Source organism: Kitasatospora sp. NPDC048545, assembly GCF_040651155.1.
In the GTDB taxonomy this organism is placed as follows: Bacteria; Actinomycetota; Actinomycetes; order Streptomycetales; family Streptomycetaceae; genus Kitasatospora.
Window position 1 is genome coordinate 115,344 of the sequence record NZ_JBEZIQ010000015.1, and the last position, 51,991, is coordinate 167,334.

Consider the following 51,991-nt stretch of genomic DNA (forward strand, 5'->3'; position numbering starts at 1 on the left):
CGAGCGCCGAGGACGTCCGCGCCCGGGCCGTGTCGGGCGACCGCCCGGCCGGCCGGGTCTGGACCGAGGCGGTCGAGGCGCTGGCCGACGGCCTGGCCGCGCTGACCGTGCTGCTCGACCCGGAGCGCCTGGTCATCGGCGGCGGGCTGGCCCTGGCCGGCGAGGCGTACCTGACGCAGCTGGGGACCGCACTCGCCGAGCGGCTGCCGTTCCGCCCGGCGCCGCCGCTGGTGGCCGCGGAACTGGGTCACCGGGCCGGCAGTCTGGGGGCGGCCCTGCTGGCCGAGGATCTGTCGGCGGGTGGTGGCCGGTGATCCTCACCGTCACGCTCGACGCCGCCCCGGACCTCACCTACCGGCTGCCGGAGGTCCGGCCGCACGCGAGCAACCGCGTGCGGAGCGTCAGCGGGCAGGCGGGCGGCAAGGGCATCAACGTCGCCCGTGTCCTCGCCGCCCCCGGGCACGCCGCGACCGTCACCGGCCTGGTCGGCGGGCCGACCGGACAGGCCGTCCGGGCCGAGCTTGCCGAGGCCGGACTGCCGGACGAACGGGTCGAGGTCGCGGGGGAGACCCGCCGGACGGTCGCGGTGGCGGACGACCGGGACACCACCGTGCTCCTGGAACCCGGGCCCGAGATCTCGCCGCCGGAGTGGCGGCGCTTCCTCGCCCACCTGCGCCGGGCCGTGGCGTTGTCCGCCGCCGCTGTCCTCGCCCCGCAGGCCGGCCGTTTCGACGCGGAGGCCCACCACCTGCTCGCCCTCGTCCGGACCGAGGAGCTCGGCCGGACGCACCCTCAAGGAGAAGCATGCCCCTAGTCGGAACCGGGGAGATCGTCGCACCCGCCGCCCGCGGCGGCTACGGTGTCGGCGCGTTCAACGTGATCCAGCTGGAACACGCCGAGGCCATCGTCACCGGGGCGGAGGCGGCCGGCGTGCCGGTGGTCCTGCAGATCAGCGAGAACGCGGTGCGCTACCACGGGGGGCTCGCGCCCGTCGGCGGCGCCGCGCTCGCGGTGGCCCGGGCGGCGGCCGTGCCGGTGGCCGTCCACCTGGACCACGCCACCGAGCCGGCCCTGGTGGCGGAGGCGGTCCGGCTCGGCTTCGGGTCGGTGATGTTCGACGCCTCGGTGCTGCCGTACGCGCAGAACGTGCGGGCCACGGCCGAGGTGGCGGGGCTGTGCCACGCCTCGGACGTCTGGGTGGAGGCCGAACTCGGCGAGGTCGGCGGCAAGGACGGCGTGCACGCGCGGGGTGCCCGGACCGACCCGGCCGAGGCGGCCGAGTTCACCGCGCGCACCGGCGTCGACGCGCTGGCCGTCGCCGTGGGTACCTCGCACGCCATGCTCACCCGCACCGCGAAGCTGGACCTCGACCTGGTCGCCGCCCTGCGGGCCGCCGTACCGGTGCCGCTGGTGCTGCACGGCTCCTCGGGGGTGTCGGACGAGACCTTGGCGCGGGCGGTCGCGCACGGCATGACGAAGGTCAACATCGCGACCCACCTCAACCAGGCGTTCACCGCGGCGGTCCGCGACCGCCTCGCCTCCGAGCCCGCGCTGGTCGACACCCGGATCTATCTGGGGGCCGGCCGGGAGGCGGTGGCCCGGGAGGTGGCGCACCTGCTCGGGGTGCTGACCGCGCCGCGGCCGGCGGTCGCCACGCCCTGACCCGGGAAGCGTCACGGCCGCCCGTCCCTGTCGGGGGAGGGCGGCCGTCGTCGTTCGCGGCCGGAGGCTGCGGCCACGTCCAAGCCCTGATCGCGCTCGCACGGCGCCGGTGGATGTCCTGTGGGTCCACCTGCGCGACAGCCGGGTCTTCACCCCCACTCAGCCGGTCGCGCAGGCGGCTTGACTCCGTCCTCGAACTCCTCCTGGTCGCCGGGTCAGCCGGGCACGATGCCGCGCAGCCGCTCGGCGGCGGCCTCCGGGTTCACATCGGTGACGAAGGCGTCGAGTCCGGATTCCACGCCCGCCAGGTACTTGAGCTTGCCGGGCGCGCGCCGGATGGTGAACAGTTCCAGGTGCAGCGCGAGTTCGTCGCCGCCGTCCTTCGGCGCCTGGTGCCAGGCGGAGATGTACGGGGTCCGGTTCGGCGCGGAGCCGGCGGGCGCGGGGAACAGGCGGTCGAAGCGGCGCAGCAGGTCGAGGTAGAGGCGGGGGAACTCGGCGCGCTCGGCCTCGTCCAGTGCGGTGAGGTCGCGGACCCGGCGGTGGGGGTAGAGGTGGACCTCGTACGGCCAGCGGGCGGCGAACGGTACGAAGGCGGTCCAGTGCTCGCCCTGGAGCACCAGGCGTTCGGGGGCGGCCCGTTCGGCGGCGACGAGGTCCTCGAAGAGGTTACGTCCGGTGCTCGCCCGGTGCGCCTCGGCCCGGGTGATCATCCGGGTGGTGCGGGAGGGGACGAAGGGGAAGGCGTAGATCTGCCCGTGCGGGTGGGCCAGCGTGACGCCGATCTCCTCGCCGCGGTTCTCGAAGCAGTACACCTGCTGCACGTCGGGCAGGGCGGACAGCTCGGCCGTGCGGTCGGTCCAGGCGTCCAGCACCAGACGGGCCTTGGCCTCGTCCAGGTCGGCGAAGGAGGCGTCGTGGTCGGGGGCGAAGCAGACCACCTCGCAGCGGCCGGTGCCCGGCCGGAGGGTGCGCAGGGGCTCGTCGTGGGCCGTGACATGAGCGGCCGAGTCCGGGGCGAGCGAGGGGAAGCGGTTCTCGAAGACCACGACCTGGTAGTCGCCCGCCGGGACCTCGCTCAGTCTTCCTTCCCGGGAGGGGCAGAGCGGGCACTCGCCGGCCGGCGGGTGGTAGGTCCGCTGCTGGCGGTGGGCGGCGACCGTCACCCACTCGCCGAGCACCGGGTCGAGCCGGGTCTCGGAGAGGCTCGCGGCGGGCTCCAGCGGGCGTTCGTCCAGGGCGTCGCGAAGCGTGCCCGGCCCCCGGTCGTAGTAGAAGAGTGCGCGGCCGTCGGCCAGCTTGGTCGCGGTCTTGTGCACCGCTGTGCTCCTTATGCGTGGGGCGTCGGCCCGCCTGTGCCGACGTCAAACAGAATCAAACATTTGCGATCGTTTGTCAACAGGTTTAGACCTGCCGCCGATCGCCGGATGTCCTCGACTTGCGCTGTCCCCGGCGGGAAAGCCGCAGGTGTTGACCGCAGATGCCAATCATGTTTGATTATGTCGAAATCAGCTCCCGTCCGCCGGTGAATGGCCCCTGCGGGAGCCGAAAACGACGCACGCGCACGACGTACGGGAGCTGAACAGATGACCGAGCAGGCCGCCATCGACTTCGAGGCCGTCCACGGCGCCCGGCCGAGCGGCGTGTGGGCCGCTCCCGGCCGGGTGAACCTGATCGGTGAGCACACCGACTACAACGACGGTTTCGTCCTGCCCATCGCACTCCCGCACAGCGTCGAGGTCACCGCCCGCCGCCGCGAGGACGGCCGGGTGCGGCTGTACAGCGCCCAGGGCGACGGCACGATCACCGACCTCGCGCTCGACGGCCTGGCCCCCGGCGTGGTCACCAGCTGGGCCGCCTACCCGGTCGGCGTGTTCTGGGCCCTCGCCGAGGCCGGGCACACGGTCGGCGGCGCCGACCTGTTCTTCGACAGCGACGTGCCGACCGGAGCCGGGCTCTCCTCCTCCGCCGCCCTGGAGTGCGCCACCGCCGCCGCCCTGAACGACCTGTACGGGCTCGGCCTGTCCGCGCCGGAACTCGCCCTGGTCGCCCAGCGGGCCGAGAACGCCTTCGTCGGCGTGCCCTGCGGGGTGATGGACCAGATGGCCTCCGCCTGCTGCACCGACGGCGCCGCGCTGTTCCTGGACACCCGGACGCTGGAGCAGCGGCACGTCCCGCTCGACCTGGAGGCGGCCGGGCTGCGGCTGCTGGTGATCGACACCCGGGTCAAGCACGACCTCGGCGACGGCGCCTACGCCGCCGTGCGGGCCGGCTGCGAGCGCGCCGCCGGCCTGCTCGGTCTGGACGCCCTGCGCGACCTGCCGGCCGCCGACCTCACCGCGGCCCTCGCGCGCCTTCCCCGGGAACTCGCCCCGCTGGTGCGGCACGTGGTCACCGAGAACCAGCGGGTGGTCGACACGATCGCGCACCTGGAAGGCGGCCGGATCGCGGCGCTGGGGCCGATCCTGACGGCCGGACACGCCTCGCTGCGCGACGACTACCGGGTCTCCTGCCCCGAGACGGACCTCGCGGTCGAGGCCGCCGTGGCCGCCGGCGCGCTGGGCGCCCGGATGACCGGCGGCGGTTTCGGCGGGTCCGTCATCGCCCTGGTCGGGGCCGCCGACGTGGAACCGGTCGCGGAAGCGGTGCGGTCGACCTTCCGCTCGGCGGGCTTCGCCGCCCCGGTGGCTTTCACCGCGCTGCCGTCGGCAGGGGCGCGACGGGTGGCCTGACCGGTCCGGAGCCGCCCGGTCAGCCGGCGGCCGGCACCACGACGAGCTCGCCGACCGCGTCGGCGAGCTCGCTGCGGGCCGCCGCCGGAAGGGCGTCGTCGGTGATGAAGCAGTCGACCTCCGCCAGGGTCGCGAAGCTGCTCAGGCCGACGACGCCCCACTTCGTGTGGTCGGCGACCACGACGGTGCGGCGGGCGGAGGCGATCAGGGCCCGGTTGGTCTGTGCCTCGGCCAGGTTGGGCGTGGTGAGCCCGGCCCGCTCGCTGACGCCGTGCACACCCAGGATGAGCAGGTCCACGTGGAGGGTGCGGATCGTCTGGTCCGCGAGGGCCCCCACCAGGGCCGCGGAGCGGGTCGGCGCCCCTCCGGTCACCAGCAGCGACGGGACGGACTCCCGCCCGTCGCTCTCGGCCGCCCACAGCAGGTCCGCGATCCGCAGGGAGTTGGTCACGACCGTCAGCTGCGGAATCTCCAGCAGTCGGGAGGCGACCGCGTAGGTGGTGGTGCCGGCGGACAGTGCGACCACGCTGCCCGGTTCCACGAGCTGCGCCGCCGCGTCCGCGAGGGCGGCCTTGGTGCCCTCCTCCAGTTCGGACTTGACGTCGAAGCCGGGCTCGTCCGTGCTCGCGGCTCCCAGTGCGATGGCGCCGCCGTGGACCTTCTGCACGGAGCCCTGGCGCGCCAGGGCGTCCAGGTCGCGGCGGATCGTCATGTCCGACACGCCGAACTGTTCGACCAGTTCGGCGACGCGTACCGCGCCGGCCTTGCGGATGGCCTCCAGGATCAGCGCCTGGCGCTGCGGGGCGAGCAAACTCTGATCAGCCACGGAGGCCCTTTCGATCGAACGGGTGCCTGGTTGCTCCCGCTTCCTTCCGGGGGTCGACCCTGTCACGGTCGTGGACGGACGCGCGCGACCGCTCCGGGAGGGGCGGGGCGGCCGGAACGTTCGCGTCGGCGTCCGGGCCGCGTCCGGTCGCGACATGATCCAGTATTCCAGGACGCCGGTGCCTCCCACGTCCGTCGGCCGAGGCCGTGGGGCGACGAGCTGCCGCACCCGCCCGGATGCACGGAACTGCCGGTGTCACTCTCAGGGTGGCACCGGCAGTTCCGTTCGCGGTCCGGCCGACCCTCGACGGCCGACCGCTCGTTCCGCCACCGGCCGGCTCCGGACCCGCTGCCACTGTGCGGCGGACCGGTCACGCGACCGGCCGGGGCGGACGTCAGGGGAGTCGGACCAGCGGGACACCGGATCCCGGCGTCCGCGGGTCGGGCCCGGTGGGGGAGGCGGTCCCGCGCGGCGTGCGTCGGGAGGTCCGGCGTCCCGGGAGGTCCGGTTCCCGTGCGGCGGGGCGTTGCGGCGCCCCGCCGCACGGGGGTCTGGGGGTCAGGCGGGCAGGCCGACCGCGCGCTCGCGGTTGCGGCGCTGCTGGATGACGACGGCGGCGACCAGCAGGGCGCCCTGGGCGACGTTCTGCCAGAAGGCGTTGATGCCCTGGACGGTGAGGCCGTTCTGCAGGGCGCCGAGCAGCGCCACGGCGAGCAGGGTGCCGCCGATGCTCCCCTTGCCGCCCTTGAGGGCGCAGCCGCCGAGCGCCGCGGCGGTGATCGACTGCAGCTCCAGGCCCTCGCTGCCGGAGACCGGCTGGCCGCTGCCGGTGCGGGCGGTGAGCAGCACCCCGGCCAGGGCCGCGACGGTGCCGGAGAGGGCGTAGGCGGCGATCAGGTACTTGTTCAGGTTGATGCCCGCCAGCCGGGCCGCGGTGTCGTTGCCGCCGATGGCGTAGATGTTGCGGCCGATGTCGGTGTAGGTGAGCAGGGCGTGCACCGCTGCGGCGGTGAGGATGAGCAGCCACACCATCGTGGGCAGGCCGGCGATCTTGCCCCGGCTGAGGAAGACGAAGACCGGGTCGTTGAGAACGTAGCCCTGGGCGCGGCCGTCCGAGACGAGTTGGGCGACGCCCTTGTAGGCGGCCAGTCCGGCGAGGGTGGCGATGGTCGGGTTGACCCGGCCGTAGATGATGACGACGCCGTTGAACAGGCCGATGCCGGCGCCGATGGCGAGCGCGGCCCCGATGCCGAGGAAGGGGCTGGAGCCGGCGGACGTGAAGACCATGGCGCTGGTGACGGAGGCGAGGCCGGCCTGGGAGCCGACCGAGATGTCGAGGCCGCCGCAGATGATCACGACAGTCTGGACGACGGCGAGCAGGCCGGAGATGGTGGCGGCTTCGGCGATGACCTGGATGTTGTCCCAGCCGACGAAGTTGGGGTTGAGCGAGCCGAAGAGGGCGACGACGGCGGCGAGGGCGCCGATCAGGCTGAGGTTCTGGCCGCCGATCGTGGCGAGCAGTGCGCGCGGGCCGCCGGACCGGCCGGGCAGGGCCCCGGCGTCCGGCGCCGGGGTGGTCGGGGGAGTGGCGGTGGTCATCGGGTCTCTCCGGTCTGGGCGGGGGCGGTGGTGGCGAGGTCGTCGGCCGTCGCGAGGTCGTCGGCCATGGCGAGGGCGAGGATGGCCTCCTCCGTCGCCTGGTCACGGCTCAGTTCGCCGGTGGTGCGGCCGTTCTGCATCACCACGACCCGGTCGGCGAGGCCGAGGACTTCGGGCAGCTCGGAGGAGATGACCAGGACGGCGGTGCCCTCGCGGGCGAGGTCGGCGATGATCTGGTAGATCTCGGCCTTGGCGCCGATGTCGACGCCGCGGGTGGGTTCGTCGAGGATCAGCAGGTCGGGCCTGTGGGCGAGCCAGCGGGCGAGTACGACCTTCTGCTGGTTGCCGCCGGACAGGGTGCGGACCTCGGCCTCGATGGAGGGGGCGCGGACCCGCAGCCGGTCGGCGTACTCCTGGGCGAGGGCCTTCTCCTGGCGGTGCTTCACGAAGCGCCAGCGGCTGAGTCGGCGCAGGCTGACCAGCGAGGTGTTGTCGCGGATGGTGCGCTGCAGGAACAGCGCCTGGGCCTTGCGCTCCTCGGGGGCCAGGCCGATGCCGGCGGCGATGGCGGTGCGCGGGTCCTTCAGCCGCAGGACCTCGCCGTTGAGGGTCACCGTGCCGGAGCGGATCGGGGCGTCGCCGGCCAGGGCGAGGGCGAGTTCGGAGCGTCCGGCGCCGATCAGGCCGGCCAGGGCGACGACCTCGCCGGCCTTCACGTGGAGGCTGATGCCGCTCACGTCGTCGGTGGTGAGGCCCTGCACGTCCAGGACGACGCGGTCGGTGGCGACCTGCTGGCGGACGAACAGTGAGGACAGGTCGCGGCCGACCATGAGCCGCACGAGCTCGCTCTCGTCGGTGGCGCCGGCCTCGACCACCCCGGCGACCCGGCCGTCGCGCAGCACGGCGATCCGGTCGGCGAGCCGGAAGATCTCCTTCATCCGGTGGGAGACGTAGATGACCGCGATGCCCTCGTCGCGAAGCCGTCCGATCAGGGCGAACAGGGCCTCGACCTCGTGCTCGGAGAGCGAGGAGGTGGGCTCGTCGAAGGCGATCGCCCGCGGCGGGACGGCGCCGGTCAGGGCTCGCATGATCTCGACCAACTGGCGCTGGGCGGCGGTGAGTTCGGAACCGAGGAGGTCGGGGTCGAGGACCTTCTCGAAGCCCAGGCGCGCCAGGTCGGCGGTGATCCGGCGGCGCAGTTCGGCGCGGTCCAGGCGACGGCCGGCCCGGCGGGGCAGCGAGCCGGCGTAGACGTTCTCGGCAACCGGGACGTGCGGGATGATCTCGGGTTCCTGCGGGATGATCCGGATCCCGGCGCGGCGGGCGTCCTGCGGGGAGTGCAGGTCGACGGTCTCGCCGTCCAGCAGGACGCGTCCCTCGGTGGGGCGGTGGTCGCCGGTGAGGATGCGCAGCAGGGTGGACTTCCCGGCGCCGTTCTCGCCCATCAGGGCGGTGACCCGGCCGGGCGGGAAGGTGAGGGTGACGTCCTTCAGGGCCTGGACGGAGCCGAAGCGCTTGGACACGCCCTCGGCGCTCAGGCCGGGGGAGCCGCTCGGCGGCGGGAGGGGGGACGGTGCGGGTGTGGTCATCGGGGCCTCGTTGGCAGTGCGGTGCGTACGGTCTGGGGAGCCGGGCGTACGGTCTCCGGGCGCGGGCCTGCGGTCGCGCGTACGGGTCTCCGGGAGCGGCGCCGGTACGGCGGGTCGGTGCCCGCCCGCCGTACCGGCGGCTCGACGCGGCGTCAGCTGCAGGACACGCCCGCGGACTGCCAGGTGGCGGCGTCGACCATCTTGGTCGGGGCGAAGGCCTCCTTGGGGAAGTCCTTGCCGTTCTTGAGCTTGTCGTACATGGTCTGCACCGACAGGGCGCCGACGTCCTTGCCGTTGATGAACAGGGCGGCCTTCATGCCGGAGGGCTTGCCGGACGCCCAGTTCTTGCACGCAAGGTAGGCACCCAGGCCGACGCCGTCGATGTCGTCCGGGCTGATGCCGGCGTTCTGCAGGGCGGTGACGGCGCCCTGGACGTTCTCGTCGTTGCAGCCCCAGGTCACCCAGTGCTTGACGCCGGGGTTGGCGGTGATGGTGGCGGCGACCTTGTCCTGCGCGCCGGTCGGGGTGTTGTCGGTCGCGACGTCGATCAGCTGTACGCCCGGAACGGCCTGGTCGAAGGCCGCCCTGGCGGCCTTGACGCGGTCGCCGCAGACGGTGACGTCCTGCTTCCAGGCGGAGATGATCCGGGTGTCGCCCGCGTTCCAGCCGGCCTTCTTGAACTCCTCGGCGGCGCGCTTGCCGACCTCGCCGCCCATCTGCTCGCCGGAGAAGCCGATCCGGGGCACCAGGTCGCCGGCCGCGCACTGCGCCGGGGCCGGTCCGCTCGCGCAGACCTGGTCGTCGGAGGTGAGCAGCGCGGCCTTCGCGTCCCGGGCGGTCTGGACCACCTGCGGGCCGACCGCCGGGTCCGGCACCACGATGATCAGGCCGTTGCTCTTCTGCGCGATCGCGGCCTGCACCTCGCCGACCGTCTTGTTCGCGTCGTTGCCGAGGTTCACCACCTTCAGTTCGGCGCCCAGCTCGGCGGCCTTGGCCTTGGCGCCCGCGGCCTCGTCCACGAAGTACTGCTGGTCGCCCTGCTTCTGCAGGTAGGTGATCGAGACCTTGCCGGACACCGGCGCGACCGGGGCGTCCGCGCTGTTGGAGGACGTCTGCCCGGTGGAACAGGCGGCCAGGCCGAAGGAGGTGACCAGGCTCAGCGCGGCGATCGAGGCCAGGCGGCCACGGTGGGAGAGGTGCATGGTGGGGGCTCCTGAGGGTGTGGGACCGACCGGCGAGAAGCAACAGAACCGATCAGAAAGCATCGCAATCAAACGCGATGGACCAAAAGAAAGCGCCTGACCATGAGGTGAGTCAAGCTCATGGATCCCCTGGAGGGCTATTGAGACAGTCTCGTTATGTCACTGCGCTCCCGGCGTGGCGCGGGGTTGGCTCGGAGAAGCTGGATCGAGTGTGATCTCCCGGATCGAAGCAGGTCCTGGGCGCGTTCAAGCAAACTTACCGATCGGTAGGTTGTTGCCCCGGACAGCTTCGAGCAAAGCCGGAGCGGCGTCAATGGCGCATGGCGGGGTCGTGGCGGTGATCGGCGGCGACACCGCCTGGCGGCGCGGATCAGCTGTCGGCTTCGTGGGCATGGTGCCCAGGAGTGTTGCATTTCATTCGAAGTTGTTGATTGTTGTTGAAAGCTGGGTCTACTGTCCTCCCGGTGGTCGGCATGCACCCGCCAGTGCCCGTCCCGGCGGTCCGTCCGTGACCCCGGCGCTGGTGACCCCCATCCCCTGCCGACCCGGCCCGAGGAGCAGGAGCACTCGATGAGCACACCACCCCATCCGTTCCGCCGGGGCGTCACCGCCCTGGCGGCATTCGCACTCGGCGTCGCCACCGCCGTCGCGGCCGCGCCGGCCGCGGAGGCCGCGCCCGCTCCCGCCGCGCAGTCCGTGACGATCGACGGCTCCTCGCCGGGGCGGGCCTACGACGGGCTCGGCGCGATCAGCGGCGGCGGCGCCACCTCGCGCCTGCTGGTCGACTACCCCGAACCCCAGCGCAGCCAGGTGCTGGACTACCTGTTCAAGCCCGGTTATGGCGCCTCGCTGCAGATGCTGAAGGTGGAGATCGGCGGCGACGCCAACTCCTCCGACGGCCCCGAGCCGTCCCACATGCGCACCCCCACCGAGGTCGACTGCGGCCGCGGGTACGAGTGGTGGCTGATGGAGCAGGCCAAGGCCCGCAACCCCGGGATCACCTTCTACGGCCTGGAATGGGCCGCGCCGGGCTGGTTGAACGGCGGTGTCTGGTCCCAGGACAACATCACGTACCTGGAGTCCTGGCTCGGCTGCGCCCGGCAGCACGGGCTGAACGTCGGCTACCTCGGCGGCTGGAACGAGCGCGGCTACGACAAGGCCTGGTTCGAGAAGCTGCGTGCCGACCTGGACGGCCACGGCCACCAGGACACCGTCCTGGTCGCCTCCGACAGCGACGACGAGCACTGGTCGATCGCCGCGGACATGGCGAGCGACCCCGCCTTCGCCAAGGCCGTCGGCGTCATCGGCCTGCACGGCACCTGCTGGCACTCGACCCCGGTCTACACGGCCTGTCCGGGCAGCAGCACCGCGACCGGGCTGGGCAAGCGGCTGTGGGCCTCCGAGGACGACAACGACAGCTACGGCGCCGATCCGGCCGCCCTGGCCCGCAACGTCAACCGCGAGTACCTCGACGCCCGGATCACCGCCGACATCAAGTGGGCGCTGGTCAGCTCCTGGCCCTCGGAGCTGCCCTACGCGGGCGCCGGCCTGATGGCCGCCGACCAGCCCTGGTCCGGCCACTACGCGGTGGGCCGCGACATCTGGGTGATGGCGCACACCACCCAGTTCGCCAAGCCGGGCTGGCAGTACCTGGACGCCTCCAGCGGCTACCTCGCCGGCGCCGGCGCCAACGGCGACCCGCACAGCGGGAGTTACGTCACGCTCAAGTCCGGCCGGGACTACAGCGCGGTCATCGAGTCCACCGACGCCACCGCCGCGCAGACCGTCAACGTCAAGGTCGCCGGCGGCCTGTCCGCCGGCCCGGTGCACGTCTGGGCCACCGACATGAACTCCACCGACCCGTCGAGGTGGTTCGTCCACACCCAGGACGTGACGCCGAAGGGCGGCGCGTACTCCCTCACCGTGCAGCCCGGTTACGTCTACACGGTGACCACCACCACCGGCCAGGGCAAGGGCACCGCCGTGGCGCCCCCGTCCACCGCGATGCCGCTGCCCCACCAGGCCGACCTCAGCGGCTACGCCACGGGGGCCACCGCCCGCTACTTCCACGACTGGGCCGGCGCCTTCGAGACCGCGCCCTGCCCGTCCGGAGCGACCACCCCGATGTGCCTGCGCCAGGTGATCGCCCGGGCGCCCATCCCGTGGCACGACGACATGAACTACACCCCGCTGACCCTCCTGGGCGACCCGTCCTGGGCGCACTACCGGGCGAGCACCGACGTCGTCCTCGAACAGGCCGGCACCTCCGCCGAGCTGCTCGGCCGCATCGACCACGTCGACCACGACCGCTCCGGCTACCACCTGAAGATCGACGACACCGGCGCCTGGAGCCTGTTCACCGAGGACCGCGCCGGAGCCGACACCGTGCTGGCGGGCGGCGGCTACCCCGGCGCCGGGGCCGGCACCTGGCACAACCTCACGCTGGCCGTGCAGGGCCAGAACCTCACCGCGTCGATCGACCAGGTGCAGGTCGCCTCGGTGGCCGACGCCGGCCACGGCACCGGCCAGATCGGCCTGGGTGTCGGCGGCTTCCAGCACGCCGACTTCGCCAACACCATCGTGACGCCGCTGCCCGCCCCGGCCACCCACACCGTGACCAGCGCCAACAGCGGCAAGTGCCTGGACGTCACGGGCGCCTCGACGGCCGACGGCGCCCAGGTCGTCCAGTGGACCTGCGGCACCGGCCGGGCCAACCAGGAGTGGACCGTCTCGTGACGGGACCGGCGAAGCCCCTCCCCCTCCACGTCGTGCCGGGCGCCTGCGGGCGCCCGGCACGGACCCCCACCCCTCCCCACACCCAGGAGACGCCCATGGGCCGTCAACACCTGTCATCGACCTGGCGCACGGCGCTGAGTGCGGCACTGGTCCTCGCAGGCGCGCTGGGCGGCCTGACCGCGCCGGCGGCCGCCCGGGCCGCCGCGCCGCAGGCCGCCACCACCACCGCCGTCACCGTCGACGGCACCAAGCCGGGCCTCACCTTCGACGGGGTCGGTGCGATCTCCGGCGGCGGCGGCAACTCGCGCCTGCTGGTGGACTATCCGGAGCCCCAGCGCAGCCAGCTGCTCGACTACCTGTTCAAGCCCGGCTACGGCGCCTCGCTGCAGGTGCTGAAGCTGGAGATCGGCGGCGACACCAACTCCACCGACGGCGCCGAGCCGAGCATCGAGCACAGCCGCGGCACCGTCGACTGCAACCAGGGCTACGAGTGGTGGCTGGCCGAGCAGGCCAAGGCCCGCAACCCCGCCATCAAGTTCTACGGCCTGTCCTGGGGCGCCCCCGGCTGGGTCGGCGACACCGGTAGCGGCGGCAACTTCTGGTCCCAGGACTCCATCGACTACCTGATGGACTGGATGGGCTGCGCCGGCCGGCACCACCTGAACGTCTCCTACCTCGGCGGCTGGAACGAGCGCAGCTTCGACAAGGCCTGGTACGAGAACCTCAAGAGCACGCTCGTCGCCCGCGGCTACGGCGCCACCAAGGTCGTCGCCGCCGACGACACCTGGGCCGTGGCCGACGCCATGGCCACCGACCCGGCGTTCAAGAACGCCGTCGACATCGTCGGTGTGCACTACCCCTGCGGGTACATGAGCTCCTTCACCGACTGCCCCAGCACGGCGAACGCCCAGTCCCTGGGCAAGCCGCTGTGGGCGAGCGAGAACGGCTCCGAGGACGCCGACGGCGGCGCCCCGGCGGTGGCACGCGGGATCAACCGCGGCTACCTCGACGGGAAGATGACCTCGTTCCTCAACTGGCCGGTCATCGCCGCGCTCTACCCCGACCTGTTCTTCTCCACCGACGGCATGTCGATCGCCGACCAGCCCTGGTCCGGCAACTACAGCATCGGCAGGACGACCTGGGTCACCGCGCACACCACCCAGTTCGCCCAGCCGGGCTGGCGCTACATCGACTCCGCGAGCGGCTACCTCGGCGGTGCGCGCGCCAACGGCAGCTACGTCACGCTGAAGAGCGCGAACAAGCCCGACTACAGCACCGTCATCGAGACCCTGGACGCCGCCGCCGCCCAGACCGCGAGCTTCACCGTCACCGGCGGCCTGTCCACCGGCAAGGTCCACGTCTGGTCCACCGACCTCGACTCGACCGACCCCGCGGACTGGTTCGTCCACCAGCAGGACATCACCCCGGTGCACGGCAGCTACACCCTCACCCTGCAGCCCGGCCGGGTCTACACCGTGACCACCACCACCGGCCAGGGCAAGGGCACCGCCACCCCGCCGGCCGCCGCGCCGATGAAGCTGCCCTACGCGGACACCTTCGAGACGCCCGCGACGACCACCTCGCCCACGTACTTCTCGGACATGAACGGTGCCTTCCAGACCGTGGCCTGCGGCGGCGGCCGCACCGGCACCTGTCTGCGCCAGATGGCCCCGACCTCGCCGATCCGCTGGACCGAGGAGCGCTACAACGCCCCGTACACGATGATGGGCGACGGCAGCTGGTCCAACTACACCGTCACCGCCGACACCATGTTCGAGCAGTCCGGCACCGTCGAGCTCCTCGGCCGGGTCGGCCAGCAGGGCCGCAACAACAACGGCCTGAACGCCTACCACCTGCGGGTGAGCGACACCGGCGCCTGGTCCATCGACAAGAGCGACACCAGCTGGAACTTCACCACGCTCGCGAGCGGCACCACCCCCGCCCTCGGCACCGGCCGCTGGCACACCGTCGCGCTCACCCTGGACGACGCGACCCTCACCGCGAGCATCGACGGCGCCGCCGTCGGCAGCGCGACCGACGCGAGCTTCACCAACGGGCGGGCCGGCCTCGGCGTGACCGGCTACCAGACCGACCAGTTCGACAACTTCGCCCTCACCCCCGGCACGCCCACGACCCACACCGGCCCGATCGCCTCCGCACTGCCCGGCACCTGCGCCCGCCCCACCGCCGGCACCAGCGGCGCCGCCGTCCAGCTCTGGGCCTGCGACGGATCCGCCGAGCAGGTGTGGACCCGCTCCAACGGCACCCTCACCCACAACGGCAAGTGCCTCGACGTCACCGGCGCCGCCACCGCCAACGGCACCGCGGTCGAACTGTGGGACTGCACCGGCGGCGCCAACCAGCAGTGGACGCCCCAGCCGGACGGCACCCTGAAGAGCGCCCAGTCCGGCCGCTGCCTCGACGACCCCGCCGCGGCCACCGCCGACGGCACCCCGCTGGAGATCTGGGACTGCAACGGCGGCGCCAACCAGCGCTGGACACTGCCGTAGCCCCCTGACCGTCCGGACCCGATCCGACGCGGTCTGCCGGGCCCGAGCGGCACCCTCTCCGGCCCCGAGCGGCACCCCGCCCGGGGCCGGACCACGCCCCCCGCACGCTCAAAGTTGTCTGGTCACGTTCGGTCGGTGTTCTTCCATTGGACAGCGCCGACCGGTACTTATGTCCCGCTCATGGCGAACAGTCATGGGCACCCACCCTCACCAACGGGACGAGGTACCCCCATGCGACTGCGCTTGAGCCCCCTCGGCGGGCTGCTCGCCAGCCTCCCCCTGGTCGGCGCACTGGTCGTCGCCGCCCCCGCCACCGCCGGAGCGGCGGGCAGCAGCGGCAACCTGATCGTCAACGGCGACGCGGAGGCCGGCGGCTACTGCACCGACGACTGGAGCGCCGCCACCACCGTCCCCGGCTGGACGGTCCAGGCAGGCGGCATCGACGCCGTGTGCCACTCGGTGGCCCCCTTCGGCCTGCCGAACGACGGCCGGACGCCCGGCAAGGCCTTCTTCGGACCGGGCAACTTCGGCGACGGCGCGATGGCGCAGACCGTCGACGTCTCCTCGGCGGCCACCGCGATCGACGGCGGCGGCGTGCACTTCGACCTCTCCGGCTGGCTGGGCGGTTGGACCGTCCACAGCGGCTACGCCGCCGTCGGCCTGCACTTCCAGGACGGCGACGGCCGCCCGCTCGGTGCCACTGCCAAGCTGCCGACCGTCTCCGCGACCGACCGCGGCCTGAGCACCCGGTTCCTCTCGCGCAGCACCACCGGGACAGTTCCGGCCGGGACCCGGTCGATCCAGGTCGAGGTGCAGTTCCTGTCCACCTCGAACGAGACCGGCTACCTGGACAACCTCTCGCTCACCCTCGACACCCCGGTCTCCCCGCCCGCGCCGCCGACCCCGCCCGCGTCGCAAGTGCCGGACTACGACCACGTGTTCGTCGTCATGATGGAGAACACCGACTACTCCCAGATCATGAACGACCCGGCGGACACGCCGTTCATCCACGGCCTGATGTCCCAGGGCGCCACCCTCACCGACGCCCACGGCGTCTACCACCCCAGCGACGAGAACTACCTCGCCGTCGCGGGCGGCGACACCTACACCAAGGGCGCCACCTACTGGCCCAACATCAACTCCCCCCAGCGCAACCTCGGCGACACCATCGAGGAGGCCGGCAAGACCTGGAAGGCCTACGAGCAGGGCATGGGCACGCCCTGCAACACCACCAAGACCTACGACAGCTCCTACATGCCCGACGACGCGCCGTTCATCAACTACACCGACATCAGCGGCAATCCGGCCCGCTGCGCGGCGCACCTCTTCGACACCTCGCAGCTGACCACCGACCTGAAGTCGGCGGCGACCACGCCGGACTTCTCCTGGATCGCCGCCGACGACTACTACGACGGCGAGGCCTCCGGGAACGGCAGCGCCACCAGTCTGAAGACGCAGGACGGCTGGCTGCGGCAGACCCTCGCCCCGGTGCTGTCCTCCCCGGCGTGGACCCAGCAGCGCTCGCTGTTGCTCCTGACCTGGGACGAGAGCCAGAACGAGGCCTACAACCACCTCGCCACCGTCGTCGTCGGCTCGCAGGGCACCGTCCCGGCCGGAACCAGCAGCCCGCTGCACTACGACCACTACGGCATCGGCCGCACCATCGAGTCGGCGCTCGGCCTGCCGGGCCTGACCGGCAACGACACCCACGCGACGCCGCTGAACGCCGCCTTCGCGCCGTCCACCGCGACCGGCCCGACGCTGACCGGCGACCTCAACGCGGTGGCCGACGGCGGCAACGTCACCCTCCGCTACGCCCTGCCGAACGCCCCGCAGGCCGGGGCGAAGAACTGGGTCGGCGTCTACCCGGCGGGCGTCACCCCGGGCGCCCGGTCCTCGCTGACCTGGGCCTACACGCCGAACCAGAGCGGTGCGGTCACCTTCTCCACCAGCAAGCTGAACGGCGCCGGCGCGTATGACGCCTACTACCTCGCCAACGACGGCTACACGGTGCTGGCCGGGCCTGTCCGCCTGACCGTCGGCTGACGGCCCCCGGTGCGGCGGGGCCGGGCAGGCCCCGCCGCACCGGGCAGCCGGGCGGCGGCGTCCGGCCTCGACCGGCCAACCGGCAGCTCCGTGATGCGCCGGCTCGGGTGCGAGTTCACCTCCCGGCCGCGAGGCGGTGATCGCCGGCTGCTGCCGGCACGCCTGAGCCCTCTCCAGCGGCACGCCGGTCAGGTCCCGGCGGACGCCAGCCGGGCGTGGCGCCGGGCGGTCGCCTCGACGGGGTCCAGCACCGGTACGGCGGCCAGCAGGCCCTTGGTGTAGGCGTGCCGAGGGGAGTCGTACACCGAGTCGGCGTCGCCCTGCTCCACGATCCGTCCGGCCCGCATCACCGCGACCCGGTCGCTGACCTGGCGGACCACGGCGAGGTCGTGGGCGATGAAGACCAGCGCGAGACCGAGGTCGCGCTGCAACTCGCCCAGCAGCTCGACCACCTGCGCCTGCGTGGTGACGTCCAATGCGGAGACCGGCTCGTCGCAGACGATCAGCCGCGGCCGGGGCGCCAGCGCCCGGGCGATGCCGACCCGCTGCCGCTGCCCGCCGGAGAACTCGTGCGGATAGCGGTGGTACCAGCCGGCGTCGAGCCCCACGCGTTCGAGGAGGTCGCCGACCCGGGCGCGGATGCGGCGCTCGTCGCTCTCGCCGGCGACGCGCAGCGGGTCGGCAACGGACTCCCCGATGGTGCGGCGCGGATTGAGCGAGGACACCGGGTCCTGGAAGACCATCTGCAGCTCCCGTCGGAGCGGGCGCAGGTCCTTCTCCCCGAGCACCCCGATGTCCCGGCCGCGGTAGTGGAGCCGCCCGCCGGTGGGTTCCAGCAGCCGGACGAGCATCCGCCCGAGCGTGGTCTTTCCGGAACCGGACTCGCCGACGATGCCCAGCGTCTCTCCGGACCGCACGGTGAGCGAGACTCCGTCCACGGCGGTCACGGGGGCGGTGCGCCGGGTGACGCCGCGGGTGGCGAACTCCCGGCGCAATTCGGTGGCTTCGAGCAGGACGTCGCCCCCGGCAGTCCCGCCGGGCCTGCCAGTCCTGGCAGGCCCGGCAAGCCCGGCCGGAGCGCCCGGAACCTCCGGGGCGTCGACCCGTGGCACCGCCGACAGCAGCGCGCGGGTGTACGGCTCGCGCGGAGTGCCCAGCACCTCGGCGACCGGGCCGTGTTCCACCGGCCGGCCGTCCTTCATCACCAGCACCCGGTCGACGCTCCCGGCGACCACGCCCAGGTCGTGGGTGACCAGGACCAGCCCGGCCCCGGTCTCGGCGCGCAACTCGTGCAGCAGGTCGAGGATCTGGGCCTGGACGGTGACGTCCAGCGCGGTCGTCGGCTCGTCGGCGACCAGCAGCCGCGGCTCGCAGGCCAGGGCCATCGCGATCAGCACCCGCTGGCGCATGCCGCCGCTGAACTCGTGCGGACGCGACCGCGAGCGCCGCGCCGCGTCGGCGATGCCGACGCGGTCGAGCACCTCGACGGCCCGAGCCCTGGCACCCCGGCGGGAGACGGCCCGGTGTACCCGCACGACTTCCGCGATCTGGTCGCCCACCGCGTAGTACGGGTCCAGGGCGGAGAGCGGGTCCTGGAACACCATGGCCGCCAACCCGCCGCGCAGACGCCGGAGTTCCTCGCCCTCGGCGGTGACGGCGTCGACGCCGGCGACCCGGACCGAGCCGCCGATCCGGGCGCCGGTCCCGCGGTGCAGGCCTAGCAGTCCGTGGGCGACGGTGCTCTTGCCGGAGCCGGACTCGCCGACGATGCCGAGCGCCTGCCCGGCCCGCAGGGTGAAGCCCACGCCGTCGACGGCGCGTACGTGGCCGTCGCCGACCGGGAAGTCGACGACCAGGTCCCGGACGTCGACCAGGTCCCGGACGTCGGCCAGGTCCCGGACGTCGGCCAGGTCCCGGACGTCGGCCAGGTCTCCGACGTCGTTCAGGGATGCGGCGCTCATGTCAGGACCACCCTTCGGTCGGTCACCGCGTAGAGCACATCCGCGATGACGTTGGCGAGGACCACGGAGAACCCGGTGACGAGGGTGAGGCCGACGACGGTCGGCAGGTCGATCAGGCCGACCGAGGTGACCAGCAGCTTGCCGAGCCCCGGGAGGCCGAAGAGCGACTCGGTCAGCACGGCGGATCCGAACATCGTCCCGAGGTCCATGGCGGTGAGCGCGATCACCGGGGTGAGCGCGCCGCGCAGCGCGTGCCTGGTCACCAGGCGCCGTTCGCTGACGCCGTACGCCCGGAAGGTGCGGATGTGGTCGTCGGCGAGGGTCTCCAGCATGGACGAGCGGGTCAGCCGCGCGTACTTGGCGGACTCGATGAGCGCGAGCGAGACCCACGGCAGCAGCAGGCCCCAGAACCACTGTTGCGGGTCCTCGGTGAGCGGCACGTAGCTCGGGAACGGCAGCCACTGGAGCTGGGCGCAGAGGACGATGAGCAGCACCAGGCCGATGACGAACACCGGGACGGAGTTGCCGGCCAGCGTCAGCGCGGTCAGCAGGCGCTCGCTGAGCCGGCCCCGGCGCAGCGCGGAGAGCAGCCCGGTGCCGACCCCGAGGGCCAGCCAGAGCACCATCGCGCCGAGCGCCAACGAGGCCGTCACCGGGAGCCGGGCGGTGATCATGCCGGTGACCTGCTCGCCGCTGCGGTAGGAGATGCCCAGGCAGGGCGCCGGGCAGTGCAGCAGGCCGGTCCCGGCGCTGAAGTCGCGGCCGGCGACGACGCCCTGGAGGAAGTGGGCGTACTGCAGGTGCACCGGCGCGTCGAGGCCCAGCCGTTCGCGCACCTGAAGGACCTGGGCGGGGCTGCACTTCTCGCCGCAGGCCAGCTGGGCGGGGTCGCCGGGAGCGATGTAGAACACCGCGTAGACGATCACGGAGAGGATGAGCAGGACGCCGACCATGCCGACGGCCTTGCGGAGCAGGAAGCGGGTCATGCGGTGGCCTCCTCGGTGGCGCCCGACGGGCCGGGGCTGCCGGTGCCCGGCGTGCCGGTGCCCGGGGCGGGCCCGTCCGCCGTCGGACCGGCGGTGCCGCGCGCCGTTCCGACCCGCAGCCGGGCGGCCGCGCGGGGGTCGAGCTCGGTGCGGACGGCGTCGCCGACGACGGTGAAGGCGAGCACGGTGGCGAACAGCAGCGCGGACGGGAGCAGGACGTACATCGGGTCCGCGCGGAACCAGGTGGTCGCGCCGGAGAGCATCTGGCCCCATGAGGAGGTCGGCGGCCTGACGCCCACACCGAGGAAGGAGAGCCCGGCCTCGGCGATCACGTTGGACGGCAGCAGCACCGCCGCGTAGGTGATGACCGGCGCGGCCAGGGACGGGAGCAGCTCCCGGCGGGCGATCCGCCACCGGGTGGCACCGGCGAGCCGGGCGGCGGCCACGTAGTCGAGCTGCCTGAGGCCGAGCGTCTGGGCCCGGACCAGCCGTGCCGTGCCGGCCCAGCCCAGCAGTCCGATGACCAGGGTCAGCAGGAGCGGGCGGGGGAAACCGGAGGGCACGACCGCCATCAGCGAGATGGCGAATACCAGCGAGGGCAGCGCGAGCATCACCTCGGTGGTGTTGCCGATCAGCTGGTCGAGCAGCCGGCTGCCGAGGCCCGCGGCGAGGCCGAGCAGGACACCGATCGCGACCTGGACGAGGGTGGCGCCGACGGCGACGAGCAGCGAGATCCGGGCGCCGTGGACCAGCCGGGCGAACACGTCGCGCCCGGTGCCCGGTTCGACGCCGAGCCAGTGCTCGGCGCTGACACCGCCGAGGGAGCCGGTGGGTACCCCGCCGGCTGCCGAGTCGAGCAGGTCGTTGTGGTAGCTGGTGGGGTCCTGGCCTTCGACCGCGCCGAGCAGCGGTGCCGCTGCCGCGATCAGGGCGAGCAGGACGATGACGAGGCCGGCGGCGAGGACGGCGCGCCGCGCGAGCAGCCGCCGCCACACCTGCCGTCCCCCGGCGGCCGGGGAGGCCGCGGGGGCCACCCCGGTTCTGGGTTCCTGTGGAGCCATGGTTGTCCGACCGATCCGTTCCGATCCCGTTCGCTACTTGACCGCGACCTGGGACACGTCGAGCACGCCGGTCCAGTCGCTGATGACGATGTTGCGGACGCCCTTGCCGGACAGCCGCTTGTAGACGGGGTGGAACAGCGGGACGGTGAGGGCCTGATCGCCGATGCGCTTGTCCAGGGCGCCCCAGCGCTTGGCGGCCTCGGCGTGGTCGGTGATCTCGTTGATCCGGTCGACCTCGTCGTTCACCGACGGGTCGTCCAGCTGCGCGGAGTTGAAGTTGTAGCCGTCGGTGACGATCTGCCGGCCGTCGAAGATCGGTGCGAGGAACGGGCCGCCGGACGGCCAGTCGGCGCCCCAGCCGGAGAGGAAGAGGCCGGGTTCGGTGCTGACGGTGTGGATCGTCTTGGAGTACCTGGTGGCCTCCAGGGCGTCGAGCCGGACGGTGATCCCGGCCGCCTTCAGGCCGTCTTGGACGGCGGTGGCCAGGTTCGGGCCGTAACCCTTGCCCGCCTCGGTGGAGTGCGAGAGCGTGATGGTCAGGCCGTCCGGGTAGCCGGCCTCCTTCAGCAGCTCCCTGGCCTTCTCCGGGTTGCCGGTGGCGCCGGCCGGGAACGGGTCGTAGGGCGTGTACCCGAAGGTCTCCTGGGCGGGCAGGTAGGTGGTGGCGGCCTCGGCGAGCGAGGAGCCACCGGCGGCGTTGACGACCGAGGTGCGGTTGATCGCGTAGGCGACGGCCTGTCGGACCTTGGGATCGTCGAAGGGCTTGACCTTGGGGTTGAAAGCCAGGTAGTTGACGTAGCCGAAGCGACCGGTGCCGACGCGGGCGGCGAGGGCCTTGTCGTCCTTGACCTGGGCGAGTTCGGAGGGGCCGAGGTTGGTGTCGGTGGTGACGGCGGCCGCGTCGGCGCCGGTGCCGGCGGTGAGCCGCTGGTTGATCACCGCCGGGTCGAGCCCGGACTGCACATCGACGGTGTCCGGGTACGCCTTGCGCTGGTCGTCCGTCGCCGCGGACCAGTTGGGGTTGCGCTCGAGGACGAGGTGCACGCCGTCGTTCTCGTTCTTGACGACCTGGTAGGGGCCGGAGGAGACGGGGTGCTCCTGGTACTTCGTCCCGGTGTCCTTGGCCTTCGGGACGGGCGTGAACTGGGTCTGGGTGGCCAGGTACGGGAAGTCTCCCTCGGGCTTGTTCAGCCGGAAGACGATGGTCTTCTCGTCCGGCGTCTCGATGGCGTCCAGGCCGCGCCCGTCCTTGTACGGCCCCTGGTAGTTCGCGGCGCCGACCAGCCAGTCCCTCAAGTACGGTGCCCCGCCCGAGAGTTCTGGGGCGAATGACCTTTCGACGCCGTACTTGATGTCGGCGGTGGTGATCGGCGAGCCGTCCTCGAACTTGAGGCCGTCCTTGAGGTGGTAGGTCCACACCGTCGCGCCCTCCGAGGGGGTGCCGGTGTCGGTGGCGAGGTCCGGGACGACCTTGGTGCCGGCGGTGCCGTCGGTCCGGTTGCGGGTGGTGAGGGTGCGGAAGACCAGGGAGGGCACGTTGCCGCCGCCGGAGGTGTAGAGCCGCGCGGGGTCGAACTGGTCCTGCGGGTTCTGGTTGAGGACGGTGAGGGTGCCGCCCTGTCGCGGAGCGGCGTCCTTGCCGGTGCTTCCACCGCCGTCGGCCTTCGGGCCGCACGCCGCCGCTCCGACGACGAGCGCGACGGTGACGGTCGCCGCGGCGAGGCGGCGAGGGGTGAAGGTGGTTCGAGACATCGGAAATGGGGCCTTTCGCTACCGATGGTGCACGGAGGAAGGCAGGCGACAGTGAGGCTTTGGGGAGAGTGAGCAGCACCGCGCCCGCCGGAAGGGGCGACGTCCCGAGGCGGCGATCGCCGCAACGCGTCGGGACAGGCGGATTCAGCGACAGAGATTGTCGGAAACGCAGTGCGAGGCCACGCCGATCAGCGCCAGCTCGATGGCGGCGCACTCGATCGGGTGACGGTCAGACATGTCGAGAAGACTGTATGACCGTAAGCGGAATGTCAAAGCTCCGCGACCGGGCCCGCGCTGTCGGCCGTGAGCGGGTGCTCGCGGCAGTACCGCAGCCGGGCGAACGCCCGTCGACACCCCGCTGAGCTGGGGCTATCGTGAAGACAGCGGCGATCCACGCCCAGACCCTGAGACGAGTAGTCGAGGAGGCGCGCCCGAGTCCGCAACTGGTGGTCCTGAACGGCTGCGAGACCGGTGTCGCAGGTGACCAGGACGTCTTCTCCAGTGTCGCGGGAGCGCTCCTGCGATTCGTCCCGGCCGTGGTGGCCATGCAGGTTCAAGGTCACCGACGAGGCGGCGATCGTCTTCGCCCGGTTCTTCTACCAGGCCTTGATCGCGCTGCGCCGCCCGGTCGACGTGGCCGTGCACCAGGGGCGGCTCCGCACCGTCGCGGCGTGGCCGATCGACCTGCGGACACGATCGAGGGGCGGTCCCGGGAAGACCGCCCCTCGATCGTGTCCGGCCCACCACGCTCACCGCGCAGCCGCGACCAAGGAGCGGGGTTCCTTTGACGCCGGCGTCTGGCGGGCCCGCGCGGCCGGAGTACCGTGGAAACGTCGAGGCATTACCGCCGTCGGCGGATGCCGGAGGTGTCCTCGGCGCGTGACCGGACCCGGGACCCGGGCCCTTCGGGGGCGGTGGCCGCAGGTGGAGGTTCCACTGCTCGGGTGCGGCGGCCTGGTGACCGGAGGTGCCGATGGCGCGCGAGCGTGTGCCCCCGGCCGACGACTCCCGGCAGAGCCCGGTCGGCGCCGTCGGCAAGGTGACGGTGCCCATTCCGCTGGGCGGTCCGGGCGAGGTCCTGGTCGCCCTGCGGGGCGGTTCGGAGGTGTTCGCCGCTTGGTGCTCGCAGCCGGTCGGCCGGGATGTCCGGGTGGTCGTGGTGGACGCGATCTCGGCCCGCTCGGTGATCGTCGAGCTGCTTCCGGCCTAGCCACGGGCCGCAGTCCCGACAGTCAGGTGGTTGGTCATGTTTTTTTGGCGCGTTCCCGCCCCCAACGAGGCGATGCTCATCTCCGGCTCCAAGCACAAGGCGCAGGAAACCCAGTTCCGCATCGTCACCGGCCACGGGAGCCTGGTCCTGCCGGTCAAGCAGAAGGCCCGGATGCTCTCCCTGGCCCTGCGGGAGGCGGAGATCGCCGAGGACTGCGTCACCCAGCAGGGGATCCGGCTCACCGTGCGTGCGGTCTGCGTGTTCAAGGTCGGCGACGACGCCGTGTCGATCGCCAACGCCGCCCGCCGCTTCCTCTCCGAACAGGACCAGATGGAGGAGCTCGTCGGCCGGATCTTCGCCGGCCACCTGCGGTCGATCGTCGGCGGACTGACCGTGGAGCAGATCATCCGGGAACGCAGCAGGGTCGCCCAGGAGGTCATGGCGGGCAGCCACGGCGAGATGGAGAAGCTCGGCATCGTGGTCGACGCGCTCCAGATCCAGGAGATCGAGGACTCGACCGGCTACATCGACAACCTCGCCGCGCCGCACGTGGCGGCGGTCGCCAGCCAGGCCCGGATCGCCCAGGCCAAGGCCGACCAGGAGGCCACCGAACGGGAGCAGCAGGCGGCTGCCCTGAAGGCCGAGTACGAGCGTGACACCGCGATCAAACGGGCCGGGTTCCTCGCCGAGACCGAGCAGTCCAGGGCCCGCGCCGCCCAGGCCGGCCCGCTCGCCGAGGCCCGGGCCTCCCACGACGTCATCGACGAGCAGACCGCGCTCGCCCAGCGCCGGGCCGCACTGGCGGCGCAGCAGTTGGAGGCGGAGGTGCGCCGCCCGGCGGACGCGGAGGCGTACCGGCAGCGGACGCTGGCCGAAGCCGCCCGTGACCGGGTGAAGTTCGAGGCGGACGGCAACGCCTACGGCGAGCGGGCCCTCGCCCAGGCGCAGGCGGACGCCAACACCGCCCGGGCCGACTCCCTGCGCGGCGGGAACCAGGAACTCATCGCCGCCAACCGGATCGTGGAGAACCTCCCGGCCCTCGCGGACGCGGCCGCCCGGGGCATGTCCGGAGCCGATCTCACCGTCCTCAACGGCAGCGACGGAGTCAACCAGATGGCGGCTGGCATCGTCAGCCAGGGCCTCGCCATCCTGCGCGCCCTCCAGCACCCGACGGCCGCGCCCGCCGTCGGCAAAGCCGAACCGCACCACCCCGAGGGCACCTGAAGCCCCGGAGTTCCGGAGCCCCGAAACCTCGGAGTTCCGGAGCCCCGGAGCCCCGAAACCTCGGAGTTCCGGAGCCCCGGAGCCCCGGCGCCGCGGGCCGGGCAGTGCGCCAGGTGATGCCGGACCGGGGGCGGTCCGCGATGATCGGTAGTGAGAGCACGGCGCGGCCGGGAGGTGGCCGCTCTCCTGGAAGCCCGGTCCGGGCGTCGATCAGCCCGGGACCGCGGTGACGGATCCGGTCAGGAGGCCCGCGATGTCCCAGGAATCCGCGACGACGATGCGCGCGGTGCGGCGCGCCACTCCCGAGGAGCGGGCGGTCCGCGGCAAGGCGGCCCGCCGTCGCGCACCCCGGTCGAGCCACGCCGGGTACGAGCCGTCGAAGGACCGGCCGGATCCGCTGGGCATCCTGGCGGCCCAGTCGGCCCGCCGGGTCCCCGAGCTGGTGCCCATCCGCTACAGCCGGATGAGCGAGTCTCCGTTCCGCTTCTACCGGGGCGCCGCCGCGATCATGGCGTCCGACCTGGCCGGCTCGCCGGACTCGGGGATCAGGGCGCAGCTGTGCGGCGACGCCCACATGCTGAACTTCCGGCTGCTGGCCTCCCCGGAACGGCAGCTGCTGTTCGACATCAACGACTTCGACGAGACCCTGCCCGGCCCCTGGGAATGGGACGTCAAACGGCTGTCGGCGAGCCTGGTCATCGCGGCCCGGGCGAACGGCTTCGATGACGCCGAGCGCTCGGACATCGTGCGGGCCACGGTGCGGTCGTACCGCGAGGCGATGGCCCGGTTCGCGGACATGAGCAACCTCGACGTCTGGTACACCAAGATGGACGCGGGCCACCTCCGGGAGCTGGCCGAGGACCGGATCCACAGGCGCGGACGCGAGAACCTCGCGCACGCCCTGACCAAGGCCCGTACCCGGGACAACCTGCAGGTCTTCGAGAAGCTCACCGAGACGGTGGACGGGCGGGTCCGGATCGCCGCCGACCCGCCGCTGCTCGTACCGCTGTCCGACCTGGTCCCGGTCGTCACCCGCGGAGAGCTGGAACGCCTGTTCCGCGACCTGGTCGAGCGCTACGCCCGCACCCTGTCCACCGACCGGCGCACCCTGCTGGAGGACTACCGGCTGGTGGACGTCGCCCGCAAGGTGGTCGGCGTGGGCAGCGTCGGCACCCGCTGCTGGATCTTCCTGCTGCTCGGGAAGGACTGCCGGGACCCGCTGTTCCTGCAGGCCAAGGAGGCGGACGAGTCCGTCCTGGCCGCCCACGTCGGAGCCGGCCGGTACTCGAACCAGGGTGAGCGGGTGGTCGCCGGCCAGCGGCTGATGCAGGCCGCGAGCGACATCTTCCTCGGCTGGGAGCGGGTGGAGGGCATCGACGGCCGGCGTCGGGACTTCTACATCCGCCAGCTGCGCGACTGGAAGGGCATCGCCGTGGCGGAGGAGATGGTGCCGCGCGGCATGCGGGCGTTCGGCGAGCTGTGCGGCGCCACCCTGGCCCGCGCGCACGCCAGATCCGGTGACCGGATCGCGATCGCCGCCTACCTCGGCCGCGGCACCTCCTTCGACCGCGCGCTGGCCGTGTTCGCCGAGTCGTACGCCGATCAGAACGAACGGGACCACCGGGCGCTCCTGCACGCCGGCCGTCCCGGCCACCCTGAGGTGCGCACGCCCTCCCGGACAGCGAGCGCACCGCGCCCCTGACAGGACAGGACAGGACAGGACAGGACGGGACAGGACAGGACAGGGCCGTGCGGGGCGAACCGACAGCGGACCGCTACTGCGGGGCACCACCGCTTCCCGCAGGGGCAGTCGTCGTCGGTCGGGGTCGCTTTCGTACCGCGGCTACCTCTCATGGCTGGAGGTCTGCTCTTGGAGCGATGACGTCGAGGTGAATCCCGCCGCGGCGCGGCGCCGGCTACAGCCACCGTCCTGAACCCGAGCTGGCAACAGCCGGCGGTCTCGGACCCTGACGACGCCACCACGAGCCGTCCGACATCACGAGTTCAAGTTCAGTGGGGTCAGTGGGCTTTCCAGCGGGTTCGCCGTCGTCGCTGCGGGGGACGCCCCTCGAGTTGCAGTCGCTGCCGCAGAGTTTGTTCCAGCAGTCGTCGAGGATCAGGCCGCTGGGGTCGCTGTGGTTGACCGGGTCGTTGTTGCTGCAGACGTAGGCGTTGCACCGCTCCCATCAACCCAACGACCAAGACCGCGTGGGAATTCGTCAGATCGCCCTGCCCTACGGAGGGTACAACGAGCCCGGCATGAAAGGTCACACGATCCGCCGGACAGAACCCTTGCGCTGCCGATGCTCGCCTGCCTCCACGGGTTCACTGCCGTGCCGGGGCCGGTGAACCCGGGGGCGTCGTGGGCCGTGAAACACACTACCGAGGCGTGATCTTCGCGGATTTCGACGCAGCCCCACCGCGCCATGGCACCACCGAGGAGTAACAGATGGAACCGACTCCGCCGCAGGCCGTGCCCCACTCGGATCGTTCGGACGCGTCCTACACGGTCGAGGAGATCTCCAGGCTGGTCGGGATGTCGCCGCGCAACATCCGGGCCCGCCAGTCCCGCAAGCTGCTCCCGCCGCCGGCCCGCCGGGGGCGGGTCGGGTACTACGACGAGACCCACGTCCGTCGGCTGCGGCACATCGTCCACCTGCAGCGCCAGGGCTTCAACCTGGTGTCAATCGCGGCCTTCCTCGGGGTGGGGGACCGCGACGACGAGGAGGCCCGGCTCGCCTCCGCGGTCAACCGCGCGGTGCGCGACCAGCCCGCGGTGTTCTACTCCCTGAACCGGCACGGCATGCTCGGATGGGAGGCGGACGGCACCGTGACCGTCGCACGGCCGGCGGTGCACCGGGCGACGATGGAGCTCGTCCGGACGGGCGTCCCGCCGACGGCCGCCCTGCGGTGCCTGGCCCGCTCGCTGGACCGGATCGCCGGCGCCGCCGAGGAGTTGGTCGCCTCGTCAAGCGCGGAACTCCTTGTCGGCGCCGCCGAGGAGCGGGGCGCGTCGGCACCCGTGGCGGCGCCGGGACCGGCTGGTGGGCCGCGGACCGCGCGACTGACCGAGGGGCTGGTGGAGCTGCTGGTCAGCACGTTCCGGGCCGCCGCGGAGGACCGGGGCCGGGAGCTCGTCACCGAGTTGCTCATGGAGGCCGGCGATTCCGACAGTTGGGTCGAGGAGCACCTGGTGGTCGAGAACGGGTGAACGCGGCCTCGGCCGGGGCCGCAGCGTCCGGTCGGTGGCAGGGTTTCGTGCAATCGTGAGCCGATGGTGGGCCCGGTCCTGTTCCTCTCTATGGAAACAGTCGCATCTCAGGCCATCCGTCAGGATGCGCCGCCACCAGCCGAGTTGCGGTGCGACGGCCGCGAGTCCTTGATCACCACAAGCCCTGCCGACGTGCCGTACGGCCGTCCCAGTACCGGAAGCACGAAGAACCAGTGAACCGAACAACTTCCCTGCCGGGCACCGTGAAGACCGAGAGCTACCGGCTCCGCAGCGACGCTCGGCTGACCGAGGAGCCGGGCGGCTCGCTCGTCCTCGAACAGTCCCGCTACCGGCTGCGTCTGCCCGGGCTGGAGGCAGGGCGCCGCGCGGTGCTGCTGCGGATGGTGGAGGACTGGCTGAGCGACTTTCAGATCGCCCAGCTCGTCGCGGGGTTGGAGGGCGACTCGCGACTGCTGTCGACCCAGTTACTGGTGCGTCGGCTGCTGCTGCATTCCTGGCTGGAACGCCGGGTCTCCATCGGGGCCCGCGCCCTGCTGGACGTCGTGCCCCGCCGCATCGGCGCCCAGAGCGTTCCGCCGCAGCGCCGCCACCGGCCCGGAGCGGTCTACCGGATGTCCAGGTTCGCGGTGCTGCGTGCCGAGCAGGGCCGGATGGTGGCGTACACGCCGCTCAGCACCGTCGGGATCAGCTGCCCCCGGTTCCGGCTGGCCGCCGTCCTGGCCCGCGCCTGTGCGGAGGAGATCGGCCTCGGCGAGGTAGCAGAGGAAGCGGGGGTCGACGAGTCGGCAGCGGGGTTCCTGCTGGACGAGTTGCTCTCCGTTCGCCTCCTGCTGACCCCGGAGGAAGCCGAGGCCGAGACCGGTGCGGCACCGATGGCCCTCTGGTCGGCGGAGGAACTCTGGCTGCACGACCGCTCCCGCCCGGAGCGCCACGCGGCCCCGATCGGTGCCACCGACCGCTTCCGAGGTCTGCCGGCGGCGGACCTCGGGCGGACGGCCGCCGCCGAGGGCCGCTCCTCGATCGCCCTGCCCGCACCCCCGTACGCGACCCGGGAGTCCGATTCGTTGGCGACGGTCATGGCGCGGCGCCGCAGCGTGCGAGGGCACGACGACAGCAGGCCGGTGACCGTGGCCCAGCTCGGCGAGTTCCTCCACCGGGTGCAGCGCCTCGAGCTACGCGACCGCGACGGCGAGACGACCGGAGTCCGGCCCTATCCGGGCGCCGGCGGCCTCGGTGAGCTGGAGGTCTACCCGCTGGTCTCGCGGTGCGCGGGCCTGCCCGGCGGCCTCTACCACTACGACTCGGTGCACCACCGGCTCGCGCCGGTGGCCGCGCCCGGGCCGGAGACCGAACGGATGCTGTCCTTCGCCCGGGGGACGGCCACCATGCCGGGCCCGCCGCAGGTCCTGTTCGTGATCACGGCCCGGCTCGGACCGCTGATGCGCAAGTACGAGGGGATCCCGTACACCCTGGCGCTCAAGGACGCCGGGATCCTGACCGCCTGGATGTACCTGGTCGCCACCGACATGGGCCTCGCCCCCTGTGCCCTCGGCGCGGGGGACACCGCCTCCTTCTCCGCACTGGCCGGCCTGGACACGCTGGCCGAGCCGGCCATCGCCGAGTTCGCCCTCGGCGCCTGCCCGCCTGAGGGCCGGGAGTCGGCATGAGCGTGCGTACACGAGAAGTCCCGACCCGGCAGAAGCACGCACCCCCCATCGCACCCGAGAGCAGAGGACCGCGCCATGCACTCCACCGAACGCACCGCTTTCGCCTCCGGCTACAGCGCGGCGGTGGCCGCCGTCTGGTCCGATCCGGGCCAGGAACGGCTCCTGGTCCAGGATCCGTGCGTCCTGCTCGCCGAGCACGGCATCCGGGTGCCGGCGGGAACGACCGTGGTCGTCGACCGTGACCGGCCCGCGGCACCGGACGTACTGGATGCGCAGATCCGGTCCTGGGAGGAGGCGACCGTCAGCGGGCGGCTCACGCTGTTCGTGCCCCGCCCTGACCGGTTCGAGGCGCGGGACCTCTCGGAGGAGGAACTGGACGCGCTGGTGGCCGGCGTGGGCGTTCAGGGCTTTCCCGCGATGCCCTACTGATCCGCCAGGCTGACGGAGTTCGGGACGGCGAGCGACCGGGGCCGGGGCCGGGCGTTGCGGACCCGTCCCCCGGGGCTCACCACCACGGCCTCAGCCGCCCAGCGCCGCCGCCAGGTTCGCCAGGGTGCGGTGTGGCTCGGTCGAGGCGGCACCGGTCTTCGAGGACGAGACGGTCTCCACGGCGGCGCACAGTTCCTCCGGGGTGAGGTCGGCCAGCCGCTTCCGGTAGTGGTCGAGCAACTCCGCTGCGGTCCGGCGCAGTTCTGCCGGGTCCACCGGGAGCGGAGGCAGGTCGAGCCCGTCCTCGAAGCGGCGGGTGAGGGCTGTGCGCAGGTCGGCGGTGCCGGGCTGCCGGACGGTCAGCGACAGGTGGAAGGACAGGCCGTCGGTGTGACCGACGGCCGAGTGTGGTGCGCCGCGCGGGACGTAGAGCACCTCGCCCGCGTGCACCGTGGTCTCCAGCTGTACGGGCCCCGGCTCCGGCTCGGGCCCGGTCTGCCAGCACCCGTCCTCGGGGACCGCGTGGACCTGCCACCGCTTGCTGCCGTGCAGTTGGAGAACGAAGACGTCCGCGTCGTCCCGGTGGGAGCCGAACCCCTTCCTACCGGGCGGGGTCACGAAGAGGAAGGCTTCGACACCCCGGCTCAGCTCGGCACCGAGGCGGCCGACGAGCGCCGCCGCCCCGGAGTGCCAGTGTTCGATGTTGCGCATCACCAAGGTGGCGCCGGCATCGACGTGGCGCATCACCTTTGCGGCGTCGGCGTAGCCGCGGAAGCTGCGGTCGATCAGATGGTGGGCGCTGGTGTACTCCCCCTGCCCCAGTGCCTTGCCCTGGGCGACGAGTTCGAGGTACGGGATGCGCAGCAGGCCCGAGGCCAGGACGTCATCGACGTCCGCCAGGGTGACCGGCGCGGCGAGCGGTGCGGGCGGGCGCAGCAGACAGGCCCGGCGACGCCACGCCGTCTCCAGGAACGGTGCGGGGTCGCCCACCAGGGAGCGGAGAGTTTCCATTCGGGGGAGTGGCCTTCCGTAGCGGGAGCGAGCTCACGGGCGCCGAATCTAAGGCTCGCCGAACGGGCGGCGCAAGAATTCTCCGACACTTGCTCGGGTACGGGCACGGGTAAATCCGGACCGTTCCACCGAATCGTGCCGCCGCCGTTTTCCGATCCCACTGCCTTTCTGGACCTCCGCCCGGCGGGCCCCGGAGAATGACCACCCCGGAATCATTTCCGGCACCGACCCGACGAGTTCTGGAGCAGGCGATGCCCGCGCCGCTTCCGGAGGCGCCCCTGCCGGACGTGCTGCTGCCGGACGCGGTGCTGCGCCGGCTCGGCCTGAGCGGCGTCCTCGCGGTGCGTCCCGTCACGGTGGGACTGACGAACCGATGCCGGCAGGTCGAGACCGTCGGCCGGATCGCCGCCGTCCTGGACTTCGACGCACTCACCGTCCGGCCCTACGCCCGGGAGGTGGTGCGGTCGCTGATGCTGCTCTTCCCCGCCCGTAATCGCAGGGGGCTCGCCACCGCGCAGGCGGCGGCCTTCGTCGCCGGATACCGCGCCGTGTCACCGCTGTCCGAGCGGCAGTCGGCCGAGGCGGCGGAGTTCCTCCGGTGGGAGCGCGCCTGCGACCTGGGCCACCTGGAGCGGCACTACGGACGCCAGGACCGCACCCGGGACCACCTGTTCGTCATGGACGGCCTGCTGGCTCTCCTGGTGGTCCGGACACCCGGACGAGGTGGCGACCGGGCTGGCCGGGGAGACCTCGTTGGCATCGATCGATGCAATCCCCGGGGGATTTCCTTCATGAATCCGTGCTGCCGGCCCGATTTCTTGTGGCCGCTCGGACGGTCGCACTAGGGTGGCGCAAAAAGACGGACCGCCCGGGTTTTCACTCCGCGTCCCGTTTCAATCGTGCGAGCGCCGCCCGGTTCGTCGGCGGAAATACGTGAACTTGGAGTTGCCCGTGTTCCTGGGTGTGGAGATCGGCGAACCGGAATCCGCGCGGCCCGCGGCGTCCGGCTGCGCACGTGCCGCGAAACTGGCCGAGCGGGGATCGTTGGTCTTCGTGACGCTGGACGAGGCCCTCACGTCCCCGGCGGACTCCGTGCCCGCCCGGCAGCGGATCGCCCAGAGCCGGTTGAACCCGGTGGCCGCCCTCGCCCACGTCGCCCCGCAGACCACCTCGATCGGGCTCATCGCCACGGCGACCGTGACCCATCTCGAACCCTTCCACGTGTCGAAGGCCCTGGCGACGCTGGACCACGTCAGCGCCGGACGGGCCGGCTGGTGCGTGCGGGTGTCCAGGAGCGCCGAGGAAGCCCGGCTCTTCGGGGAGCGCGCTGCCCGAGACCTCTCCGACCTGTACGAGGAGGCCGCCGAGTTCGTCGAGGTGGTCTCGCTGCTCTGGGACAGCTGGGAGGACGGTGCGGAGATCCGCGACGCCACCACCGGACGGTTCCTGGACCGCACCAGGATCCGCGCCGTGAACCACGAGGGCCGCTACTTCCGGGTGAAGGGCCCCGGGATCGTCCCGCGCCCGCCTCAAGGGCATCCGGTGACGGCCGTGCGGATCACCCGGGAGGAGGATCTGCCGCTCGCGGCCCGCGCGGACCTGGTCTTCGGCCGCCTCGAACGGGTCGTCGGCGCTCGTCCGCGGCTCGGGAGCGGAACCAGGACGATCGCGGACCTCTTCGTGGACTGCCGCGGGCTGCCGGCCGGCCAGTGGGCGTGGGGGACCGGCGGCGCGGTCGAGACCGGGGGCGTCCGCGAGTTCGCGGACTTCCTCCGACTGCGCGCGCAGACGGGTCTGGTGGACGGGTTCCGTCTCGTGTTCGCCGAGGTGGGCACGGAACTGGCCCGCTTCGTGGACGAAGCCGTCCCCGAACTGCGCAGGCGTCGGCTCGTCTCCCCCTGGGGCGAGGGCTGCCGCAGTTTCCGCGAGCGCCTGGGGCTGCCGCACCAGGCGCCCAACAGCATGGTCCCTTGAGGGGATCCCGCCACTCCGTCCGCGCGATCCGCCCCCGACCACGGAGCGGCCGGATTCGCCGGGCCCGTCAACACCCTAGGAAGCCCGCAGTGAACCTTGGACGGCGCCGACTCCACCTGGGCGTTCTCTTCCCGGTCAACCCCACCACGACGGTGTGGAAGGGCGGCCGACAGGGCAGCCAGATCGACTTCGACGCGATCGCCCGGTTGGCCCGGACTGCCGAGCGCGGCCGGTTCGACTACCTGCTGCTCGCCGACGACCTCCGCATGCCCGAGCGGAACGGCGAGGTGACCGAGATCGGGGTGGCCGGCCGGCACGATCTGCTGACGATCGTCTCCGCCGTTGCGGCCGTCACGGAGAAGCTGGGTCTGGTGGCCACCGTCAACACCACCTTCAACGAGCCCTACGACCTGGCCCGTCAGCTCGCCACCATCAACCACCTCTCGGACGGGAGGCTGGGATGGAACGCCGTGACGACGCCGGACGCCTGGGTCGGCGAGAACTTTCGGCGCGGCGGCTTCCTCCCGCACGCCCAACGCTACGAGCGGGCCGCGGAGTTCGTCGAGTTGTGCCGCTCGATCTGGAACGCCGGCGTGCCCGGGGGTGGCGGGCCGCTGGCCCACGAGGGACGCCACTTCCACGCCGAGGGGCCCGCCGCCACCGCGTACGGCGGCGTCGAGCCGGTCCTGATGCAGGCGGGGGACTCGGAGCAGGGGAGGGAGTTCGCCGCCGCCCACGCGGAGGTCATCTACAGCAGGAAGAGGGGCCGCGCGGGCTGCGAGTTCTACGCCGACGTCAAGGGCAGGCTGGAGCGCCACGGCCGTGACCCGGGGCAGTTGAGGATCATGCCGGCAATCACCTACGTGGTCGGGCAGTCACGGGCGGACGCCGAGGAGCTGGCGCGAGCGAGACGGCTGGACATCGTGACGCCGCAGATGGCGATCTACTATCTGGAGGGGCTCTGGGGGTGTGACCTGTCCGCCTACGATCCGGAAGGCCCGTTGCCCGACATCGCCCCGGACCCGGACGGCGGGGCGTTCATCACCGGAAGACCGACCGGCATGGACGCACGGCGGCGAGCGGACCGGGTGGCGTTCCTGCGGCAGGTCGCGGAGTCCAGGAAGCTGTCGATCCGGCAGCTCGTCGCGCTGGTCACGCACACGAAAGCGTTGGCGGGCACCCCGTCCGACATTGCGACCGAGATGATCGACTACGTCGAAGCCGGCGGCTGCGACGGTTACATCATCGTCCCCGAGCAGGCACCCGGCGGGCTGGACGAGTTCGTGGAGCACGTGGTGCCCGAGCTCCAGTCCCGCGGAGTCCTCCCCGCGGAGTACGAGTCCGGCACGCTTCGGGGCCATCTCGGCCTGCCGGAACACCGCCGGACGCCGGTGGATCGCGGTCGATGACACGGATCGCTGTCACGGTGGAGCGCTTCCCTGCGCGCCTTGGTGGCAATTCCGTGGAAGGCTTGCCGGCCGGCGGCACCCGGAAATAGCGTCTGCATCACCACCGAGCGGAGCCGGGTGTTCCGTCCGAATATTTTCTCGGTGTCGACAACGAGCAGGAGGATTTCCCATGGGCGAGAACGAGAAGCAGAACCCGCAGGTCGAGGTCAACGAGAACGACGAGTTCCGGGACGAGGACCTGGAGGGCATCGCCGGCGGCGAGTCGCACCGCTACCTGATCTGACACTCCCGTCTGCAGTCTCGGTCGACCGGAGCTTCGCCGGAACGGCCATTGCTCATCAGGTGTGTGACGGATGATCAGCCGTCGCCGCGTTCCGGGATCCCGACCGGAACGCGGCCCGCGGCAGGCGAAGTCCTCGGCAACCGGCGAGAAGGGGGTGCCCGTGATGCAGAATCATTTGTCCGACCCGAAAATCGCGGTGGCGGAAATCGGCGAGAAGCTGAACCGCTTTCTCCGGTCGGCCCGTTACGCGGAGAAGCGGGTGGAAATCGAGAAGCTCGTCGAATTCGACAGCGCGACGGCCGCCGACCGCCTTTCCGCAATCCTGGCCCACGCCCGGGACCGGGTGCCCCGCTACCAGTCATTGCAGGACCACGCGAAGCCTGTGCTCGCGGATTTCCCGCTGACCCTGAAAGCGGATCTGCGCGACCGGTTCATCGACCTGATCAGCAGGGACGAGACCGGCCGGATGGAACCGGGCCACTACTTCATCCACGAGACCAGCGGCAGCACCGGCCAGCCGGTGCGGCTGCTGACGACCGCGGAGACCGGCGGACTGTCCAGCCTGGTGATCGCCGAGCGGCTCTGCCGCCACCTCGACCTACCCGACACCGGAACCGAACTGAACCTGGGGCTCCACTACGAGGGAACCCCGCTGGTCGAGGCCGGCTTCCTGCCCCGCCCGTACGTGCGGTGCAACCTGCGGGGCTTCGATCCGTCCTCCCCCTCCATCGTGGAGACCTACGCCTCCGTCGTCGGGGCCTTCCCCGTCGACCGGATCATCGGCACGTCGAGCCGGCTGGTCGGCCTGGCGCGGTACTGCCTGGACCGGGGAATCCACCTGCGGCCCAGGGCCGTGGTGGCCTCCTACGAGCACCTGGTCGAGGAAGGCCGCCGGATGGTCGAGGAGGCCTTCCAGCGCCCGGTCACGATGGTCTACGCGACCTCCGAGACCGGGTCCGCCGCCTGGGAGTGCCGCCAGGGGAACCTGCACTTCCAGGACGACTTCGTCACCCCGGAACTTTTGCCCTACGAGGGTGACGAGACGCTGAGGAGCATCGTCCTGACCGGGCTCCTCACCCGGGCGATGCCGGTGATCCGCTACGTCACGGGCGATCTGTGCTCCCCGGCGACGGCCTGCGGGTGCGGGCTGCCCGGCACCGCGGTCGGCTCACTGGTCGGCCGGTCGAAGGCGACGCTGGTGGGCGCCGACGGCCTCGTCTACTCCCCCTACGCCCTGCTGGCCGCACTGTCCAACGCGGGACTGGCGGACTTCCAGGTCCTCCAGGAGAGCCCCGGAATCCTGCAGCTCATCGTGGCGGAGGCGAGCGAGGAGGCCCGCAGGTGCGTCGAGCACCTCAACCGTGACCTTGTCGCGTACTTCCGCGAGGGCCAGGGCTTCCGCCTCCGGCTGGCCGCGACGGGCAGCTTCGTCCTCAGCGGCCGGGGCAAGCGCAACCCCGTCGTCCAGCGGCTCGACGTCGCCCCCGGCGCGGTGGAGGGCACCGGTTACCTGAGGTCCGGCGTCCGAAGCCCGGCGTACGTCGGCCCGGTGGCACAGAGCCCTTCCGTCCCGTAGAGGAGATTGTGCCGTGAACGGATCGACTCTGCGGGTTGTGGGATCGCTGGAGGAAGTCCCCTCCGCACCCGAGGCGCTGACGGTGTTCCTGGCCGGCGGCATGCGCAACTGCCCGGACTGGCGGCAATGGGCGATCGAGTCGCTCGCCGACCAGTGGCACCGGGCGGGGGCCGACCGCCCCGTCACGGTGTTCAGCCCCAGCCGGGTCGTCTCCGGCCGCGCGTTCAGCCAGGAGCTGGTGCGCTGGGAGCACGACGCCCTCCGAGCCTGTGACGTGGTCCTCTTCTGGTTCCCCCGGGGCAACGAGAAGGCGCCTGAGCAGCCGATCGCGCTCTACGAACTCGGTGTCGCCGCCGCGACGTTCAAGCCCATCGCCGTCGGCACCGAGCCCGGCTACGTGCGCCGCGAGGACGTGGGGGCCCAGCTGCGGCTGATCCGTCCGGGCCTCCCGGTGCGCGGCGACCTGAACTCCACGGTCGGTGATGTGGTCCGGGCGCTCCTGCGCGCGGAGAAGGCGCTGGGCGAGGCGTACTCGGCGGCCGGCACCCTCCAGGCCGTCTGACCGGCGAGCAGCGCCTCAACCGCAGGAAGGAAGCCCAACCGTGCAGTTCCGTGAGCAGGCACTCGCCAAGCTCGAGTCCACCACCGACCTCGGGACAGCGGCCACGCTGGCCAAGCCGCGCAGCCTGGTCGCGCTGCTCATGGTCACGGTGCTCGTCGCCTTCGGCTCGCTGTGGGCGTTCACCGGGGCGATACCGCGCCAGGTCACCGTGCCCGGCATCCTCACCTACGGTCAGGGCAGCTACACCCTGGACAGCCCTGTCTCCGGGCAGATCACCGGGGTCTTCGCCCAGCAGGGCACGACCTTCCCGGCGCAGGCTCCGCTGTTCACCGTCCAGGTCGACTCGACCCAGCAGACCGTCCGCGCCTTCAGCGGCGGACGCACCACGGCGATCCTGGCGCAGGTCGGCCAGGTGGTCACGGCGGGCACGAACCTCGCCGTGGTCGAGCGCGTCAGCGGGCCGTCCGATCCGTTGATCGCGGTGCTGTACGCGCCGACGAGCAGCGCCGGGCTCATCACGCAGGGCAGCACCGTGGACCTCGACCTGCGGTCCGCTCCGGCCCAGGAGTACGGGGTGCTGCGCGGCGTCGTCCAGTCGGTCAGCCAGTTCTCCCAGACCCAGAAGCAGATCGCGAGCTTCCTCGGCGATGCCCAACTGGCCGGCCAGTTCTCCGGCCAGGGCCAACCGATGCAAGTGGTCGTGAGGTTGCTGACAGAACCGGGCACGACGAGTGGGTTCCGGTGGTCCACCCGAACCGGCCCGCCGTACCTGATTGATTCCCGCACGCTGGTGAGCGCTTCCGTGCACTTGCCATCGGTCAGACCGATTGGCTGGGTGTTGTCGTAGATGTCCGTACTCACCACCACCGGCGGAACTCCGAAGGAGCGGGCCTGGCCGAGGCGCCGCCCGGCCCGCCGGGTCAAGCCACCGGTGATCTTCCAGATGGAAGCACTGGAGTGCGGGGCCGCCAGCCTCGCCATGATCCTCGCCCACTACAAGCGCTACGTGCCGCTGGAGGAGCTGCGGGTCGCCTGCGGGGTCTCGCGGGACGGCTCGAAGGCCTCGAACGTCCTCAAGGCGGCCCGGCGTTACGGCCTGACGGCGACCGGACGACGGATGGACACCGAGGCGCTGTCGAAGCTGGCGCCCCCGGCGATCCTGTTCTGGGAGTTCAACCACTTCGTGGTTCTCAACGGGTTCGGCCGGCGCCTGGGCAAGGACGTCGTCTACCTCAACGACCCCGGCAGCGGGCCGCGGGTCGTCAACCTCGCGGACTTCGACGAGAGCTTCACCGGCGTGGTGCTCACCATGTCGCCGGGCGAGGAGTTCCGCCCCGGCGGCCGGCGTCCCGGCGTCCTCGCGAGCATGCCGACCCGGCTGCAGGGGAGTTGGGGCCTGCTCGCCCTGAGCACGTACGTCAGCGTGCTGCTCGCGGTGGTCGGGGTGGCGTACCCCGCCCTCACCCGGGCGTTCGTCAACTCCATCCTGCTGGGCGGCGACCGCTCGTTCCTGATGTCGTTCTTCGGCCTGATGGGCGCGACCGTCATGGTGACGGGCGTGCTCACCTTCCTGCGCCAGGCCTTCCTGCTGCGGCTGCGCATCTCCAACGCGACGATCAACAGCAGCCGCTTCCTGCGCCACGTGTTCAGACTGCCCATCAATTTCTTCGTCCAGCGAAGTCCGGCGGACATCAGCAGCCGCGTGCAGTCCAACGACCAGGTCGCCGTGACCCTGTCCAACGACCTGTCGAGCACCCTGGTCAACGCGCTGGTCGTCGTGCTGTACGCCTGCCTGCTGTGGGCCTACGACCCCTGGCTGACGGTGCTGAGCGTGTCGCTGTCCCTGCTCAACATCGTGGCCCTGCGCACGGTGGCCCGGATCAGGGCCGGCGGGGTCAGCCGGCTGGCCACGGACGAGGCACAGCTGCTGAACACCTCGTACAGCGGCCTGCAGCTCATCGAGACGATGAAGGCCACCGGCGGCGAGAACACCTTCTTCCGGCGCTGGGCCAAGGAACAGTCCGCCGTCGTCACCGGGCAGCAGAAGATCGGCGTGCCGAGTGCCGTCATGGCGGTGGTCGCACCCACCCTGGCCTCCGTCACCACCTCGCTGTTGCTGCTGATCGGCGGCTTGGAGGCGGTGAAGGGAGACCTGACGGTCGGTCTGCTCGTCGCCTTCCAGGCCCTGGTGTCGGCCTTCGTCAGCCCCATCGCGCAGCTGATCGCGGTGGCCCAGCGGGTCCAGGACTTCGCCGTTCAGGTGACCCGACTGCGCGACGTGGAGAACTACCGGCCGGAATCACGCGCGGACGCGTCCGACGCCCCGCCCGGGCGGCTCGCCGGCAACCTGACCTTTGACCGGGTCACCTTCGGCTACAACCCGCTGGACGCTCCGCTGGTCAGCGAGTTCTCCTTCTCGGTGGGCCCCGGCCGGCAGGTCGCGCTGGTCGGCGGCTCGGGGAGCGGCAAGTCCACCGCGGTGCGCCTGATCTCGGGCCTCTACCGGCCCTGGGAGGGCTCGGTGGACATCGACGGCCTCCCGCGCGAGGGCATCGCGCCGGAAGTGCTCAGCGCCTCGGTGGGCTTCGTCGACCAGGACGTCTTCCTGTTCGAGGGGACGGTGCGGGACAACATCACGCTCTGGGACACCTCCATCTCCGACGACCAGGTCATCGCCGCGCTCCGCGACGCCGCGGTGTACGACGTGGTGTCCTCGCGTCCGGGCGGCATCTACGCCCAGGTGGAGGAGGACGGCCGCAACTTCTCGGGCGGACAGCGCCAGCGGCTGGAGATCGCCCGGGCGCTCGTCCGCAACCCGCGCCTGCTCGTCCTGGACGAGGCGACCAGTGCCCTGGACGCCGAGACGGAACTCCTGATCATGAACAACATCCGCCGCCACGGCTGCGCCACGGTCGTCGTGGCCCACCGGCTGAGCACCATCCGCGACAGCGACGAGATCGTCGTGCTGAGCCGGGGCGACGTGGTCGAGCGGGGGACGCACGAGGGCCTGTCCGCGGCCGGCGGCGCCTACGCCCAGCTCATCAGGGAGCACTGACGCATGAGCACGACATCCTCCGGGCCCGAGGCCGTGGCCACGGCGGCCTGGCGACCGCCGGCCGGGATCGGGACCGAGGTCGACTTCGGCGAGGGACCCGTCCGGCTGACGGGTGCGGACGCGCTGTGGGTGGTGACCGATGGAGCCGTCGACCTGTTCGTCATGGAGGCTGCCGAGGGCGGCCCGTGGCACTACGTCAACCGCTTCACACCGGGTGCCGTCCTCGCCGCGCCCCCGTCCGGCCCCGTCGGCGTGCCGGTCCTGCGAGCCGTCCTCGGCGCCCGCGTCCTGCGCGTGGACGCGGCGGACCTGGCAGGACTCCTGCTCGCCGACACCGGCTCCGGGGACGCCGGCTCCGGGGACACCGGCGAGTCCTCCGATCGGTGTGCGGCCCTCGCCCGGGGGATCGACGCCGGGCTCGACGGCCTCCTCGGCTTCGTCGCCGAGCAGCCGGGCTCCCGTGAGCACGTGCTCCTGAGCGCCGGTGGCCGGGGCGAACTGGCGGAAGGGGAATCCGGGCGGGCGACCGGGGGACTGGTCTGGATCGAGGTCCTCGCCGGTCGACTGCGGGTCGGAACGCCCGACAGTGGCGAGTGGCTCTCCCGCGGCGACACCTTCGTGGTCACCGAGGGCAGCACCGTCCAGGGCGACCCCACGGCCTCGTTCACCACCTGCTCGACCGGTGACCTGCTGGCCGACGGCCGGTGGCGGGACCGCCTGGCCGAGGTGAACGGGCGCCTGCTGCGGATGGCCGACCGGGTCATCGCCGCCGAGGGGGAGCAGGTCGAGTCCCGGATCCGGGCCGTGCGCGAGATGGAGGACGCGCTCACCGACAAGGCCAACCGGGTCCTCCAGGCGGTGCTCCAGCCGGCCGAGCACGTCTCACGCAGCGGCCCCGTCCACAGCGAGGACGCCACCGAGGCGGCCTGCCGGATCGTGGCCGACGAACTGGGCATCTCCATCCTGCCGGCGCGCGGCTCCGCAGCCGGCGGCAAGATGGGCCCGATCGAGGCGATCGCGGTGCGCTCGCGCTTCCGCATCCGCGCGGTGGACCTGGACGCGCGCTGGTGGCGCACCAACATCGGGCCGTTCGTCGGGCGCCGCTCCGACTCCGGAGAGCCGGTGGCCTTCGTCTGGCGGCGCGGACGGTACGTGGCCTGGGACCCCGTCGCCGGCGAGCAGAGCCCGGTGCGCGAGCGGACGGCGGGGGAATTCGACGACACGGGGGTGCTGTTCTACCCGCCCCTGCCGGAGCGGCCGATCGGCACGGGACGGCTGATCCTGTTCGGCCTGAAGGGCAGCGGACGGGACATCCGCAACCTGATCGCCTTCACCCTGGTCGCGGTGGCCGTGGGCACCACGGTGCCCATCAGTACCGGGCTGATCCTGGGCACGTTCGTCCCGTACGCCGAGACGAACCTCATCGTGCAGGTGTGCGTCCTGACCCTGGTGGCCGCCCTCGCGTCGGCAGTCTTCGCGGTGCTGGAGAACCTGGCGCTGCTGCGTGTCGGGGGTCGCTTCGAGGCCACCCTGCAGGCCGCCGTCTGGGACCGGCTGCTGCGCCTGCCGGCACCGTTCTTCCGCCGCTACTCCACGGGTGAACTGGCCAGTGCGGCACTGGGGGTGAAGAACATCCGCACGGTGCTGATGAACGTGAGCTACGTGGTGCTCTACTCCAGCGTGGTCGCGGTGGTGAACTTCGCCGTGATGTTCTGGTTCAGCGTGCCGCTGGCCCTGCTGACCGGGCTGTACGTGCTGGTCGGCGTGGTGTTCTTCCTCGTGCTGGGCGCGCGGCAGATGACGTGGCAGACCCAGTCGCTGGACCTGGAGCACAAGCTCGCGAACCGGGTGTACCAGAGGCTGCGGGGGCTCCCCAAGCTGCGGGTGGCGGGCGCCGAGAACCGCGCCTTCGCGGCCTGGGCCAACGAGTTCGCGCAGCAGAAGGAGCTCCAGAAGCGCATCGGCAGGTACCAGAACGCGGCTGCCACGTTCAACGCCGTCTACCCGCTCATCTGCGTGCTGCTCACCTTCGCGGTCATCAGCGGGCCGGCCCGCGGAACGCTGTCGATGACCCGGTTCCTGTCGTTCAACGCGGTCCTGGGCATCGTCCTCGCGGCCGTGATCCAGGTGACCAACTCCCTTTCCTCGGCCTTCGCCGTGATCCCCATGTTCAAACGCATGAAGCCGCTGCTCGCCGAGCTGCCGGAGGCCTCGGAAGCGCACACGGTTCCCGGCGAACTGACGGGGGAGATCGAGGTGAACCGGGTGACGTTCCGCTACGACGAGAACAGCCCACCGGTCCTCGAAAACGTGTCCCTGAGCATGCGGCCGGGCGAGTTCGTGGCGATCGTCGGCCCCAGCGGATGTGGCAAGTCCACCCTGCTGCGACTGCTGCTGGGCTTCGAACACCCTTCCAGCGGCAACGTCCTGTACGACGGTCAGGACCTGGCCACCCTGGACAGCGCCGCGGTGCGCCGGCAGTGCGGCGTCGTCCTGCAGCAGACGAAGCCGTTCGCCGGCACCGTCTTCCAGGCCATCACCGGCACCCTCAACTACAGCCACGACGACGCGTGGGCCGCCGCCGAACTGGCGGGCATCGCTGCGGACATCCGCGCCATGCCCATGGGGATGCACACGCTGGTGAGCGACAGCGGCACCTTCTCCGGCGGCCAGCGGCAGCGCCTCGCCATCGCGCATGCCCTGATCCGCCGCCCCAGGATCCTGTTCTTCGACGAGGCCACCAGCGCGTTGGACAACGAGACCCAACGGATCGTCACGGAGAGCACCCAGCGCCTGAACGCGACCCGGGTCGTCATCGCGCACCGGCTCTCCACCGTCCTCGACGCCGACAAGGTCGTCGTCCTCGCCGAGGGCCGGGTCGCCGAATGCGGACCTCCCTCCGACCTGCTCGGCGACCCCACGAGCCTCTTCCACCAGTTGGTGCGCAGGCAGATGCACGAATCAGAAGGAGCGATGACATGAATCGCAGGAGGAGAAGACTCCGTCTGCAGGCCGCCGCGGCAACCATCCTGCTGGGGCTCGGCGGTACGGCCGGCTGCGGTTCGGTGCGCAGCGGCGACACCGGCGCCCAGGCGTCGGCGCCGGAGGCGGTCATCTCCCAGGCGGACGCGTCGGCCGCGGTCAGCCGCTACGACGACGCGAACAACCGGGTGAACGGGGCCCTCGACAGCACGGGCCTGCCCGGCATCGAGACCGAGCCGCTGCTCACCGCGGACGCCGCGTGGATGCGCATCAGCAAGGAACTGAACCAGACGGTCGCCCCGATCAGCGACCAGGGCGTCACCATCCACGCCACGGCGGGCTCGGCCTACCCCCACTGGTTCCTGGCCGTGTCCAGCCGGGCACAGGGAGGCATGCCCTTCCCCGGCCCGACGTACCGCGTCTTCGTGCAGGCGGGGCCCGGAGCGCCCTACCTGGCCGCGTACTCGCTCACGGCCAGCGGGCCGGTGCCGAAGGTCGCCGTCGACGCTGCGGGTACTGCCACCGCCGTCGCGAGCCCGGACGGTCTGCTGACGTCCCCGGACTCCCTGGCGGCCGAGATCCTCGCCCACTACCAGCAGAACCTCGCCGGCAAGGACAAGTTCTCCTACAGCGCCCCGCTGGACGACAACCTCTCCAACGGGTTCGCCGCCGGCACGAAGGCTCTGAGCGGTCGCGGCACGACCCTGTCCCGGGTGCTGACCCGGACGCTTCCCGAGACCTACGCCCTGCGGACCGAGGACGGCGGCGTGCTCGTGTTCACCTCCGACGTCGTCACCGACACGCTGACCCCGGTCCAGGCCGACGGCACCGTCTCGCTGGGCCCGAAGAGCAGCGACGCCGCGCAGTTGGGCAAGCCCGGCGGCGCGACGGCGAGCCGGTTCACCATCAGCCGGCTGCAGATGTTCCTGACGTACGTCCCGACCGCCGCCTCGGGGTCGAAGGTCCAGGTCATCGGCTACAACGAGGTTCCCATAGCTGTCAGTTGACCACTGCCAGGCACAGCCACGAAACACCACCAGAGGAGTTCACCACCATGAAGGACGACACCTTCCGGAACACCGGCACCGAGGACGCCGCCGACGTGGCGGGCACGGAGGTCGACGAGGAGATCAGCGACGGGGACCTGGACGCCATCGGCGGCGGCGACGGAGGTCAGCCGACCTACCCGCCGTACGTGTGAGCCCTCGTGCCCGCGACCCCGACACCGGGGTCGCGGGCACGACGCTCCCCTTTTGGGCCAAACCGGCTTTGGGCGAGATCGCAGGCCTTGTTGGTTGGTGCGAGCGGGCCCTGAGCAAGCTCATCCGTGAGGGGCAGAGCCAGTGGATGACCGCCGCCGCCCTCGAAGCCGCCGGCTTCGACACCCCGGCGACCCACGCGTACAGGAACCAGGGCGACAGCTACACGAGCAAGCGCAAGACGCCGCCGTCGAACCACTGGAACCCGACCAGTGTGGGCAAGATCCTGTGCTGCGGAATATGTCAAGTCCAGTGGGACAGTTGTGACGCTATGAGGTGTGTGGTGCGGGTTCCCTGCGCTTGGCGGGGTCGTTGATCCACGCTGTCTTCGGGATCTCGGGTGGTCTGGGGCGGCGGCCGAAGCGTTCGGTGTGCCGTGCGTGTGAACTCCGATGCCCGAGTGCCTCTCGCGGATCAACTCCTCTGCCCGTTCGGCTGATTCGGCCAGTTCGACGGCGTGGCCGACGATGTAGCGGCTGAAGATGTTGATGATGACGTAGGCGTGGTACCAGATGCCCTTCCTTGGGCCGGCCGCTTGGGTGATGTCCCAGGTGAACACCTGGAAGGGGCCGTCGGCGACCAGTTCGGGCACCGTCCTGGCCGGGTGGGCGGCTGAAGGAGCTCCGCAAACATGTCGCCGAGTTGAAGCGGGCGAACGAGATCCTCAAGGCGGCCGGCGTGTTTTTGCCCAGGTAATCGACCGCCCCCGGACGAGGCCGAGCAGGGGATCGACCATCTGCGCGACGGCTTCGGCGTCGATCCCGTGTGCCGTGTGCCGTGTGCCGTGTGCTGGAGCCGTCGCCGTCGACGTACTTCGCGCGCAGGACGCGGCCGGAGTCGGCCCGCTGGCTCCGCCACGAGGAGCTGATTCCCCTGGTCCGCTTGATCACACGATCGCGGACTCCAGGAAAGTCGGGGCAGCTCACTGAGCCGTGGTCCACGTGGCGCTCACCGGCCTTGTGGCCCGCCGGTTCACCGGCAGACCAGCCCGAGCCGACGCGGAACCTGGCCCGGGATCAGACGGAAACCATGGGACGAAACGGACTTCAGATCCCGGTGGTGGCTTTGGCGCGGCCCTCTTTCACGGCAGTCTGCAGGGCTGTGAAGTCGTCCTCGTTCTGGTCGGCGTAGGTTTCGGCGAAGTCCGCGATGGCTTGGTCGAACCGGTCGGAGCCGCCGAGGTAGGCGGCCAGCGCGATCCGGTCACCGGAGCGGGCGTGCGCTCGGGCCAGGGTCCAGCCGCACAGCCGGCCGTACAGCGCCATGCCCGATGGGACCATCGTCTCGATCGGTGCGGAGAACTTCCAGTCCCGCAACTGGCGTACGTAGAAGTCGCGGTCCACCCCGTCCGCGCCGGTGACGCGGGTCCAGCCGAGGAAGATGTCGCTCTGGGCCTGCATGAGGTGCTGCCCGGTGACGACGCGCTCGCCCTGGTTGCTGTACTGGCTGCGCCTGGCGTACTCCACCAGGACGGAGGGCTGGGCCTCCTTGGCTTGCAGGAACAGCGGTTCGACGCCGTCCCCGGCGTCCAGCAGCGCGATCCAGGCGCGGGTGCCGACACTGCCGACCCCGACGACCTTGCGGGCCACCTGGACCAGCGTGAACTGATCGAGCAGGTGTCGCCGGTCGGACTGCAGGGTGCGCCGGTACTTGCCCAGCACGGTGCGGATCAGCTCGTAGATCGCGTCGGCCTGCACATCGCTGAAAACCTCCTCGATGGGGACGATCGCCGGGGGGTCGCTGACGATCTGGTGCTGGCCGTCGACCAAGGTGGTGAGCTTGCCCAGGGCCTGCGTGCTGTCGCGGGTGTGGGCCTTGGCCAGCAGCTCCTCGGCCGCCTTGAACCGCTTCGCCTTCATCTTGGACCTGAACTGCTCCATGACCTCCTCGATGTCCACGTGCGCGTACCAGACGTCCAGGAACGGCTGCTTCGCGAAGCGGCGCATCGCCTTGCGGTAGCCCTTGGCCGCCGCCAGGACGATCTTGCGGCGGGCCTTGTCGGAGAACTCGTTGTCGCGCCCCGCGACCGCCAGGCTCGCGGCCAGCCGCTTGATATCCCACTCGAATGGCCCGGGCAGAGTCTCGTCGAAGTCGTTGACGTCGAAGACCAGTCGCCGCTCCGGCGAGGCGAAAGCGCCGAAATTGGACAGATGCGCGTCTCCGCACAGCTGGACCCGCAGACCTGAGGTGGGCGTGGCCGTCAGATCCGCCGCCATCGGCAGTGCGGCCCCCCGGTAGTACGTGAATGGCGACACCAGCATGCGCCCGTGCCGTACCGGCACCAGTTCCGGCACCCTCGACGCCGCCTGGCCCAGCAGCAGCCCGACCGGATCCCGCGATCTGCCTGGCTGGAACTCTCCGTGCGCCTCCAGTGGCGCTGCCCGGCGGGCGTCCTTCCCCAGTGCCACCCGATCCGCCCGGCTCAAAGGCTGCGCCGCCACCGGCGCCGCGCCCCGGGTGGATGCCCCAGCATCAGGTTTCCCGCCGGTCACGCCCTTTTTCCTACCCGTCATGGCCACTCCCGTCGGGGCCGCAGCCGCGTGTGCTGCCGGCCAACAAAGCACCGCGAGTAGTCATAGATACACCTGTTCCAGGTATTCACTACCATACCGGGATGAAATCCCCCCGAAGGGGTGAGCTGCCTCCACGGTCCCGCAGCCACTCGATCCGTTTCGCGCGGTCCGTCCGCAGGGGAGCCGGGCGGTATCGCTTCGTCGCGCTCGGACGGGGAGATCCGGCAGGTCGTTGAGCCGCCGGCGCGGCTCAACGGTGCGCAACGACGGCGGAGCCGCTTCCGTGCGGCGCGGGGAGTCATCGGCGGTGGCCGCAGAAGCGGCGCGTCACTGCTTCGGCATCGGAACCGGCGAGGTATGGCATCAGGCCCGAACCCGGTCGCTCCGCCCCCGCTGACGCCGGTTCATTCCGCCGCTGGCGAGGGCCTGGTGGGAGCGGCGCCAGGCGGCGGTGAGGGCGAGTTCGGGAACATCGCCCCGCGCGCGCCGAACGCGGCGCCGCCGACGACGGAGCGCCCGGGCAGTCCACGGCGCCCGGGCGACGAGTCCCGCCCAGCGCAACGTCGTCCCGGGGCCGAGCGCTCGACTCACGGATACGGTGGGGCACCCGCTCGCGGTCACCCGTGTGAGCACTCCCGACACGTCGAGCATTCCCTGAACGAACCGGATCCGGGGCAGTCAGGGCTCGCGCGGCCGCAGACTCAAAATCATCCGCCGCTGGTCACGCTGCGTATCGGTACTCGTCGACGCCGCCGAGGGACATGGTGCGCAGGAGCCTACGGCCCTTGAAGTCGTGCACTGTGGGTGCGCTGATGGTCGGTGCCAGGAGGAGGGTTTCCCGCGCCAGCCGAGTTCGGCGGCAACGTTCTGGGCTTGCCGCACCCGCCCACTCCCGGGTGGTGGGCGGTGACGCCGGCCATGTGCAGGGCGACGGGTAGTGCGCTGGAGGGCGCGATAAGCAGTGCGGTCAGCATGCCCCAGCGCACTGCTCCAACACGACGCCGTAGTCCCTGCCCACGGTGTTCCCCTGGCCATGCGACGGTGGGCTGCTTGCGGACGGGCCGCTTCCCTCTCATGGTGAACAGCTCAGATCTGTCATGCCCTTCTCGTGTGACCTGGGCCGACGGTGAGCCTCGGATCAGCGCCGGTCCCGGCGGTCGTCCCGGCGGTCTTCACGGTCGTCCCGGCGGTCCTCGCGCCGGTCACTGCGGCGACCGACCCCGTGGGCGACGACAGCTGCCGTGCCTGCGACAGCCGCTGTGCGGGCAACGGGGGCGCCGATGACCCCACGTCGTCCTCTGCGCATGGGCCCGAGTGGCATCTCACTCTCCTTCTTCGTCGGCTTCGATCGAGGCCAGGATGGCCTGGATCGGGATGCGTCCGTTGGCGATGAGCTGGCCTCCCGCACGGCGTGCGGCGGAGGCGAAGGGTGCCGCCCACGTGTTCTCCCAGACCAGCACCCCGGCTGTCGTGCCGGGCTCCATGGCGGCGGCCAGGTTGATGACGTCCTCTTCGGCGAGCAGGCCGGCCAGCTGTGCCTCCGCGGCACGCAGTTCGCCGACGTTGTCGAGGTCATCGACCTCCACTACGTCCAGCTCGCCGTCTGCCCGCTTCGTCAGGATGACCAGGTCCAGGACCCGGATGGTCCCCGAGGTGACCAGCTTGTCGAGTTCTGTGGCCATCTCGCCGGTGAAGTGCGAGGTGGCCGGCGGGAACTCGACGACGAGGTAGTCGACCGGTCCCAGTTCGTCGGTGCCGGGTGATGTCATGTCTCTGTTTCCGTTCTCTCGATGAGCACCCGTTTGAGGGCAAGCGCCTTTTCGGTAGCCGACAGAATCTGAGGCCCGCGGCAGATGCCGTCTGTTTCGACCGTTACCAGGCCAACGCCGAACTCACTGAGCAGCAGGCCCAGCGGGACATCCGGTCAACGTCGCGCCGCTGGTCTCGCGCGTGGCGGGCCGGCGGCGGCGAATCAATCCTTCCAGGATGTTCTGGTTGTTCCGGCGCAGAGGGCCCAGATGACGAAGATGTCGATGGCGATCAGCACGATGGCCCAGAACGGGTAGTAGGGCAGCCACAGGAAGTTGGCGATCATGCCGAGCCCGACGACGGCCACGCCGACGGCACGTGCCCAGACGGCACCACTGAAGAGGGCCACGCCGGCCAGAACGATGAGTATGCCCAGGATGAGGTGGATCCAGCCCCAGCCGGTGGTGTTCATCTTGTAGGCGTAGTTGTGGGTGACGACGATCAGGTCGTCCTTGGCGATGGCGGCGATCCCTTCGAATATCGCCATGGCGCCGCCGAAGATCATCAGAACTGCGGCGAAGACGGTCCAACCGGTTGCGAACGGCCTTCGGGAAGTCTGGGCACCCGCCGGCGTTCCGCTGACGTTGCTGGCCATGTTCGGGCTCCTTCGAGAACAGCCTCGTCGCCGAATCGGGCGACCTGGTCGGAGACTCCATGTCCAGGCTGCCATGGCGGAAGCCTGGCAGCACCTCCGGACCGCCCGTTGCCCGCTCCCCTTGGCCGGCCCGGCGGTGTGTATCTGGCGGAGGGTTGCGTGCCGGCGCGGACCAGGCTGTGGTGTGCCCCCTCAGGCCGTCAGGCCAGCATGTGAAAGCACCGGATGGCCTGGACCGAAAGGTCGCTGCCGTCACCGCCCGAATGCTCGCGGCCCAACGGTACGTTCGAATGCTTCAGCTGCACCCCGCTCCTCAAGTTGGCTGCTTACAGCCGCACCGGACTGAGCAGCAGCTGCGCGACGCCCGCTTGCTCGGCATCGACTCGCCCGCTGCGGATACAACCGCGCTCAAGGGGTGTTCACGCTGGCCGTGCAGTCAACGGCAAGGGGCCGACAGCTTGGCCGGCTTTGACTGGTCGCGTGCGTAGGGCGGGCAGGCCCGCTGGATCGGCGAGCCCTGGGCGAGACAGCCCGGAGTCGGATTGCTCCTAACGTGTACATGACAACAGGCTACTTCCCGTCAACGTGCTCGGTGGGCCGGGTCGGCTCGCCGGTCCGGCCGGTGGCGGCCAGCAGTGCGATGGCGGCGAGCACGGCGAATGACGGCGAAGACGTGCCTGTGTCCTGCACTGTGTATGAACATCGGGTGAGTGGGTGGTGGCTGAGAAAGAGTCGGTCCGGCACCTGAAAGCCTTGCGGCCGCTGGTGCGTTCCCCGGGCGGGGAGGGGCCCCGGATCCTGTTGCTTTCGCCGTCGCTGGAAGTCGATCATTCGGGAACATGCGCCGTTCGCGTGCACTTCGAGCTCGGTCCCCAGGTCCTGCTGTGGCGCCCGTCCGGGGAGTGGTTGAGTCGTCGGCATGAGCAAGAGTGAGGCAGCGGCCCTGTTCGGCAACCGATTCCTGACGGCACCTGCTCCCTCGGAGACCTTTCCCGAGGAAGGCATGACCGCAACAGACGCCATGAGGCTGGTGGGCGAGGACCTCGCGATGGAGGGCGACCCGCAGCGCAACCTCGCGACGTTTGTCACCACCTGGATGGAGCCGGAGGCGCAGCGGATCATCGCGGAGAACCTCCACCGCAATTTCATCGATCACGCGGAGTACCCCATCTCCGCCGAGATCGAGCAGCGTTGCGTGCGTATGCTCGCCGACCTCTTCCACGCGCCGGGGAAAACTGCGGGGTGCCGGACTCAGGGTTCGTCCGAGGCGATCATGCTCGGTGCGCTGTCGCTGAAGTGGAAGTGGCGGGAGCGTCGCCAGGCGGCCGGCCTGTCGGTCGACCGGCCGAATCTGGTCTTCGGCGGTGATGTCCATGTCGTGTGGGAGAAGTTCTGCCGCTACTTCGACGTGGAGCCGCGGATCGTGCCGCTTGCCGAGGACAAGTACACGATCGGCCCGGAGGATGTGGAAGCTCAACTCGACGAGAACACGATCGGCGTCGTCGCCGTTGTCGGCACCACGTTCACCGGGCACATGGACGACGTCGTCGGGATCGACAAGCTTCTGCGGGAGATCCGCAAGAAGCGGGACCTCGACATTCCGATCCACGTTGACGGCGCCAGCGGCGGCTTTGTGTGGCCCTTCCTCTACCCCGACTCGAAGTGGGACTTCCGGCTCGAGCAGGTTCGTTCGATCAACGTCTCGGGGCACAAGTACGGCCTGGTCTACCCCGGCATCGGCTGGCTGGTCTTCCGCGAGGAGTCCGACCTGGCCAAGGATCTCGTGTTCTACGAGAACTACTTGGGCAAGACCGACGCGACGTTCACGCTGAACTTCTCGACCGGCGCGTCGATGGTGCTCGCGCAGTACTACAACTTCGTGCGGCTGGGTCGCCAGGGCTACACCTATGTCATGGAGACGATGCAGGAGAACGCCCGTGCGCTGGCGGACAACCTCCTAGGCAGCGGCCGCTTCGAGGTGATCGGCCGCGATCTCGAGCAACTGCCACTGGTCGCCTTCCGCCTCGCGGGCAAGCACTCGTACGACGAGTCGGACATCGCCTGGCAGCTCTCGGCCGAGCGCGGCTGGATGGTACCGGCGTACACGCTCCCGCCCAACGCGCAGCGGGTGAAGATCCTTCGCGCCCTGGCCAAGGAGACTTTGAGTCGCGAGCAGATCGAGCGCCTGACCAGGGACATTGCCGACGCGTGTGCCACCTTGGACCACAAGGGTGGGACCACCGACGTCGAGCGGGCCCAGACCAAGCGCGGCACCGGTTACTGACGCGCAACCGGGCCCTTGGGGCCGACGAGGTGAAGGCGGCCAGGCCGTCGGGTGCCGGCGAGGAGCGACGCTGCGCTGGATGTCGGGTGGGGCACGGACCGTCGCCCAGGCACTTCACCAGAACCGTCACCCGCTGGGGGTCAAGAGGTCGCACGCGATTGGAGCCCCGGCCGCAGACCTTCACGACCGGGGTGATGCCGCGGCGTCCCCACGTTCGTGCCGTGGGCGGTCTGCGGGTGAACCCGGCTTCGTCCT

The 51,991-nt window shown here is 71.3% G+C and carries 38 protein-coding genes and 1 pseudogene (1 of these 39 running past the window's edge); 24 read left to right on the forward strand and 15 right to left on the reverse strand.

The features are described 5' to 3' along the window. The 3 genes in view from AB0D10_RS16875 to AB0D10_RS16885 are tightly spaced (each overlapping or abutting the next) and all read left to right on the forward strand, a layout consistent with a single transcriptional unit that may run on beyond the window. Positions 1–314 carry the 3' end of an ROK family protein gene (locus tag AB0D10_RS16875; protein WP_360256578.1) on the forward strand. It extends 619 nt beyond the left edge of the window, so only the last 314 of its 933 coding nucleotides appear in the window; its start codon lies beyond the left edge, outside the window; the stop codon is at positions 312–314. Beyond that, positions 311–814, forward strand: a complete 504-nt coding sequence (locus AB0D10_RS16880) for a PfkB family carbohydrate kinase (protein WP_360256581.1) — start codon at positions 311–313, stop codon at positions 812–814. Before AB0D10_RS16875 ends, AB0D10_RS16880 begins: the two co-directional genes overlap by 4 nt. After that, the gene (locus AB0D10_RS16885; RefSeq protein ID WP_360256584.1) at positions 805–1,662 is read left to right on the forward strand and encodes a class II fructose-bisphosphate aldolase; all 858 of its coding nucleotides are present in this window, start codon (positions 805–807) and stop codon (positions 1,660–1,662) included. Before AB0D10_RS16880 ends, AB0D10_RS16885 begins: the two co-directional genes overlap by 10 nt. Positions 1,663–1,877: 215 nt before the next feature. Here AB0D10_RS16885 and galT read toward each other — a convergent pair whose 3' ends face one another. Next, positions 1,878–2,981, reverse strand: coding sequence for a galactose-1-phosphate uridylyltransferase (gene galT, locus AB0D10_RS16890; protein WP_360256587.1), 1,104 nt, complete (start codon positions 2,979–2,981; stop codon positions 1,878–1,880). 267 nt (positions 2,982–3,248) lie between these two features. Between galT and galK the strand changes: the two genes are divergently transcribed. Then, positions 3,249–4,394, forward strand: coding sequence for a galactokinase (galK, locus tag AB0D10_RS16895; protein ID WP_360256590.1), 1,146 nt, complete (start codon positions 3,249–3,251; stop codon positions 4,392–4,394). Positions 4,395–4,413: 19 nt separating this feature from the next. On the opposite strand, the gene AB0D10_RS16900 is transcribed toward galK, so the two are convergent. From AB0D10_RS16900 to AB0D10_RS16915, 4 genes are all read right to left on the reverse strand, one after another. Next, positions 4,414–5,220, reverse strand: coding sequence for a DeoR/GlpR family DNA-binding transcription regulator (locus AB0D10_RS16900; protein ID WP_360256593.1), 807 nt, complete (start codon positions 5,218–5,220; stop codon positions 4,414–4,416). A gap of 558 nt (positions 5,221–5,778) precedes the next feature. Further along, on the reverse strand, positions 5,779–6,819 hold the full coding sequence (locus AB0D10_RS16905) for an ABC transporter permease (RefSeq protein ID WP_360256596.1): 1,041 nt from the start codon (positions 6,817–6,819) through the stop codon (positions 5,779–5,781). Further along, positions 6,816–8,408, reverse strand: a complete 1,593-nt coding sequence (locus AB0D10_RS16910) for a sugar ABC transporter ATP-binding protein (protein ID WP_360256599.1) — start codon at positions 8,406–8,408, stop codon at positions 6,816–6,818. Before AB0D10_RS16910 ends, AB0D10_RS16905 begins: the two co-directional genes overlap by 4 nt. A gap of 152 nt (positions 8,409–8,560) precedes the next feature. After that, positions 8,561–9,610, reverse strand: coding sequence for a substrate-binding domain-containing protein (locus AB0D10_RS16915; RefSeq protein ID WP_360256602.1), 1,050 nt, complete (start codon positions 9,608–9,610; stop codon positions 8,561–8,563). A 570-nt stretch (positions 9,611–10,180) separates the two neighbouring features. Here AB0D10_RS16915 and AB0D10_RS16920 point away from each other — a divergent pair. The 3 genes from AB0D10_RS16920 to AB0D10_RS16930 all read left to right on the forward strand — a co-directional run bounded on the left by AB0D10_RS16920 (position 10,181) and on the right by AB0D10_RS16930 (position 16,902). After that, positions 10,181–12,346 carry an RICIN domain-containing protein gene (locus AB0D10_RS16920; protein WP_360256604.1) on the forward strand — a complete coding sequence of 722 codons (2,166 nt, stop codon included), beginning with the start codon at positions 10,181–10,183 and terminating at the stop codon, positions 12,344–12,346. 95 nt (positions 12,347–12,441) lie between these two features. Further along, positions 12,442–14,856: a ricin-type beta-trefoil lectin domain protein gene (locus tag AB0D10_RS16925; protein ID WP_360256607.1), complete on the forward strand. Its 2,415-nt coding sequence runs from the start codon at positions 12,442–12,444 to the stop codon at positions 14,854–14,856. Positions 14,857–15,087: 231 nt separating this feature from the next. Continuing rightward, positions 15,088–16,902 (forward strand): alkaline phosphatase family protein, encoded by a 1,815-nt coding sequence (locus AB0D10_RS16930; protein ID WP_360256610.1) that lies wholly within the window; start codon positions 15,088–15,090, stop codon positions 16,900–16,902. 188 nt (positions 16,903–17,090) lie between these two features. On the opposite strand, the gene AB0D10_RS16935 is transcribed toward AB0D10_RS16930, so the two are convergent. The 5 genes from AB0D10_RS16935 to AB0D10_RS16955 form a co-directional block, all read right to left on the reverse strand. Further along, positions 17,091–18,863, reverse strand: coding sequence for an ABC transporter ATP-binding protein (locus tag AB0D10_RS16935; RefSeq protein WP_360256613.1), 1,773 nt, complete (start codon positions 18,861–18,863; stop codon positions 17,091–17,093). Next, positions 18,860–19,849: an ABC transporter permease gene (locus tag AB0D10_RS16940; protein WP_360256616.1), complete on the reverse strand. Its 990-nt coding sequence runs from the start codon at positions 19,847–19,849 to the stop codon at positions 18,860–18,862. Before AB0D10_RS16940 ends, AB0D10_RS16935 begins: the two co-directional genes overlap by 4 nt. Then, a complete protein-coding gene (locus AB0D10_RS16945; RefSeq protein ID WP_360256619.1) occupies positions 19,846–20,910 on the reverse strand; it encodes an ABC transporter permease in 1,065 nt (354 codons plus the stop codon). Before AB0D10_RS16945 ends, AB0D10_RS16940 begins: the two co-directional genes overlap by 4 nt. Before the next feature lie 33 nt (positions 20,911–20,943). Then, a complete protein-coding gene (locus AB0D10_RS16950) occupies positions 20,944–22,662 on the reverse strand; it encodes an ABC transporter substrate-binding protein (protein WP_360256622.1) in 1,719 nt (572 codons plus the stop codon). Positions 22,663–22,806: 144 nt separating this feature from the next. After that, a complete protein-coding gene (locus tag AB0D10_RS16955; protein ID WP_360256625.1) occupies positions 22,807–22,899 on the reverse strand; it encodes an Ms4533A family Cys-rich leader peptide in 93 nt (30 codons plus the stop codon). A 736-nt stretch (positions 22,900–23,635) separates the two neighbouring features. Here AB0D10_RS16955 and AB0D10_RS16960 point away from each other — a divergent pair. The 6 genes from AB0D10_RS16960 (at position 23,636) to AB0D10_RS16985 (ending at position 30,424) form a co-directional block, all read left to right on the forward strand. Then, positions 23,636–23,872: a hypothetical protein gene (locus AB0D10_RS16960; protein ID WP_360256628.1), complete on the forward strand. Its 237-nt coding sequence runs from the start codon at positions 23,636–23,638 to the stop codon at positions 23,870–23,872. A 36-nt stretch (positions 23,873–23,908) separates the two neighbouring features. Continuing rightward, a complete protein-coding gene (locus AB0D10_RS16965; RefSeq protein ID WP_360256631.1) occupies positions 23,909–25,096 on the forward strand; it encodes an SPFH domain-containing protein in 1,188 nt (395 codons plus the stop codon). Positions 25,097–25,349: 253 nt separating this feature from the next. After that, complete coding sequence (locus AB0D10_RS16970; protein ID WP_360256633.1) at positions 25,350–26,798, forward strand: DUF2252 domain-containing protein; 1,449 nt, start codon at positions 25,350–25,352, stop codon at positions 26,796–26,798. 747 nt (positions 26,799–27,545) lie between these two features. Further along, positions 27,546–28,307 carry a MerR family transcriptional regulator gene (locus AB0D10_RS16975; protein ID WP_360256635.1) on the forward strand — a complete coding sequence of 254 codons (762 nt, stop codon included), beginning with the start codon at positions 27,546–27,548 and terminating at the stop codon, positions 28,305–28,307. 263 nt (positions 28,308–28,570) lie between these two features. Then, complete coding sequence (locus AB0D10_RS16980; RefSeq protein ID WP_360256637.1) at positions 28,571–29,995, forward strand: SagB family peptide dehydrogenase; 1,425 nt, start codon at positions 28,571–28,573, stop codon at positions 29,993–29,995. A gap of 75 nt (positions 29,996–30,070) precedes the next feature. Further along, the gene (locus AB0D10_RS16985; protein WP_360256639.1) at positions 30,071–30,424 is read left to right on the forward strand and encodes a hypothetical protein; all 354 of its coding nucleotides are present in this window, start codon (positions 30,071–30,073) and stop codon (positions 30,422–30,424) included. A gap of 90 nt (positions 30,425–30,514) precedes the next feature. Here AB0D10_RS16985 and AB0D10_RS16990 read toward each other — a convergent pair whose 3' ends face one another. Then, positions 30,515–31,435 (reverse strand): cupin domain-containing protein, encoded by a 921-nt coding sequence (locus AB0D10_RS16990; RefSeq protein WP_360256642.1) that lies wholly within the window; start codon positions 31,433–31,435, stop codon positions 30,515–30,517. 251 nt (positions 31,436–31,686) lie between these two features. On the opposite strand from AB0D10_RS16990, the gene AB0D10_RS16995 reads away from it, so the two are divergent. The 10 genes from AB0D10_RS16995 to AB0D10_RS17040 all read left to right on the forward strand — a co-directional run bounded on the left by AB0D10_RS16995 (position 31,687) and on the right by AB0D10_RS17040 (position 44,477). After that, positions 31,687–32,280 (forward strand): hypothetical protein, encoded by a 594-nt coding sequence (locus AB0D10_RS16995; protein WP_360256644.1) that lies wholly within the window; start codon positions 31,687–31,689, stop codon positions 32,278–32,280. A gap of 118 nt (positions 32,281–32,398) precedes the next feature. After that, positions 32,399–33,409 carry an LLM class flavin-dependent oxidoreductase gene (locus AB0D10_RS17000; protein ID WP_360256675.1) on the forward strand — a complete coding sequence of 337 codons (1,011 nt, stop codon included), beginning with the start codon at positions 32,399–32,401 and terminating at the stop codon, positions 33,407–33,409. Positions 33,410–33,498: 89 nt separating this feature from the next. After that, the gene (locus AB0D10_RS17005; RefSeq protein WP_360256646.1) at positions 33,499–34,818 is read left to right on the forward strand and encodes an LLM class flavin-dependent oxidoreductase; all 1,320 of its coding nucleotides are present in this window, start codon (positions 33,499–33,501) and stop codon (positions 34,816–34,818) included. A 446-nt stretch (positions 34,819–35,264) separates the two neighbouring features. Continuing rightward, positions 35,265–36,677 (forward strand): hypothetical protein, encoded by a 1,413-nt coding sequence (locus tag AB0D10_RS17010; protein ID WP_360256648.1) that lies wholly within the window; start codon positions 35,265–35,267, stop codon positions 36,675–36,677. A 13-nt stretch (positions 36,678–36,690) separates the two neighbouring features. Continuing rightward, a complete protein-coding gene (locus AB0D10_RS17015) occupies positions 36,691–37,239 on the forward strand; it encodes a nucleoside 2-deoxyribosyltransferase domain-containing protein (protein WP_360256650.1) in 549 nt (182 codons plus the stop codon). Positions 37,240–37,279: 40 nt separating this feature from the next. Next, on the forward strand, positions 37,280–38,086 hold the full coding sequence (locus AB0D10_RS17020) for an HlyD family efflux transporter periplasmic adaptor subunit (RefSeq protein WP_360256652.1): 807 nt from the start codon (positions 37,280–37,282) through the stop codon (positions 38,084–38,086). Further along, positions 38,087–40,294 (forward strand): NHLP family bacteriocin export ABC transporter peptidase/permease/ATPase subunit, encoded by a 2,208-nt coding sequence (locus AB0D10_RS17025; protein WP_360256654.1) that lies wholly within the window; start codon positions 38,087–38,089, stop codon positions 40,292–40,294. It begins immediately after the preceding gene. Between the two features lie 3 nt (positions 40,295–40,297). After that, positions 40,298–43,276 (forward strand): NHLP bacteriocin export ABC transporter permease/ATPase subunit, encoded by a 2,979-nt coding sequence (locus tag AB0D10_RS17030; protein WP_360256656.1) that lies wholly within the window; start codon positions 40,298–40,300, stop codon positions 43,274–43,276. After that, positions 43,273–44,283: a hypothetical protein gene (locus AB0D10_RS17035; protein WP_360256659.1), complete on the forward strand. Its 1,011-nt coding sequence runs from the start codon at positions 43,273–43,275 to the stop codon at positions 44,281–44,283. The genes AB0D10_RS17030 and AB0D10_RS17035 overlap by 4 nt, the downstream gene beginning before the upstream one ends. 47 nt (positions 44,284–44,330) lie before the next feature. After that, complete coding sequence (locus AB0D10_RS17040; protein ID WP_360256662.1) at positions 44,331–44,477, forward strand: hypothetical protein; 147 nt, start codon at positions 44,331–44,333, stop codon at positions 44,475–44,477. A 518-nt stretch (positions 44,478–44,995) separates the two neighbouring features. On the opposite strand, the pseudogene AB0D10_RS17045 reads toward AB0D10_RS17040, so the two are convergent. The 4 genes and pseudogenes from AB0D10_RS17045 to AB0D10_RS17060 all read right to left on the reverse strand — a co-directional run. Next, a pseudogene (locus AB0D10_RS17045) lies at positions 44,996–45,148 on the reverse strand (IS3 family transposase); the annotation flags it as partial. 433 nt (positions 45,149–45,581) lie between these two features. After that, entirely contained in the window at positions 45,582–47,027 is a 1,446-nt protein-coding gene (locus AB0D10_RS17050) for a DUF2252 domain-containing protein (protein ID WP_360256665.1), read from the reverse strand. A gap of 1,343 nt (positions 47,028–48,370) precedes the next feature. Then, positions 48,371–48,817 (reverse strand): DUF6325 family protein, encoded by a 447-nt coding sequence (locus AB0D10_RS17055; protein ID WP_360256667.1) that lies wholly within the window; start codon positions 48,815–48,817, stop codon positions 48,371–48,373. A gap of 203 nt (positions 48,818–49,020) precedes the next feature. Further along, positions 49,021–49,452, reverse strand: coding sequence for a hypothetical protein (locus AB0D10_RS17060; protein ID WP_360256669.1), 432 nt, complete (start codon positions 49,450–49,452; stop codon positions 49,021–49,023). Between the two features lie 919 nt (positions 49,453–50,371). Here AB0D10_RS17060 and AB0D10_RS17065 point away from each other — a divergent pair. After that, positions 50,372–51,736, forward strand: coding sequence for a glutamate decarboxylase (locus tag AB0D10_RS17065; protein WP_360256671.1), 1,365 nt, complete (start codon positions 50,372–50,374; stop codon positions 51,734–51,736). Positions 51,737–51,991: the final 255 nt, after the last annotated feature.

Excerpts from the sequence above, each read along its gene's own strand:
- AB0D10_RS17035 (WP_360256659.1), top strand. The coding sequence starts at position 43,273 with ATGAATCGCAGGAGGAGAAGACTCCGTCTGCAGGCCGCCGCGGCAACC.
- AB0D10_RS16955 (WP_360256625.1), bottom strand. The coding sequence starts at position 22,899 with ATGTCTGACCGTCACCCGATCGAGTGCGCCGCCATCGAGCTGGCGCTG.
- AB0D10_RS17040 (WP_360256662.1), top strand. The coding sequence starts at position 44,331 with ATGAAGGACGACACCTTCCGGAACACCGGCACCGAGGACGCCGCCGAC.
- AB0D10_RS16995 (WP_360256644.1), top strand. The coding sequence starts at position 31,687 with ATGCCCGCGCCGCTTCCGGAGGCGCCCCTGCCGGACGTGCTGCTGCCG.
- AB0D10_RS16935 (WP_360256613.1), bottom strand. The coding sequence starts at position 18,863 with ATGAGCGCCGCATCCCTGAACGACGTCGGAGACCTGGCCGACGTCCGG.
- AB0D10_RS16915 (WP_360256602.1), bottom strand. The coding sequence starts at position 9,610 with ATGCACCTCTCCCACCGTGGCCGCCTGGCCTCGATCGCCGCGCTGAGC.
- AB0D10_RS17065 (WP_360256671.1), top strand. The coding sequence starts at position 50,372 with ATGAGCAAGAGTGAGGCAGCGGCCCTGTTCGGCAACCGATTCCTGACG.
- AB0D10_RS16910 (WP_360256599.1), bottom strand. The coding sequence starts at position 8,408 with ATGACCACACCCGCACCGTCCCCCCTCCCGCCGCCGAGCGGCTCCCCC.
- AB0D10_RS17055 (WP_360256667.1), bottom strand. The coding sequence starts at position 48,817 with ATGACATCACCCGGCACCGACGAACTGGGACCGGTCGACTACCTCGTC.
- AB0D10_RS16965 (WP_360256631.1), top strand. The coding sequence starts at position 23,909 with ATGTTTTTTTGGCGCGTTCCCGCCCCCAACGAGGCGATGCTCATCTCC.
- AB0D10_RS16905 (WP_360256596.1), bottom strand. The coding sequence starts at position 6,819 with ATGACCACCGCCACTCCCCCGACCACCCCGGCGCCGGACGCCGGGGCC.
- AB0D10_RS16960 (WP_360256628.1), top strand. The coding sequence starts at position 23,636 with ATGGCGCGCGAGCGTGTGCCCCCGGCCGACGACTCCCGGCAGAGCCCG.
- AB0D10_RS16975 (WP_360256635.1), top strand. The coding sequence starts at position 27,546 with ATGGAACCGACTCCGCCGCAGGCCGTGCCCCACTCGGATCGTTCGGAC.
- AB0D10_RS16985 (WP_360256639.1), top strand. The coding sequence starts at position 30,071 with ATGCACTCCACCGAACGCACCGCTTTCGCCTCCGGCTACAGCGCGGCG.
- AB0D10_RS16970 (WP_360256633.1), top strand. The coding sequence starts at position 25,350 with ATGTCCCAGGAATCCGCGACGACGATGCGCGCGGTGCGGCGCGCCACT.
- AB0D10_RS16885 (WP_360256584.1), top strand. The coding sequence starts at position 805 with ATGCCCCTAGTCGGAACCGGGGAGATCGTCGCACCCGCCGCCCGCGGC.
- AB0D10_RS16930 (WP_360256610.1), top strand. The coding sequence starts at position 15,088 with ATGCGACTGCGCTTGAGCCCCCTCGGCGGGCTGCTCGCCAGCCTCCCC.
- AB0D10_RS17025 (WP_360256654.1), top strand. The coding sequence starts at position 38,087 with ATGTCCGTACTCACCACCACCGGCGGAACTCCGAAGGAGCGGGCCTGG.
- AB0D10_RS16990 (WP_360256642.1), bottom strand. The coding sequence starts at position 31,435 with ATGGAAACTCTCCGCTCCCTGGTGGGCGACCCCGCACCGTTCCTGGAG.
- AB0D10_RS16950 (WP_360256622.1), bottom strand. The coding sequence starts at position 22,662 with ATGTCTCGAACCACCTTCACCCCTCGCCGCCTCGCCGCGGCGACCGTC.
- AB0D10_RS17010 (WP_360256648.1), top strand. The coding sequence starts at position 35,265 with ATGCAGAATCATTTGTCCGACCCGAAAATCGCGGTGGCGGAAATCGGC.
- AB0D10_RS17030 (WP_360256656.1), top strand. The coding sequence starts at position 40,298 with ATGAGCACGACATCCTCCGGGCCCGAGGCCGTGGCCACGGCGGCCTGG.
- AB0D10_RS16920 (WP_360256604.1), top strand. The coding sequence starts at position 10,181 with ATGAGCACACCACCCCATCCGTTCCGCCGGGGCGTCACCGCCCTGGCG.
- galK (WP_360256590.1), top strand. The coding sequence starts at position 3,249 with ATGACCGAGCAGGCCGCCATCGACTTCGAGGCCGTCCACGGCGCCCGG.
- AB0D10_RS17060 (WP_360256669.1), bottom strand. The coding sequence starts at position 49,452 with ATGGCCAGCAACGTCAGCGGAACGCCGGCGGGTGCCCAGACTTCCCGA.
- AB0D10_RS16925 (WP_360256607.1), top strand. The coding sequence starts at position 12,442 with ATGGGCCGTCAACACCTGTCATCGACCTGGCGCACGGCGCTGAGTGCG.
- AB0D10_RS16940 (WP_360256616.1), bottom strand. The coding sequence starts at position 19,849 with ATGACCCGCTTCCTGCTCCGCAAGGCCGTCGGCATGGTCGGCGTCCTG.
- AB0D10_RS16945 (WP_360256619.1), bottom strand. The coding sequence starts at position 20,910 with ATGGCTCCACAGGAACCCAGAACCGGGGTGGCCCCCGCGGCCTCCCCG.